At 61.4% G+C, this 57671-nt stretch carries 52 protein-coding genes and 6 tRNA genes (2 of these 58 only partly in view); 25 read left to right on the top strand and 33 right to left on the bottom strand.

The features are described 5' to 3' along the window. The 4 genes from H096_RS08605 to H096_RS08590 form a co-directional block, all read right to left on the bottom strand. On the bottom strand, positions 1 to 430 hold the 5' portion of the coding sequence (locus H096_RS08605) for an ABC transporter permease (RefSeq protein WP_012723134.1). 350 nt of this gene lie to the left of the window's left edge; 430 of the gene's 780 nt are visible here — the first part of the coding sequence; the start codon lies at positions 428 to 430; its stop codon lies beyond the left edge, outside the window. Further along, complete coding sequence (locus H096_RS08600) at positions 427 to 1359, bottom strand: ABC transporter ATP-binding protein (protein ID WP_017737219.1); 933 nt, start codon at positions 1357 to 1359, stop codon at positions 427 to 429. Before H096_RS08600 ends, H096_RS08605 begins: the two co-directional genes overlap by 4 nt. 134 nt (positions 1360 to 1493) lie before the next feature. Further along, positions 1494 to 2111, bottom strand: a complete 618-nt coding sequence (locus H096_RS08595; RefSeq protein ID WP_033897707.1) for a glutathione S-transferase — start codon at positions 2109 to 2111, stop codon at positions 1494 to 1496. A gap of 57 nt (positions 2112 to 2168) precedes the next feature. Further along, positions 2169 to 2828: a transglutaminase family protein gene (locus H096_RS08590; RefSeq protein ID WP_033897676.1), complete on the bottom strand. Its 660-nt coding sequence runs from the start codon at positions 2826 to 2828 to the stop codon at positions 2169 to 2171. Between the two features lie 158 nt (positions 2829 to 2986). Between H096_RS08590 and H096_RS08585 the strand changes: the two genes are divergently transcribed. Further along, the gene (locus H096_RS08585; protein WP_033897675.1) at positions 2987 to 5434 is read left to right on the top strand and encodes an acyl-CoA dehydrogenase; all 2448 of its coding nucleotides are present in this window, start codon (positions 2987 to 2989) and stop codon (positions 5432 to 5434) included. Between the two features lie 75 nt (positions 5435 to 5509). Beyond that, positions 5510 to 5917 (top strand): PA2817 family protein, encoded by a 408-nt coding sequence (locus H096_RS08580; protein ID WP_016979513.1) that lies wholly within the window; start codon positions 5510 to 5512, stop codon positions 5915 to 5917. Here H096_RS08580 and H096_RS08575 read toward each other — a convergent pair whose 3' ends face one another. Continuing rightward, positions 5918 to 6862, bottom strand: a complete 945-nt coding sequence (locus H096_RS08575) for a LysR family transcriptional regulator (protein ID WP_033897674.1) — start codon at positions 6860 to 6862, stop codon at positions 5918 to 5920. A gap of 89 nt (positions 6863 to 6951) precedes the next feature. Here H096_RS08575 and H096_RS08570 point away from each other — a divergent pair, with 89 nt between their 5' ends. After that, a complete protein-coding gene (locus tag H096_RS08570) occupies positions 6952 to 7578 on the top strand; it encodes a serine-tRNA(Ala) deacylase AlaX (RefSeq protein WP_033897706.1) in 627 nt (208 codons plus the stop codon). Here H096_RS08570 and H096_RS08565 read toward each other — a convergent pair. Next, a complete protein-coding gene (locus H096_RS08565; RefSeq protein WP_033897673.1) occupies positions 7575 to 9149 on the bottom strand; it encodes an alkaline phosphatase D family protein in 1575 nt (524 codons plus the stop codon). The two genes, H096_RS08570 and H096_RS08565, sit on opposite strands and share 4 nt — an antisense overlap. After that, on the bottom strand, positions 9146 to 9700 hold the full coding sequence (locus tag H096_RS08560) for a GNAT family protein (RefSeq protein ID WP_033897672.1): 555 nt from the start codon (positions 9698 to 9700) through the stop codon (positions 9146 to 9148). Before H096_RS08560 ends, H096_RS08565 begins: the two co-directional genes overlap by 4 nt. Positions 9701 to 9890: 190 nt before the next feature. Between H096_RS08560 and H096_RS08555 the strand changes: the two genes are divergently transcribed. The 8 genes from H096_RS08555 to H096_RS08520 all read left to right on the top strand — a co-directional run bounded on the left by H096_RS08555 (position 9891) and on the right by H096_RS08520 (position 20390). Then, positions 9891 to 10298 (top strand): biopolymer transporter ExbD, encoded by a 408-nt coding sequence (locus H096_RS08555; protein WP_033897671.1) that lies wholly within the window; start codon positions 9891 to 9893, stop codon positions 10296 to 10298. Positions 10299 to 10300: 2 nt separating this feature from the next. Then, entirely contained in the window at positions 10301 to 11035 is a 735-nt protein-coding gene (locus tag H096_RS08550; RefSeq protein ID WP_033897669.1) for an energy transducer TonB, read from the top strand. 24 nt (positions 11036 to 11059) lie between these two features. Then, positions 11060 to 13342 (top strand): TonB-dependent receptor, encoded by a 2283-nt coding sequence (locus tag H096_RS08545; protein WP_033897668.1) that lies wholly within the window; start codon positions 11060 to 11062, stop codon positions 13340 to 13342. Between the two features lie 17 nt (positions 13343 to 13359). Further along, on the top strand, positions 13360 to 14007 hold the full coding sequence (locus H096_RS08540; RefSeq protein ID WP_033897705.1) for a MotA/TolQ/ExbB proton channel family protein: 648 nt from the start codon (positions 13360 to 13362) through the stop codon (positions 14005 to 14007). Positions 14008 to 14059: 52 nt separating this feature from the next. Beyond that, positions 14060 to 15277, top strand: a complete 1218-nt coding sequence (locus H096_RS08535; RefSeq protein ID WP_033897667.1) for a phospholipase D-like domain-containing protein — start codon at positions 14060 to 14062, stop codon at positions 15275 to 15277. 95 nt (positions 15278 to 15372) lie between these two features. Continuing rightward, positions 15373 to 17112: a dipeptidase gene (locus tag H096_RS08530; RefSeq protein ID WP_033897666.1), complete on the top strand. Its 1740-nt coding sequence runs from the start codon at positions 15373 to 15375 to the stop codon at positions 17110 to 17112. A 118-nt stretch (positions 17113 to 17230) separates the two neighbouring features. After that, positions 17231 to 19399: a hypothetical protein gene (locus H096_RS08525; protein ID WP_033897665.1), complete on the top strand. Its 2169-nt coding sequence runs from the start codon at positions 17231 to 17233 to the stop codon at positions 19397 to 19399. Continuing rightward, on the top strand, positions 19362 to 20390 hold the full coding sequence (locus tag H096_RS08520) for an NAD(P)/FAD-dependent oxidoreductase (RefSeq protein WP_346963007.1): 1029 nt from the start codon (positions 19362 to 19364) through the stop codon (positions 20388 to 20390). The genes H096_RS08525 and H096_RS08520 overlap by 38 nt, the downstream gene beginning before the upstream one ends. 42 nt (positions 20391 to 20432) lie before the next feature. Here the strand turns inward: H096_RS08520 and H096_RS08515 are convergent, their stop codons facing one another. Then, complete coding sequence (locus H096_RS08515) at positions 20433 to 22094, bottom strand: M24 family metallopeptidase (RefSeq protein WP_033897664.1); 1662 nt, start codon at positions 22092 to 22094, stop codon at positions 20433 to 20435. 77 nt (positions 22095 to 22171) lie between these two features. Here H096_RS08515 and H096_RS08510 point away from each other — a divergent pair, with 77 nt between their 5' ends. Then, positions 22172 to 23677, top strand: a complete 1506-nt coding sequence (locus tag H096_RS08510; protein WP_033897663.1) for a PLP-dependent aminotransferase family protein — start codon at positions 22172 to 22174, stop codon at positions 23675 to 23677. Positions 23678 to 23688: 11 nt separating this feature from the next. On the opposite strand, the gene H096_RS08505 is transcribed toward H096_RS08510, so the two are convergent. Continuing rightward, a complete protein-coding gene (locus H096_RS08505; protein ID WP_016979527.1) occupies positions 23689 to 23940 on the bottom strand; it encodes a hypothetical protein in 252 nt (83 codons plus the stop codon). Between the two features lie 59 nt (positions 23941 to 23999). Then, positions 24000 to 25103 carry a polyamine ABC transporter substrate-binding protein gene (locus H096_RS08500; protein WP_033897662.1) on the bottom strand — a complete coding sequence of 368 codons (1104 nt, stop codon included), beginning with the start codon at positions 25101 to 25103 and terminating at the stop codon, positions 24000 to 24002. Between the two features lie 138 nt (positions 25104 to 25241). Between H096_RS08500 and H096_RS08495 the strand changes: the two genes are divergently transcribed. Beyond that, positions 25242 to 26033 (top strand): helix-turn-helix transcriptional regulator, encoded by a 792-nt coding sequence (locus H096_RS08495; RefSeq protein WP_033897661.1) that lies wholly within the window; start codon positions 25242 to 25244, stop codon positions 26031 to 26033. 73 nt (positions 26034 to 26106) lie between these two features. On the opposite strand, the gene H096_RS08490 is transcribed toward H096_RS08495, so the two are convergent. From H096_RS08490 to H096_RS08465, 6 genes are all read right to left on the bottom strand, one after another. After that, positions 26107 to 26182 (bottom strand) — tRNA-Gly (locus tag H096_RS08490). Positions 26183 to 26185: 3 nt separating this feature from the next. Then, positions 26186 to 26261: transfer RNA gene (locus tag H096_RS08485), tRNA-Glu, on the bottom strand. Between the two features lie 103 nt (positions 26262 to 26364). Beyond that, positions 26365 to 26440 (bottom strand) — tRNA-Gly (locus H096_RS08480). Between the two features lie 3 nt (positions 26441 to 26443). Then, positions 26444 to 26519: transfer RNA gene (locus tag H096_RS08475), tRNA-Glu, on the bottom strand. A 104-nt stretch (positions 26520 to 26623) separates the two neighbouring features. Continuing rightward, a tRNA-Gly gene (locus H096_RS08470) sits at positions 26624 to 26699 on the bottom strand. Between the two features lie 3 nt (positions 26700 to 26702). Next, positions 26703 to 26778, bottom strand: a tRNA-Glu gene (locus H096_RS08465). A 360-nt stretch (positions 26779 to 27138) separates the two neighbouring features. On the opposite strand from H096_RS08465, the gene H096_RS08460 reads away from it, so the two are divergent. Together H096_RS08460 and H096_RS08455 are read left to right on the top strand one after the other, a co-directional pair. Beyond that, positions 27139 to 27909, top strand: a complete 771-nt coding sequence (locus H096_RS08460) for a hypothetical protein (RefSeq protein ID WP_033897660.1) — start codon at positions 27139 to 27141, stop codon at positions 27907 to 27909. A gap of 118 nt (positions 27910 to 28027) precedes the next feature. Then, on the top strand, positions 28028 to 28840 hold the full coding sequence (locus H096_RS08455; protein WP_033897659.1) for an alpha/beta fold hydrolase: 813 nt from the start codon (positions 28028 to 28030) through the stop codon (positions 28838 to 28840). Between the two features lie 37 nt (positions 28841 to 28877). On the opposite strand, the gene H096_RS08450 is transcribed toward H096_RS08455, so the two are convergent. From H096_RS08450 to H096_RS08440, 3 genes are all read right to left on the bottom strand, one after another. Then, positions 28878 to 30845 (bottom strand): methyl-accepting chemotaxis protein, encoded by a 1968-nt coding sequence (locus tag H096_RS08450; RefSeq protein ID WP_033897658.1) that lies wholly within the window; start codon positions 30843 to 30845, stop codon positions 28878 to 28880. 114 nt (positions 30846 to 30959) lie between these two features. Then, the gene (locus H096_RS08445) at positions 30960 to 32372 is read right to left on the bottom strand and encodes a PLP-dependent aminotransferase family protein (RefSeq protein WP_033897657.1); all 1413 of its coding nucleotides are present in this window, start codon (positions 32370 to 32372) and stop codon (positions 30960 to 30962) included. A gap of 204 nt (positions 32373 to 32576) precedes the next feature. Beyond that, positions 32577 to 33338, bottom strand: a complete 762-nt coding sequence (locus H096_RS08440; RefSeq protein ID WP_033897656.1) for an SDR family oxidoreductase — start codon at positions 33336 to 33338, stop codon at positions 32577 to 32579. A gap of 229 nt (positions 33339 to 33567) precedes the next feature. Between H096_RS08440 and H096_RS08435 the strand changes: the two genes are divergently transcribed. Beyond that, entirely contained in the window at positions 33568 to 34575 is a 1008-nt protein-coding gene (locus H096_RS08435) for an NADP-dependent oxidoreductase (protein ID WP_033897655.1), read from the top strand. Positions 34576 to 34644: 69 nt separating this feature from the next. On the opposite strand, the gene pyrF is transcribed toward H096_RS08435, so the two are convergent. Continuing rightward, complete coding sequence (pyrF, locus tag H096_RS08430) at positions 34645 to 35343, bottom strand: orotidine-5'-phosphate decarboxylase (protein ID WP_010211681.1); 699 nt, start codon at positions 35341 to 35343, stop codon at positions 34645 to 34647. Between the two features lie 259 nt (positions 35344 to 35602). On the opposite strand from pyrF, the gene H096_RS08425 reads away from it, so the two are divergent. After that, positions 35603 to 36367 carry a response regulator gene (locus H096_RS08425; protein ID WP_033897703.1) on the top strand — a complete coding sequence of 255 codons (765 nt, stop codon included), beginning with the start codon at positions 35603 to 35605 and terminating at the stop codon, positions 36365 to 36367. Beyond that, positions 36367 to 37401 (top strand): ATP-binding protein, encoded by a 1035-nt coding sequence (locus tag H096_RS08420; protein ID WP_033897654.1) that lies wholly within the window; start codon positions 36367 to 36369, stop codon positions 37399 to 37401. Before H096_RS08425 ends, H096_RS08420 begins: the two co-directional genes overlap by 1 nt. Here H096_RS08420 and H096_RS08415 read toward each other — a convergent pair. The 9 genes from H096_RS08415 to H096_RS08375 form a co-directional block, all read right to left on the bottom strand. Then, positions 37398 to 38459 (bottom strand): AI-2E family transporter, encoded by a 1062-nt coding sequence (locus H096_RS08415; protein ID WP_033897653.1) that lies wholly within the window; start codon positions 38457 to 38459, stop codon positions 37398 to 37400. The genes H096_RS08420 and H096_RS08415 overlap by 4 nt on opposite strands. 72 nt (positions 38460 to 38531) lie before the next feature. Beyond that, positions 38532 to 39350: a DUF4892 domain-containing protein gene (locus H096_RS08410; protein ID WP_033897652.1), complete on the bottom strand. Its 819-nt coding sequence runs from the start codon at positions 39348 to 39350 to the stop codon at positions 38532 to 38534. Positions 39351 to 39452: 102 nt separating this feature from the next. Then, positions 39453 to 40307: an alpha/beta hydrolase gene (locus H096_RS08405; protein WP_033897651.1), complete on the bottom strand. Its 855-nt coding sequence runs from the start codon at positions 40305 to 40307 to the stop codon at positions 39453 to 39455. Next, positions 40304 to 41107 carry an alpha/beta hydrolase gene (locus tag H096_RS08400; RefSeq protein WP_033897650.1) on the bottom strand — a complete coding sequence of 268 codons (804 nt, stop codon included), beginning with the start codon at positions 41105 to 41107 and terminating at the stop codon, positions 40304 to 40306. The genes H096_RS08405 and H096_RS08400 overlap by 4 nt, the downstream gene beginning before the upstream one ends. A gap of 97 nt (positions 41108 to 41204) precedes the next feature. Further along, entirely contained in the window at positions 41205 to 41648 is a 444-nt protein-coding gene (locus tag H096_RS08395) for a hotdog fold thioesterase (protein ID WP_033897649.1), read from the bottom strand. Positions 41649 to 41679: 31 nt separating this feature from the next. Beyond that, positions 41680 to 43329 (bottom strand): AMP-binding protein, encoded by a 1650-nt coding sequence (locus tag H096_RS08390; RefSeq protein WP_033897648.1) that lies wholly within the window; start codon positions 43327 to 43329, stop codon positions 41680 to 41682. Positions 43330 to 43414: 85 nt separating this feature from the next. After that, entirely contained in the window at positions 43415 to 43864 is a 450-nt protein-coding gene (gene sixA / locus H096_RS08385) for a phosphohistidine phosphatase SixA (RefSeq protein WP_033897647.1), read from the bottom strand. Further along, on the bottom strand, positions 43861 to 44208 hold the full coding sequence (locus tag H096_RS08380; protein ID WP_033897646.1) for a DUF4389 domain-containing protein: 348 nt from the start codon (positions 44206 to 44208) through the stop codon (positions 43861 to 43863). The genes sixA and H096_RS08380 overlap by 4 nt, the downstream gene beginning before the upstream one ends. 10 nt (positions 44209 to 44218) lie before the next feature. Continuing rightward, on the bottom strand, positions 44219 to 45244 hold the full coding sequence (locus H096_RS08375; RefSeq protein WP_033897645.1) for an NAD(P)H-dependent glycerol-3-phosphate dehydrogenase: 1026 nt from the start codon (positions 45242 to 45244) through the stop codon (positions 44219 to 44221). 195 nt (positions 45245 to 45439) lie between these two features. Here H096_RS08375 and H096_RS08370 point away from each other — a divergent pair, with 195 nt between their 5' ends. From H096_RS08370 to fabB, 5 genes are all read left to right on the top strand, one after another. Next, a complete protein-coding gene (locus H096_RS08370) occupies positions 45440 to 47560 on the top strand; it encodes a TonB-dependent receptor (RefSeq protein WP_335340603.1) in 2121 nt (706 codons plus the stop codon). A 1-nt stretch (position 47561) separates the two neighbouring features. Continuing rightward, positions 47562 to 48491, top strand: coding sequence for an ABC transporter substrate-binding protein (locus tag H096_RS08365; protein ID WP_033897643.1), 930 nt, complete (start codon positions 47562 to 47564; stop codon positions 48489 to 48491). Further along, on the top strand, positions 48488 to 50389 hold the full coding sequence (locus H096_RS08360) for an ATP-binding protein (protein WP_033897642.1): 1902 nt from the start codon (positions 48488 to 48490) through the stop codon (positions 50387 to 50389). Before H096_RS08365 ends, H096_RS08360 begins: the two co-directional genes overlap by 4 nt. 249 nt (positions 50390 to 50638) lie before the next feature. Then, complete coding sequence (fabA, locus tag H096_RS08355) at positions 50639 to 51154, top strand: 3-hydroxyacyl-[acyl-carrier-protein] dehydratase FabA (protein ID WP_010211704.1); 516 nt, start codon at positions 50639 to 50641, stop codon at positions 51152 to 51154. Positions 51155 to 51165: 11 nt separating this feature from the next. Continuing rightward, the gene (fabB, locus tag H096_RS08350; protein ID WP_016979549.1) at positions 51166 to 52386 is read left to right on the top strand and encodes a beta-ketoacyl-ACP synthase I; all 1221 of its coding nucleotides are present in this window, start codon (positions 51166 to 51168) and stop codon (positions 52384 to 52386) included. A gap of 164 nt (positions 52387 to 52550) precedes the next feature. Here the strand turns inward: fabB and H096_RS08345 are convergent, their stop codons facing one another. Then, on the bottom strand, positions 52551 to 54176 hold the full coding sequence (locus tag H096_RS08345) for a methyl-accepting chemotaxis protein (RefSeq protein ID WP_033897641.1): 1626 nt from the start codon (positions 54174 to 54176) through the stop codon (positions 52551 to 52553). A 95-nt stretch (positions 54177 to 54271) separates the two neighbouring features. Beyond that, positions 54272 to 55294, bottom strand: coding sequence for an amidohydrolase family protein (locus H096_RS08340; RefSeq protein ID WP_033897640.1), 1023 nt, complete (start codon positions 55292 to 55294; stop codon positions 54272 to 54274). A gap of 141 nt (positions 55295 to 55435) precedes the next feature. Between H096_RS08340 and H096_RS08335 the strand changes: the two genes are divergently transcribed. Both H096_RS08335 and H096_RS08330 read left to right on the top strand, forming a co-directional pair. Then, positions 55436 to 55852, top strand: a complete 417-nt coding sequence (locus tag H096_RS08335) for an OsmC family protein (protein ID WP_033897639.1) — start codon at positions 55436 to 55438, stop codon at positions 55850 to 55852. A gap of 64 nt (positions 55853 to 55916) precedes the next feature. Beyond that, positions 55917 to 56783, top strand: coding sequence for a pirin family protein (locus tag H096_RS08330; RefSeq protein WP_033897638.1), 867 nt, complete (start codon positions 55917 to 55919; stop codon positions 56781 to 56783). Between the two features lie 98 nt (positions 56784 to 56881). Here the strand turns inward: H096_RS08330 and H096_RS08325 are convergent, their stop codons facing one another. After that, on the bottom strand, positions 56882 to 57604 hold the full coding sequence (locus H096_RS08325) for a dienelactone hydrolase family protein (RefSeq protein WP_033897637.1): 723 nt from the start codon (positions 57602 to 57604) through the stop codon (positions 56882 to 56884). Positions 57605 to 57670: 66 nt separating this feature from the next. Continuing rightward, position 57671, bottom strand: a 1-nt sliver of a protein-coding gene (gene htpG, locus H096_RS08320) for a molecular chaperone HtpG (RefSeq protein ID WP_033897702.1). It continues 1904 nt past the right edge of the window; just 1 of its 1905 coding nucleotides falls inside the window; the start codon falls outside the window, past its right edge; its stop codon straddles the right edge of the window (only 1 of its three bases is visible, at position 57671).

Here is a 57671-nt window from a genome sequence, read left to right as displayed (position 1 = left end):
CCCCGAGGTGATGCACCTGCAGGTGGGTGAAGAACAGCGACAGCAGGGTCACGATCACGCCCACCATCAAGCCACGCAGCACACCACCCAGGGTGTAGCCGATCAGGATGGTATGGGGTGACACCGGCGACACCATCAGTTCTTCGATGGAGCGCTGGAACTTGCTGCCGAAAAAACTCGAGACCACGTTGCCGTAGGAGTTGGTGATCACCGACATCATGATCAGGCCCGGCACGATGTACTCCATGTAGGTGAAGCCACCCATGTCGCCAATCTGGCGGCCAATCAGGTTACCGAAGATCACGAAGTACAGGACCATGGTGATCGCCGGCGGCAGCAGGGTCTGCGGCCAGATCCGGGTAAAGCGTTTCACTTCGCGATAGACGATGGTTTGCAGCGCGACGAGGTTGGGTTGCAGTTCGGAACTCATACCGCCACCTTCGCCAGATTTTTCTCCACCAGGGACACGAACAACTCCTCAAGGCGATTGGTTTTGTTGCGCAGGCTCAGCACTTCGATGTTCTGGGTCGCCAACTGCGTGAACAACGCGGTGATGCCCATGGCCTTGTCCACCTGCACTTCCAGGGTATGGCTGTCCACCAGGCGACTCGGGTAACCGAGCAGTTGCGGCGGCGCCGACAGGTTGTTTTTCAGGTCGAGCAAAAAGGTTTCCACATGCAACTGACCCAGCAGGTTACGCATGCTGGTGTTCTCGACGATGGTGCCGTGGTCGATGATGCCGATGTTGCGGCACAGCTGCTCAGCCTCTTCCAGGTAGTGGGTGGTGAGGATGATGGTGATGCCCTTCTCGTTCAGCTCGGTGAGGAAAGTCCACATCGAGCGACGCAGTTCGATGTCCACGCCGGCAGTGGGCTCATCAAGGATCAGCAAGCGCGGCTCATGCACCAATGCGCGGGCGATCATCAGGCGGCGCTTCATGCCGCCAGACAGCGAACGCGAAGGCACGTCGCGCTTGTCCCACAGGCCCAGTTGGGTCAGGTACTGCTCGGCGCGTTCCTTGGCGATCTTCGCCGGGATGCCGTAATAACCGGCCTGGGTCACGACGATGTCGAAGGTCTTTTCGAACTGGTTGAAGTTGAATTCCTGGGGCACCACGCCGATGGAACGCTTGAGCGCCGCCGGGGATTTGTCCAGGTCATGGCCAAAGATATTCACCGTGCCGCTGGTCTTGTTGACAAGGGTCGAGAGGATACCGATGGTGGTGGATTTGCCGGCGCCGTTGGGGCCGAGCAAGGCGAAGAAGTCACCTTCGGCAACGTCCAGATCGATACCACTCAGGGCCTGGAAACCGTTGCCGTAGGTTTTGGTTAGCTGCCGGATGGACAGAGCGGAACTCATATCGGATTACGCACCAAAGAAGGGAATAGAAAGAGTAGATGAGGGCGCAGCCCAGGTAGTTCAACGGCGGCGCATGACAAGCATGGTGCTTGCCCGCGCCGCACAAGTACAGTCACCCGTATTAATAGTGGGTATTAAGTCAACGCAGTCATGACCGCTTTGCGGTAGACCGGACGTTGTTGCAGGCGCGCATACCAGGCCTCTAGATGGGGCATCGCAGGCCGTTCGATGGGCATTTCGAACCAGGCGTAGATAAAGCTGCCCAGGGGAATATCGCCCATGCCGATCTCGTCGCCCGACAGATACGGCTGTGTAGCCAGCGCTTCATCAACGGTCTTGAGCACATCAATACAGGCCTGGCGACCGGCGTGGATGTTGTCCCAGTTCTGTTTGTCCGCCGGGGTGCGCAGCACGCCCCAGAACACAATCTTGAACGGTTCGGCGAAAGTCGACGTGGTCCAATCCATCCACTTTTCAGCGTTGGCCCGGGCTTTCACCTCGGTCGGATACCAGCTGGACGCCTGCTTGGCGCAGAGGTAGCGCACGATGGTATTCGACTCCCACAACACGAAGTCGCCGTCTTCGATCATCGGCACCCGGCCATTGGGGTTCAATGCCCGATACTGCGGCGTGTCGACCACACCAAAAGCCCCGCCCGCATCAATTGCTTCATAGTCCAGGCCGAGTTCCTCGGCGCACCACAGTGCCTTCCTGACGTTTGATGAATTTTTACGACCCCAGATTTTCAGCATGACCGCGCCTTTCTTGTGGATGAACATGGCTGGATGAAGGCAGCAGCATACGCCGGTTCACGCGCGGCTCAAATCGCTCTGCATGTCGCCGAGTAACGGCGGCAGGTCGTCGGCAAACAGATGCGGGTAAGACTGCTGAATATGGGCGAAGAAAAAGGCCTCGGGCACGTCAGGAAATTGCCCGTGGTCGACCACGTATTCCATCGAACGCTGGCCTTGGCGGTTGAACGCGTGGAAAACGCTGTCGTGAAGGCCGTCGAACTCCAGCGGCGGCACATCGAATACATCGCACAGTTGCTGGTTGAACGCAGGCGTGGCCTTGACCCAGCGATCATTCAGGTAAAGCTCGGTATAGCCGTGCATGGCGAACACATCACTCTTGAGCAGCGCGATCAGACGCGGCGTCGACAGATGATTGCGCACATCCGCCAGGCCGATGCGCGCCGGGATCCCGCAATGGCGGGCGCAGGCGGCAAGTAACGTGGCCTTGGGCACGCAATAGCTTTCGCCGGCGGCCAGGGCGAAGCTGGCACTCAATGTGTCTGGATCGCGGCTAAAGGTGTAGGGGTTATAGCGAATCGCCTCACGCACGGCGTAGTAGAGGCTGACTGACTGGTCACTAAAATCCCTACGGGTTCCACGGTGTTTTTCGGCGAACTCCACCACCGCAGGGTGGTCACTATCGATGAAGCGGCTGGGACTCAGGTAGGTATCCATGAGCTTTATCTCCGAAGGAAGCTTGGAGTCTAACCACAGGCCTGCCGGGGAGATAACGACGAATCGGCCAAATCTCGTTACACCCTGATCACCCCGCTTGTTCGGATGCCGACTAAGCTCCCTGGTGGTTTCGCCCCTGGTTTCACGGAGGATTGAATATGCTGTTGTTGTGGATACTGGTGCTGGTGGTCGGCATTGCCTACCTCGCACACCGCCGCGTCGCGCCCCTGCCCGCCCTCGGCGTGGTTGCCGTCTACCTGCTGGCGATGGGCGCCTGGAGCCACGCACCGGGTTGGCTGCTGCTGATCTTCTGGGTGTTGATCGCCGTGGTGGCCGCGCCCCTGCTGCTGCCCGACCTGCGCCGCCAATACTTCACCAAGCCACTGTTCAGCTGGTTCCAGAAAGTCCTGCCGCCGATGTCCGAGACCGAGCGCGACGCCATCGACGCCGGCACCGTGTGGTGGGACGGCGAACTCTTCAGCGGTCGCCCGGACTGGGACAAGTTGCTGGCCTACCCCAAGGCCCAGCTGACCGAAGAAGAACAGGCGTTTATCGACGGCCCGACCGAAGAACTCTGCGCCATGGTCAGCGACTGGGAAATCGGCCAGGCCATGGACCTGCCGCCCGCGGCCTGGGAGCACATCAAGACCCATGGCTTCTTCGCCCTGATCATCCCCAAGGAATATGGCGGCAAGGGCTTCTCTGCCTACGCGCATTCCCAGGTTGCGATGAAACTCGCCACCCGCAGCGGTGACCTGGCCTCCACCGTGATGGTGCCCAACTCCCTTGGCCCCGCCGAACTGCTGCTGCACTACGGCACCGAAGAACAACGCAACCACTACCTGCCGCGCCTGGCCCGTGGCGATGACATCCCCTGCTTCGCATTGACGGGCCCACTGGCCGGCTCCGATGCAGGCGCCATGCCCGACACCGGCGTTATCTGCAAAGGTGAATGGGAAGGCAAGGAAACCCTCGGCCTGCGCCTCAACTGGGAAAAACGCTACATCACCCTCGGCCCGGTCGCGACCCTGCTCGGTCTGGCCTTCAAGGCCCATGACCCGGACCACCTGCTGGGTGAAGAAGAAGACCTGGGCATCAGCCTGGCGCTGATCCCCACCGATACCCCCGGCGTAGAAATCGGCCGTCGCCACCTGCCTCTGGGCGCCGCTTTCATGAACGGCCCCAACTCCGGCAAGGATGTATTCATCCCGCTTGAGTTCCTGATCGGCGGCCAGGAAATGCTCGGTAAAGGCTGGATGATGTTGATGAACTGCCTCTCCGTGGGCCGTTCGATCTCCCTGCCTGCGGTCGGCACTGGCGCGGCCAAGTTCACCAGCCTGGTGACCGGCCAATACGCCCAGGTGCGCGAACAATTCAATGTGCCCCTGTCGGCCTTCGAGGGCATCCAGGAAGCCTTGGCGCGTATCGGCGGCAACGCCTGGCTGATGGACAGCGCACGCATGCTCACCGCCAACGCCGTGGACCTGGGAGAAAAACCCTCGGTGCTGTCGGCCATTCTCAAGTACCACCTCACCGAGCGTGGCCGCGAGTGCATCAGCCACGCCATGGACGTGCACGGCGGCAAGGGCATCATCATGGGCCCGAACAACTACCTGGGTCGCAACTGGCAAGGTGCGCCGATCTTCATCACCGTAGAAGGCGCGAACATCCTGTCGCGCAACCTGATGATCTTCGGCCAGGGCGCGATCCGCTGCCATCCGTTCGTACTCAAGGAAATGGCCCTGGCCGGTCGCGAAGACCATGACCAGGCGCTGAAGGAGTTCGACGGGCTGCTGATGCAACACATCGGTTTCGCCGTGAGCAACGCCGCCAGTACGTTGGTGCTGAACCTCGGTGTCGGTCATTTCGAGAAGGCCCCAGGCAACCGCTTGAGCCAGGGGTACTTCCGCGCACTCAACCGCCAGGCGGCCGCGTTCGCGCTGCTGGCTGACCTGAGCATGATGCTGCTGGGTGGCGAGTTGAAGCGTCGCGAACGCCTGTCGGCACGCCTGGGTGATGTATTGAGCCATATGTACCTGGCGTCAGCCGCCCTCAAGCGTTATCACGACCTGGATTCGCCGGATCATCTGGAACCCCTGTTCGCCTGGGCCATGGAAGAAAGCCTTGGCGAATCGGAGCGTGCGCTGGATGAACTGCTGAGCAACTTCCCGAACAAGGTACTGGGCTGCCTGCTGCGGTTGATCGTGTTCCCGTTCGGCCGTCGCCATACCGGGCCGTCGGATGCGCTGGATGCCGAAGTGGCCGCAGTGATCGGCCGTGCCAAGGGTGACCCGACCCTGGAAGAGTTGCTGGCCGGCTGCTATCGCCCGCAATCGGCGGAAGATCCGGTGGGCGCCTTGCAGCATGCCTACGACCTGCTCGGCGCCAGCCATCCGCTGCAGAAAAAACTGCACACCGCGCTCAAAAGCGGCCAGGTCAAACCGAGCGCCGGGGAGCATGCCATCGACGCGGCGCTGCACGCAGGCGTCTTGCAACCGGCCGAGGCGCAAACCCTGCGTGACGCCGAAGCAGCGCGGCGCAAGGTGATCGACGTGGATGATTTCAGCAAGGAAGAGCTGACCCAGGCCGAGGGTAAAGTCCGCTGAGTCGAGCGGTCATATAAATACGGGCGCGAGAGCTATATACTCTCGCGCCCGTTTTTGCTTTAGAGGACTTATCTCGTGTCCAACGTCGTTGCCGATCATCTCGTCTTGCTCGACCACCTGCGCAGCATCCTGGTTGCCGTCGGCGAAGCCGAACAGGTGCCCGAGGAAAGCCATTCATTGTTCCTGGAGCGCTTCGACGAATTGCGCGCCCTGCTGCCGATCGACCCGATCGAAAGCCAGTACCTGGGCCAGGACCTGATGAGCCAGGTCATTCTGCGTTACCCGCAAATCGCCCATCTGGTCCCGCGCGACCTGCTGTGGTTCTTTGGCGGTGACTGCCTGCACTTCATGCCTGACGAAGAACTGGACCTGTACCAGGCCCTGGAAGAGCGTCGCTTCGAAGCCGAACAGAACGACGAACCGTTCGACTGGAACCAGGAAAAGCAGCTGCTGGCCATGCCGGTTGACCAGAGCAAGCACTGATCAGCGACCAGGAATGGGCCGACGCAATGTCGGCTCCTTCGCCATGCACGCCACCAGATAATCAATAAACACCCGCAACTTCGGCGGCAAGTACCGCGTGGGCGAATGCAGCAACCACGCCTCGCCATGGTAGGACGCAATAAAATCCCACGCCGGCAACACCTGCACCAACCGCCCCTCCTCCAACGCATGCCGCGCCGTGAAGTACGGCAAACTGCCAATCCCCACGTGCTGCAACACCGCATCCAGCCGAACCCCGGTGTGGTTCGCCGCATAACGCCCGCGCACCGCCACCGTCACTGCCTTGCCGGCCTGGCGGAATTTCCAGCGCGAGTCTCCGGGTGTCTCCCCGAGGTAGATGCAACTGTGCGCCAGCAGATCATGGGGGTGCTCCGGCGTCCCGTGTTCAGCCAAGTACTGCGGCGTCGCGCACAACAGATGCTCGATGGGCAATAACTGCCGCCCCACCAACCCCGGCGGTGGGCTGTCAGTGATGCGGATACTCAGGTCGACATTGTCATCAATCATGTCCACCTGCCGATCCTCCAGGATCAACTGCACATCCACCTTGGGATACCGCCGTAGAAACTCCGGCATATGCGGATGCACCACAAACCGCCCCACCGCCTTGGGCACACTGACCCGCACCAACCCTTCGGCTTCATGGGTGAACTGGCCGCTGATCTCCATCACCGAGCGCGCCGCGCTGACCATCTCCTGGCAACGCTTGAACACCTCTTCCCCGCCTTCACTCAAGCGCAACTTGCGCGTGGTGCGTTGCAACAAGCGCGTAGCCAAAGCTTTTTCCAGACGCGAGATACTGCGGCTCACCGAAGAAGGCGAAGCGCCCATCTGCCGGGCGGCTTCGGAGAAACTGCCGGTTTCCACCACTTTGACGAAAATCGCCATCTCGCCCAGCAGCGGCAAAGGAAGATTGATGCTCATGGTGCACAGGTCCATTGATAATTGAGCGGATTATCACCTATCCACGCACTATTTATACTGCGCGCAGAACCCTGATGCGGATGTAGATGATGACCGAGCGCCTGTTTTTTACCCACGACCACCTGACTGCCGAGCTGGAAGTATTGAGTTGCACCCCCCACGAGGAGCAGTTTGCAGTCATCCTGCAGTCGACGATTTTTCACCCCCAGGGCGGTGGGCAACCTTTCGATACAGGCTGGCTGGGTGAAAGCACTGTGCTGCGCGTCACCCAGGAAGCCGATCGCGTGGTGCACTACGTCGACCGGCCACTGGAGCCAGGTCTGATTACCGCGCGGGTCGATGCGCAGCGTCGTACTCTACACACCCGACTGCATTCCGCCGGGCACTTGATTGGCAACGCAGGCGAAACCCTGGGCTGGATGCCGATCAAGGCCCATCACTGGCCAGGCGAAGGCAAGATCACCTTCATCCGTGGCGAAGCGGCGCAAGCCATGGACGCCGAGGCGATCCAACAACAGGTCAACCAATGGATCGCCGCAGACTACCCGCGCCACATGAACCTGGAAGACGGCACCCGCGAAGTCGGCTTTGGCGAATTGCCCGCGTATGCCTGCGGCGGCACCCACGTGCAGGCACTGAGCGAGCTGGGCCAGGTGACTATCCTGGCCTTGTCAGAGAAAAAAGGCGCGCTGTCCGTGCGCTACGAACTCAATTAAACCTCAATCGCCCCCGCCCGCCCTGGTTCCACCACAAACGACTTGAGGGTCGACACCGTGGCCATCGGGTCGCGAGGGTCGGTAATCACCCGCAGGTTCGTGAGCATCCTGCCCTCCTCCACCTCCACCGACACATACCCTCGCTGGCGACTGTCGAAAAATTTTACATGGGGGTTGAGTGGCAGCAGCTTGCTGAACGCAGCAAAAGGCGGCCCGTCAGACGTCACCGACGTACCGACGAATTCCGTAGCCACCACCCGCGAATCCGGGTTGTTGGCATCGGCGTGCAAATCCGTGACCCAGAACGAATGGATATCGCCGCCCCAGAACACCGGGTTGTTGACGCGATTGCGCTCAATGGACGCCAGCATCCGTGAGCGGTTGGCCATGTAGCCATCCCACCCGTCGGTCCAGCGTCCCGGCTTGTGATCGGTCAGGTCACGCTGGGTCAGCGGCGCTACCAGCAGGTCCTGGGCGATGACGTTCCACTGCGCTTTCGACTGGGCAAACCCCTGGTCCAGCCAAGCCTCTTGCTGCCAACCGAGCATGGTGCGGCCAGGGTCGCGCAAGTCGTGACAGAGGTTATCGGCGATATGTCCCTGGTGGCTGCCACTCGCCGGAATGCACGGTTGTTCGGAACGGTATTGCCGACCGTCCAGCACGTGGAAACGGGCCAGTCGACCGTAGTCCAGGCGCCGATAAATACGCATGTCCGGCCCTTTCGGCAAACTGCTGGCACGCAGCGGCATATGTTCGTAGTAAGCCTGGTAGGCGGCCGCACGCTGCTGCAGGAATTGCCCGACCGGAATCTTCGGGTCCTGGGACCAGCGGTTGGCGTAGTCGTTCTGCACTTCGTGATCGTCCCAGGTCGCCACGCTCGGTGCAGCAGCGTGCAGGGCCTGTAGATCCGGGTCGGTTTTGTACAGGGCATAGCGGTTGCGATAGTCGCTCAGGCTCACCGCATTGCCGCTGCCGTGGGGGCGGATGATCTTGCCCGAATCCGCCGCGTAGGAACTGTCGTAGATGTAGTCGCCGAGAAAGAACACCAGGTCGGGCTGTTCCTCTGCCAGGTGGCGATAGGCACTGAAATAGCCGCGCTCCCAGTGGGAGCACGAGACAAACCCCAGGCGTGCCGACACCATGGCATGCACCGCAGGCGCCGTGCGCGACTGCCCCACCGGGCTTTGCGCGCCCAGCCCTTCGAACTGATACCAATACGGCCGGCCCGCCTCCAACCCCGCGACTTCCACATGCACCGAATGGCCCCAGCGCTCGCTGGCCATGACTTCGCCCTGGCGCACCACGCGGGTCATCGCGGCATCGCTGGCGACCCGCCAACGCACGGGCACGGAACGGCTCAAGCCGCCCCGGCCATCCACGGCATTGAACAACGGCGCCAGGCGCGTCCAGATCACAAACCCATCGGGCAACGGGTCCCCGGAAGCCACGCCGAGGGTGAACGGATAATCCACGCCGGCACTGCGCGTAAACGGACTGAGGATCGAAAACGTGGTGGCAACCGCCAGCCCGGCAAGCACCCGGCGTCGGCCATGATCAACCTCGCCACTCACAGCCGAAACTCCCAATCCTCTCGCAGCGTGGCGAACACCAGCATGTCTTCATGCACGCCGTTCTTGAAGAACGCCCCGCGCAGGCAGCCTTCGTACTGCAGACCGATTTTCTCCATGACCCGTGCCGACTCTTTGTTGCGACTGAAACACTGGCTGCCCACGCGATGCAGGCCGAGTTCGGCAAAGCCGTAGTCCATCAGTGCACGCGCCGCTTCTGCCGCGTAGCCCTGGTTGCGCGCGTCCGCCGCCACCCAACCGCCCAGGTGTCCGTAGAGGTGATCCGGTTTGATGCGCAGGCTGACGATGCCGATCAGCTCGCCGCTGTCACGCCGATGCATGCCCAGACTCAACAGGTGAGCCGAGTGAAATTTCTCCTGCATGCCATCGATGAAATCCTGCGCGATTTCGAGGGTGTAGGGCGAAGGAATACTCGCTGTGTTGTCGGCGATTTTCGGGCCGTTGGCGAGGGCGCACAACGTCTCGGCCTGGTGGTTTTGCAGTGCGCGCATTAACAGTCGCGGCGTGGATATCTGTGGCAGTTCACGGCTCATTCCCAGGGGCCCTCGATGTAAAGTTTTTGAGAATGCCCCTGGCGCATGTCAATTCTGTTACGTCACAAAAATGTCTTTAGAATCGCCTGAAAGACTTGTCCTAGAGCCCTCAAAACGTCAATTAAAGTTAACCAATCGGTCATTTTTGGTTGTTAGCGTGTCGCCCCTAATTCAATAACGGGGTAGCGGAATGAGAACCTGGGACGAACCGAAAAAACGCAAGGCGCACATCGAACTGATCCCGATGATCGACGTGATGATGTTCCTCCTGGTGTTTTTCGTACTCGTGAGCCTGAACGTGATTCCGGCCCTCGGCATGAAGACGCAACTGCCCAGCGCCAGCAGTTCACAGCAGCTCAAACCACAGAACAAATTCATCCTGACACTGGGCCTGGAAGGCCAACTGCAACTGGATGGCAAGAACCTCACGGTCGACGCGTTGGTGCCGGCGCTGAAAGCGGCGCAAAAGCCTGACACCAAGTCGACCATCATCGTCAACAGCGACAAAGGCGTAGAAGTTTCGCGCCTGGTGGAGGTGATGGACACCCTGCGTCTGGGTGGCTTTACCTCCGTGTCCATTGCCACGCGTAAGTCCTGATCATGTACGTATTGTTTCGTGCGCGTCAGCTGCTGGGCAGTGTCCCGGCCCTGATCGCCCTGGTGCTGATTGCACTGGGTATCCAGTCCCAGACCTTGAAGGTCGAGCCAGTGTACGACGAGTCGGCGGTCGAGTTGGCGTTGGTCGAGCCGGAGCCAGAAGTGATCCCCGAGCCGGTGGTGGAACAAGAGCCGCCACCGCCGGTGATCGAGGATGAAGAGGCCGAACCCGCCCCGCCACCGCCGCCGCCAAAACCGCTGCCAAAACCCAAGCCTGAGCCCAAGCCAAAACCTGTGCCCAAGCCCGTGGTCGCCAAGCCAACGCCCACCCCGACACCCCCACCGGTCGCCGCCAAACCGGCACCGGCACCGGCGCCCGTGGCCCAGGCCGCGCCGACACCCGCGCCGCCCGCGCCCCCCAAGGTCGACGGCCAAGCGCTGGAAGGCGGTTACCTCAAGGGTTTGCGCAACGAGCTGGATACCTACAAGCAGTACCCCACCGGACGCCAGGCCTCCCTCGAACGCCCCACCGGCGAAGTGGTGGTCTGGTTGCTGGTCGATCGCCAGGGTCGGGTTCTCGACTCCGGTTTGCAGACCCAGGCCTCGAGCATGTTGCTCAACCGGGCCGCCACCAACAGCTTGCGTCGTATCAAGCAAGTCAAGCCGTTCCCCGAGCAAGCCTTCGGGGGCCGCAATGAGCAGCGCTTCACCGCCACCTTCAACTACAGCGTGCAATAAGCACCCGACACCAGGACGACAGAGATGAGGTTCACACGGATTCATCTGGCACTCGTTGCCGCAAGCATGGGCCATGGAATGGTCATGGCCGACACCAGCAACAGCGACGTCGGGACGATTGGGGTTCAGGGCAAGGCCACGGCAGGTGGCGGCTACATGGTGCAGGAAGAAAGCATCAAGGGCCGCTCCACCGTGACCAAGGAAGCGCTGGATAAACAGACCGCCACCGGCAACGCCGTGGACAAGCTCAAGTACACACCAGGCTTGAACATTTCCAGCGAAGACAACACCGGCCTGTCCGGCTTTCGCTTCACCATGCGCGGGCTCAACTCCGACCAGGTGGGCATGTCGGTGGACGGCATGCCGATCAACGACTCCGGCAACTACGCGCTGTACTCCAACCTACTGGGCGACCCGGAAAACATCGAGCAGATCTTCGTCACCCAGGGCTCGTCGGAGGCCGACGGCCCGCACATCGGCTCCAGCGGCGGCAACATCGGCATCGTGACCATTCGCCCGACCAAGGAAACCGGGGCGTTCGTCAAACAGGTGATGGGCAGCAACGCCACGCGCAAAACCTTTGCTCGCCTCAACACCGGCGAGATCAATGGCCTGAGCAACTGGTTGTCGGCCTCCCACACCGAAGGCCAGATGTGGCGCGGTTCGGGCGCCGTGCGCGCGGACAAGGTCGAATGGAACAGCTTCTTCGACGCCGGCGATGGCAACACCGCCAACCTGATCCTCAAGTACCACGAGCAGGACAACAACAGCTACAGCCAGCTGACCAAGGCCCAGTACCAGCAGAACGGCCGCAAGTACGACCCCTATCCGGCCACGCCGACCGTGGGCAGCAATGGCAAGTACAACAGCTACTACGCCCTGGCGCAGAACCCGTTCCAAACGTTCACCGCCGTGCTCAACACCCAGTTCAAACTGGCGGACAACCTCGCGCTGTCGGTGATCCCGTATTACTACTGGGGTAACGGCAGCGGCGTGGGCTCGTCCAGCTATGCGCTGAACCGCGGCTCCAACCAAGGTGGCGTATTCGACCTGGGCAACCTGCCGACCGGCGCCCAATACAACGCCGACGGCACCCCGAACAACGGCGTGTACTACCGCCCTTCGCGCACCCAGACCTGGCGTCCGGGCATCACCACCAAACTGAACTGGGACCTGGGCGATCACAGCCTGCAAGTCGGCTACTGGTACGAGCGCGCCCGTCAAAGCCAGACCCAGCCGTTTATTCCGCTCAAGGCCAGTGGCAAGCCCGTCGACACCTGGCCGGACTCCAACGACGCGGTGGTCGATGCCAACGGCAACACCGTCCAGGGTCGCGACCGCTTCACCATCACCCCGGCGCAGAAAGTCTGGGCTCAGGACACCTGGTACATCAACTCGGACTGGACCCTGATCGCCGGCCTGGCCTACATGAACGTCAAGCGTGACGGCACCAACCACGGCAGCCTCACCGAGCAGCCGGAAAAACGTAACCAGACCTACAACAAGCTGCTGCCCAACGCCGGCCTGAAATACCAGCTGGATGAACGCGACCAGTTGTTCTACAGCCTGTCGCGCAACATGCGCATCCCGCAGAACTACGTGCTGTACGACAAGGGCGTGGGTTCCATCGACTCCAAGCCGGAAACCAGCTGGAACCACGAACTGGGCTGGCGCTACACCGATGAAGACATGACCGTGGCCGCCACCTTGTTCTACATGCAGTTCAAGGATCGCCAAGTGTCGTCGCGGGATATCAACGGCGACTTCGCCGACATCAACGCCGGCTCCGTCAACAACAGCGGCCTGGAGCTGGAGTGGAGCGGCCTGCTGCCCAATCACTTCAACTACTACACCTCCTACACCTACACCAAGGCCGAGCAGCAGGACGACCTGACCGTGTACAACGCCGGCAAAGCTATCCTGTTGCCGACCAGCGGCAAGCAGTTCGCCAACGTGCCGAAAAACATGCTGGCCGCCAACATCGGCTACGACGACGGCCGCTTCTACGGCACCTTCGGCGGCAAGTACACCAGCAAGCTCTACGGCGACCTGACCAATGACGAAGCCATCTCCGGCCGCACCGTGTTCAACGCCGGCGCGGGTATCTACCTGCCGGTGGACAAGAAGGTGGTCAAGGACGCGACCCTGCGCCTGAACGTCGACAACCTGTTCGACAAGAAATACCTGGACGGCGTGTACACCACCAAGACCAACGCGGCCAGCTACAGCGGTTTCCGCGACGGCGACCCGGCCTACATCGTAGGCCTGGAACGTACCGTGACGGTCTCCCTGGAAGCCAACTTCTAATTGCGAGGTAAATGAACATGGACATGAACCTGCTCCACGACATCACCTTTTATGTGATGTATGCCGCGATGGCTATCGCGATCTTTATCACCATCGAGCGCGGGATTTACTTCGCCTACGTACGCCGCCAAGCCCGCGCGCTGACCGAGGTGCTCGGCGCCAATATACACAGCGAACGCGACCTGCCGGAAAGCCTGACCCGCCGTGACAGCCTGCCGCTGAGCATGGTGTTGCCAGTGCTGGCACAGAAAGCCTCACAAGGTTCGCGCAAGGACCTGGATGACGTGATCGAAACCCAGTACCTGACCACCCGCGCCCCCCTGGCCCGCAGCCTGTGGATTATCGAAACCATCACCACCGCCGCGCCGCTGTTGGGTTTGCTGGGCACCATCCTCGGCATCATCGACACCTTCAAGGCGCTGGCCACGGCGGGTGTGTCCGACCCAGGGCAGATTTCCGGTGGCATCGGCACGGCCTTGTTCGCCACCGGCCTGGGGATCGCCATCGCGCTGTTCTGCGTGGTGTTCCACAACTTCTTCCAGGACAGCCTGGAGCGCATCAACGACCAGTTGAAAATCCTGCTGATCCGCGCGGCCACCGGCGCCCGCGTACAGAGTGAAGTGCCACACCTGGTGCCAACGCCGCTGCACAGCCGCACGGCGTAAACGTAACAGCGGGCGCGCAATGCGCCCGCTTTCTTTTGTGATGGGAATTCCTATGTCCATTTCCTTGAAATTGCGCATCGCAGGCCTGGCAGGCTTGCTCATGAGTCCGCTGGCCCAGGCGGACTTTTCGATTCCGGGGTTTGAATTGGTGCACACCGTGCCGGTGGACACCGCCCTCGGCACCGACGACTTGCGCCAGCCCGGCCCGGTGTGGAGCGAGCTGTTTGATGGCGCAAAAAACAGCATCGACATTGGCCAGTTCTACGCCGCCGATCACCCAGGCTCGGTGATGGACCGCGTGATCGAACGCCTGGAAGCCGCCGGTAAACGCGGTGTGAAGATTCGTTTTCTGCTGGAAGAAAAAGGCATCCGGTTGTCGGAAGCGTCCACTCTGGAACGCCTGCGGAAAATCCCCAACCTGACCTTTCGCGTGCTGCCCTACGCGCGGGTGAGCGGTGGGATCATCCACGCCAAATACCTGGTGGTGGATGGCAAGCAGGCATTTGTCGGCAGCCAGAATTTTGATTGGCGCTCGCTGGAACATATCCACGAAACCGGGCTGCGTATCACCGACCCGACCGTGGTGAGCCAAGTGCAGGCGATCTTCGAGCAAGACTGGAAAGCCCAGCAGGCCGTTGCCAACGACCAACCCGTGCCGCTGCCTGCCTCCAGCAAAGAGCCGCCCCGCACTGGCAACTACCTGGTCGCCAGCCCGCAACGCTACAACCCGCCAGGCGTGGGCGATTCACAGCTGGAACTGCCGCGTTTACTCAGCGAAGCGAAACACGAAGTGCGCGTGCAACTGCTCGACTATGCGCCACTGTCCTACGGACCGGACAAAACCCGTCCGTACTACGCAGTGATCGACAATGCCGTGCGTGCGGCAGCGGCGCGTGGGGTGTCGATCAAGCTGATGGTGTCCAACTGGAACACCGACACGCTGGAGTTGCCCTACCTCAAAAGCCTCGCCGTGCTGCCCAACGTGCACATCAAGATCGTCACCCTGCCCGAGGCCAAGCAAGGCTTTATCCCGTATGCACGGGTAATCCACAGCAAGACCATGGAAATCGACGGCCAGGTTGCTTGGATCGGCACCAGCAACTGGCTGGGCGGGTACCTGGATAACTCGCGCAACCTGGAAGTGGTGATGCGCAGTGAAGCGATGGCCAAGCGGGTCGGGGAGTTGCATGAGCAATTGTGGGATGGGCCTTATGCTAGAGCCTTGAACGTGACCGAGGAGTACCCTGAGCCCCACCCTGGCCAGCATTGACCAGAGGCACCTGAGTAGTGGTAGTGTGTGGAAATGTTTCTGACAGTTCGATCAGAAACTTCCCACTTATTACCTGCAAAGGAATGCCTTTCTCCATGCACTTTCCACTCAAGCAATTGGCGGCTGCCACCCTGTTCGCGGCGAGCCTTTCGGCCATCACCAGCCCCGCTTTCGCCAACATCACCCCGGACCAAAGCACGGCAATTCTGAAGCATTTCAACGAAACGTCCGTCACCGACTTCCGTGGTTTCCTCGGCGCCCTGGCCAAGGGCGACCTGGGCAAGACCAGTGATGTGGGCCCGGCGATCAGTGCGTTTCTTGATAACAAAACCTTGAGCGCGGACCAGCAGAACGAGATCAATAGCCTGCTCGGTATCTACACGCGAGTGAAGTACGGCAAGGCCGCCACCGAAACCCTGCGTGAGCTGGTAGAAATCCCGACGTTCAATGTGGACGGTTTGCCGCAGTACAAGAACCCGGAGTTCATCAAGATTGCCGGCAAGATTGAGGCACTGGCCAAGGCCTTTAACCTGACCTTCCGCAATATCGACAACCGTGTGTACGAAATTTCCCTGGAAGGCAGCGGTGACGAAGTGGTCGGTATCCACGCCCACGCCGACGTGGTGCCCGTGACGCCGGAAAACTGGGTGTTGAAAGACGGCACCAAGCTCGACCCGTTCAAAGTCACGCTGATCGGCGACCGCATGTACGGGCGTGGCACCGAGGATGACAAAAACGGCATCGTCGTGGCGATGTATGCCATGAAGGTGATCAAGGAAGAGAAGCTGCCGCTGGCACGCAATTTCAAACTGCTGGTGGACACCACCGAAGAAACCTCCGGCGACGCGATTCCCTACTACTTCGAAAAGAACCCGACACCGCAGTACAACCTGGCGCTGGATGGCGGTTACCCGGTGGTGATTGCCGAGAAAGGCTACGGCACGGTGATGGCCACCTTCCCGCGTCGCAAGGGTGAAGGCAAAGGCGCGGAAATCATCTCGATGACCGGCGGCATGGCGACCAACCAGATTCCCTCGGCGTCAGTGGCGACTTTTGTCAGCGACAAACCTGCCGAGTTGGCGGCCAGCCTGCAAAAGGCCGGTACTGAATACGCCAAGAACAACGGTGGCGATTTTGAAGTGGCCGCCAAGGTCGACGGCAAAAACGTCAAGCTGACCGTCACCGGCGTATCCGCGCACTCGTCCGAGCCGGAATCCGGGGTCAACCCGGTGGCGCGCATGCTGGAGTTGATCCACAGCGTCGATGGCAAGATCGCCCTCAAGCACAACCACATCACCGATGCTGCACGTTATGCGTCTGACAACTGGGGCCTGGATTACCTGGGCGGCAAGTTGGGCGTGGGCTTCTCTGATGAGTTCATGGGGCCGCTGACCACTTCTCTGACCTTTGTCGGCCTGGATGACAAGGCCTTCAAGCTGGCCGTGAACCTGCGCGTGCCAAAGGGCAAGTCACCGGAAAAACTCAAAGCCGAGATCGCCGACAAGCTGAGCGCCTGGGACAAGAAAACCAAGGCCAAGGTAGGATTTACCTACTCTGTGGCCGAGCCGATGTACCGCAACCCTGAAGGTGAGTGGGTCAAGGCCCTGCTGGCCGTGGCCAGCGAAAACCTGGGCATGGAACATAAATTCGGCACCTCCGCGGGCGCGACCTCCGTGCATGAACTGCCCAACGGCGTGCAATTCGGCCTGGCGCGTCCGGAAGTGAAGTACACCGGGCACACCGACAACGAGTTCAAGGCCGTCGACCAGTTCCTGCTGGACCTGCAGATCGTCACCGAAATGATGGGCCGCATCGGCCAACTGCCCAAGCTCTGACCCTCGCCGGACCCGCCAACCTGGCGGGTCCTTTCTGACGCGTACCTATCCGTTCGGTCAGTTACCACGCTGAATATCCTTGCGTACCCTACCCTCTGACTCTGTCGGAGGAATGCGTATGTCGTTACTCAACGCTGTCGAACGTGCATGTGCCCGTCTGGCGCCCTTCGGGTGGCGCGACCTGTTGCTGCAACACGGCCTGGACATCACGTCAGCCACGTTACGTGAAGAACTCGCCAAACCTTTGCAGATCAATCGCACGCTGTCGGGTTTCGAGGATTTCTCCGTCAGCGCAATGCACGGCATAGCGCCTGGGCGACCGGCTGACAGCCTGCTGTTTCATGCACTCGCGTCGCCCAATGTAAGCACCGGAGCCAGGGGCGAAACACTGACCGTTTTCCCGACTGCTGCGGAAATCGAACAGGTGCTCAATTACGTTTACGGCGCCGTTCCACCGACCCTGGAGGCGTTCGGTGATCAGATACTGGCAATCGCCGTGTTCGCCTACGAATACAGGCCACAACCTGAAACCGTGCACCGTCGCCACGCTGACTTGTGCTTTTCACGCGCAGGCGTCGCCAGGGTTGGAACAGCGGCTGCGCTTTACGATCCGCAACGACGGGGGTTCTTGCCCTTCGTTGAGGGCCAGCCCAATCAAATGCGCGTTATCCCGGCGCGCTATGGCGCTTTTATTACCGCAAAACACGTTGGCCAGCCCGAGCGATTCGGTCCGATGAACGCCCAGCCCATCGACCAGGACTTGGAGTTCTGGGTGCCGTTGCACAAGCTGTTTGATGGCGATGAATGCCTCGCGGAACTGGACTTGAGGGTGCTGCTGGAAAACCACCAGATCAATGAAAAGATCGGACAGATCCACAGGCGCTTTCGCGGCACCGGCTGGCAAGAGCCTGACATTCTGAATGCGCCTTTCGTGATTACCCAAGGTCTGAGCCATTGGGCGGATACCGAAGCGTTCGCGCCGGGGTTGCTGATGCCTGATGCCAAGCAGACCCTCGTCGAACCGGCTTATTACAAAGGGCAACCGCTGTCGTTCATGATGCCGCCGGACTCGGGTGGCCTGATCCACGGGCGTCACCGTGTACGCGATGACGGTTCGATCGAAGACCTCAATGATCTGGAAAATGTCGACGCGATGGTCAAGGCTGGCGGCTATCGTGCCCTGCACTATCAGGACGCCATGGCGGATGGCTGGGTGCGCGCGTATTGCCCGCAGTTGATGCTGGACAGCATCGCCGCTTATTCCATCATCGGTGCGCCGGATTTTTTCCCGCTGTGCGGACAACTGGAACTCAAGGAGTGGTCCAGTGACCCCGAAGTATTCCCCTGTCCGACGCCGCCCTGCCCGGAGGTGTGGCATACACGGGTCAATCCGCTTTCCGACGTGCGCTTCTATATCAATCAGTCCCTTGAGGGTCATTACTTCGATCAGGAGGACCGGGGCGTCACAGCAATCGTCTCCCATCCACATTCCTTCACAACACCCCGCACAAGCCCACAGGTGGCGCGTGCCCAGCGACAATCCTGGCTGCCGGATTTCGCCAGCGGCGTATTCGGTCCAGGCTGGGAAATTGGTCGAGGCCTGGTGGATGTGCCCTTCGCCAATGTGTTGTGCGGATATCAATTGGCCAGCCCGTTTACCGAGGATGCACGTATCTGTGCTGCGCTGGGTTCCTACTGGCCTGGCGTAGCGCCGGACTCGACCCGCACATTCGAACCGCGCAGTGTGTCTGCCACGACCATCCCGCTGACGGACAACGAAATCGGATCGCCGGGCAGTCCGGGCTGGGATGGCCGTCGCGGGCCTACGTCGGTTGAGGTCGACGGTCGCACCGTGATCCAGTACGACGCCTATGAGTACAGCGATTACACGCAAGCCGCGCTGGCCGGTCAGTTGTCGCTGGCAATCACCGGACACACCAGCACCGAGCAGTACCATCAACGTGTGTTGGGGATGCGGCGCGCGTACCAGGCCGTCGGCGCCGGATCAGACAAAGAGCAGCGAAAACAATGGCCTTTGCTGTCGTTTTTTCTGGTGCAGCTGCCGGATGAAGGCTTCGAGGCGGCGCAACAAGAAGCCGACTTTCGGCTGGAGGGCGATGTGCAGTTCTACAGATTGTTCAAGCACGGTACGATCAGCACGCCCGCGGACAATTTCAAGCTTCGTCATGTGGAAATAGAACAACAGGTGGAACTGTACATGAGCCCGGACGCGGTGCTTATCCGCCTGAATGGAGCGCCATGGCAGCGTCACGATGAATCGCTTTGACGTCGTTGTCGTAGGCGCTGGCCCGGCAGGGTGTGCGACAGCAATCACCTGTGCGCAAAAAGGGCTGCGGGTGGCACTGCTTGAGAAGGCTGCGTTCCCCAGGGACAAGCCAGGGGAAACACTCCATCCTGGTGTCGAACCACTACTACGGCAACTGGGCATTGTCGCCCTGGATTGCCGGCGGCACCCAGGCCATTGGGTGCACTGGGAGGGACCGCCGCGCTTCAATGCTTTCGGCGCGGGACATGGAGGAGCGTGGCAGGGTTTCCAGATGCCACGCGCGCTGCTCGACCAACAACTGCTAGAGCAGGCGCGCATCCTGAGCGTGCACATCACACACCCCACGCGTGTCAGCCACGTCATGCACCAACGCGGTCGCGTTCAGGGCGTCCAGTCAGGCTCAAGGCAATGGGTCGCCCGCTATGTCGTTGACGCCACAGGCCATCACGGCTGGCTGCAACGCCAACTGCAGATACCCTGGCGGCATTTTTCACCGCGCTTGATCGCACGATATGGCTACTGCAAGGAGAGCCGTCTTCCCGACGAAAAACTCGGGCTGTTTGCCCACCCCCACGGCTGGCACTGGATTGCACGGCTGAGCGAGCACTGCTTGCACTGGACCCACTTGGCGTTTACTGAGGCGGGTGCGTGCCGCCAGGCGCCCGAAGGGCTTGAGCAGTACCCGGTGATCGCCAGGGCGCGTGGCGCGGATGTGTCATGGCGACACTGCCGCACGACAGCAGGCCCCGGTTATTTTCTGGTGGGCGATGCAGCCGCTACACTGGACCCCTGCGCCTCCCATGGTGTGATCAAGGCTTTGATCTCGGGCATGCAGGCCGCCTCGGCAATTATCGACTGCCTGTCCTGGCCCTCCGGCGAAAAAACCGTGCAAGCGGCCTACCAGGTCTGGGTACAGCAAGGCTTCGAACGCAATGTGCAGGCCTTGCGCGGTTTCTATCGACGCCACCCTTATCCACCGGATTGGCTGTAAGTTGCGGGATTTGCAGTCTGCCGCAATCATCCGCTCATGCCTTCAGGCATCAAGCATCAGGATATCCTCGAAGAATCCACCGATTGGTTCGATCGGATGGCACAGCTGGATTTCCAGGACCCAAGCCATTTCACTCGGTGGGATTTCCAGGTCCGCCAGCACCTTATTCTCGAACAACGCGTGGGGGAAATCCGCAAGGCGGTGCCCTGCGAGGTTACGCGCCAGCCTCCAGCCTTTTGCCACGGCGCTCTGCTCGGCGAAGTCATAGAGTTCGCGGCCAGTGAGGCCCTGTAGCCAGGCGTCGCGGGTTTCGTCGAACACCTCATGCAGTGCGGTCCTGCACGCCAGGTGCAGCGGCGCGTCACCGAACACAAAAGTGTCACCATAGTCGCCCTCGTAACCGTCCCACACGGGGCCCAGATCGACCACGACAATGTCGCAGGCGCGCAGCCTGCGCTGGCGGTCAATGCCTTCGCGGGGCGGGCGGACCGTGTCGTCGCCAAAACGGATGTAGGTCGGGTGCCAGGTGTGGGAAGCGCCCATGGCTTGCAGTTGGTCGGCGGCCATGTCGAGGGCTTCGCCGGTGGTCATGCCCACTTGTAGTCGGCTGGCAATTGCCGCCAGGGCACGGATGGACTGATCGCGCGCGGCCAACATGCCGTCCAGAGAATAACGTGGGCCGACTTTCTCCCAGACCGGGTGCAACGCCTTGGGCGCCGTGCCGGCACTCGACCGGCCACTGGGCACAAAGGCTTCCGCGACGAATCGATGACCGGGCAAGCCGGCGTCCAGACACGCCGTGCGCACCTGACTGATCATGGCGCCATTACCGCAGGCATACACCTGGGCGGCTTCCCAGTCATGCCCATGGCTCAAGGCAACTTCCTGCACTCGCCCCTGGGAAACCAACACAGGGTGCCAGTGAAAGCGTGGGTGATCGATGACCGACTGGTCCAGGAACATGCGGTCATAGAAATCTGCCGGTTGCCCGCCGCCCCAGTACAAGGTCACGTCAACATCACGCGTCAGGGCGGTCAGCAGGATGGGCTTGATACCCGCGTAGCCGGTGCCCGTGGCGAACAGGACGACGGGCGCATTGTCATTGTCCTGCCAGGTACAGGCACCAAACGGTCCTTCCAGTTGCAACAGATCGCCAGCCTCCAGATCGGCCAGCAACGTTTCGGAAAACAGCCCGCCACTCACCTGGCGAATCTGAAAAACCAGCCGCCCATCGTCGTCGGCCGGCAGGTTGGCGATCGAGAAACACCGCGAGTCACCGTCGACCAGGCGGAACTTGAGGTACTGGCCCGCCCGCACTGCCAGCGGCCTGTCCGGCATCAGCACCAGCTCAATGATGTCGGGGCTCAGTGCGCGTTTGCTCACGACCTGCGCCTCGACCACCAGCGCGGGTGTGTCCAACGACCAGCCGGGGATTTCCAGGCGCATGTCGCCGCAGGCGTGGCTCTGGCACAACAGCATTTCATTGGCGGCCAACGGATAGCACGGCGCGGGTGCGTCCGGCGCCAGCTGTTTGGCCCGGTACGCCCCTTCCGCGACCACCACCTTGCAGGAGCCACAGGCACCGCGTCGGCAGGAAAACGGCACGGACAAGCCATGGGCGAGCATCGCGTCGAGCAACAACTCGTCACCAGCCTCAAAGGTTTTCCCCGAGGGGGAGAGTTCGATGACATGACGTGTATTCATAACAACCTCGGGGTGAGTGAGCCGTGATTGTTGCGCTAGACTAGGCCCATTAAAACCTCCAGTTTTGGATACTTCAGATGGTCCAGATGCGAAAATGGCGACCGCTGCTCAAGCTCAACGACAGTGCAAGCCAGGCGTCCTATCGCAAGATTGCCGAAGGCCTGGTGACCGTGATCGTTGAAGGGCGATTGCTGCCAGGCACACTGTTGCCGGGCACGCGGGAGATGGCGCAGTTGCTCGACGTCAACCGCAAGACGGTGATCCTGGCCTACGAAGAGGCCATGACCAAAGGCTGGCTGGTCAGCGAGCCGCGACGCGGGACCTTCGTCAATGCGCAGTTGACGGCCAAGCAACTGCCGAGCCGCGCGCAGTCGCCCTTCGCGCCGCCCATCCTGGCGCAGACAGCCGCGCCCTATTTCGCCCAGAATGCGCAGGTGACGGCGCTGAACCATCGGCATGACGCGCTGTTTTTCGACAACGGCACCAGCGACCACCGCCTGCTGCCCCAAGCCGTGCTGCACCGCTACTACCGCAATGCCCTGCGCAGCAGCTTTGCGTCCAACACCCTGCGCTACGGCAGCGAGGGCACCGGCTATCATCTGCGCTGCGCGCTGGCCGAGATGCTGCGTAACAACCGTGGGTTGACGGTCGGCGCCGAAAACATCTGCCTGACCCAAGGCACCCAGATGTCGCTGTACCTGACCGCCAGCCTGTTGCTCAAACCCGGCGACGTGGTGCTGGTGGAGCGCCTGAGCTACCCGCCAGCGTGGGAAATTTTCCGCAGGTTGGGGGCGCAACTGGTCACGATGGACATCGACGAAGAAGGCTGTCGCACGGACCAGATTGATCGCCTGTGCCGCGAACACAAGGTGCGGATGATCTATCTCACGCCACACCACCAGTTCCCCACCACCGTGAGCCTGCACGCGGCGCGGCGGCAGCAGTTGCTGGCATTGGCGGCGCTGCATGATTTCTGCATCATCGAAGAAGATTACGACCACGAATTTCACTTCAGCGGGCGCCCCTACCTGCCCCTGGCCAGTGATCGTGCGCAGCGGCATGTGATTTATGTTGGCTCATTATCCAAGGCTCTCGGCTCGACGTTCCGCTGCAGTTATGTGGTGGCTCCTGCGCAGGTGGTCGAAGCCCTGCATAGCAACGCCGCACTGATGCTGGGCGATGCCGACGCGGTCGCGCAGAAGATGCTTGCCAACCTGATCAACGACGGCGAACTCAGGAAGCACCTGCGCCGCGTGTCGAAGGAATACCGCGCCCGCCGTGAAACCTTGCAAGGCTGCCTGCATACGGCGTTCGGTGAGCGGATCCAGGTGCGCGAGCCCGAAGGCGGCCTGGCGCTGTGGGTGCGTTTCGACGATGCAATCGACGTCGACCAGACGGTGAACGCAGCCCTTGATCACGGGCTGGTCGTACGCAGTGGCCGGCAGTTCTCGCCGATGGACCAGGCAGAAAATGCGCTGCGCCTGGGCTTCGCCTCGCTGAATCAGGAAGAGATCCGCGAGGCTACGTTGCGCTTGGCCAAAGCGGCGAACCGGCGCGCACATAAAAATGCCGATCATCACTGATCGGCATTCGGTTAGAGCGGCAGCAGGAAGCGTGATCGCTCCTCGGTCCGGGCAAGCTCCGGGAACTCCAGCAGCAGCGCCCGGTTGCCCCGGCCAATATGCTCCATCACCGCCCGCGTAATGTACTCACGCACCATGCCCGTCGAGACGTAATACATGGCCCAGGCTTGTTCGGGCGTACAGTGGCCGATCTGTTCCTCGATGTCCTTGTACGCCTTGTCATCGTCCGACTTCACGTCGCGCTGATATTCGGCTTGGCCCATGATTGTTCTCCTTCACTGGCACGTCTGCAGCAGCCCGACCCGCCTATTCATTCACCCGATCAGGTGCCGCTCTTCACCTTGGTCCACACCCGCGTGCGGATTCGCTCCAATTTCAAGGGCAGCGGCTCCAGGGGAACCAAGGTGGCGATCGTCTCTTTGGACGGGTAAATCCAGGGGTTGTCGCGCAACTTCTGCTCGACCAACACGGTGGCGTCCTTGTTGGCGTTGGGGTACAGCGTGTGGTTGGAACTCTTGGCGATCACTTGCGGGTCGAGCATGTAGTTGATGAACGCCAGACCCTGCTTGGCATGCGGCGCATCCTTGAGCAGCACAAAGTTTTCCGACCACACCAACCCGCCCTCACGCGGCAGGCTGTAGGCAATCTTGCGGCCGGTGTTGTTTTTCTCATTGATAGCCTGCGCCGTCAGCGCCCCGCTCGCCCAGCCGACCACCACACAAATATTGCCGTCGGCAAAGTCGGCGTCGGTCCTGGAAGAGTCGAAGTAGAGGACGTAAGGGCGGATCTTCAGCAGCAGCGCCTGGGCTTTCTGGTAATCCTCAGGGTTCTGGCTGTTGCTTGGCAGGCCGAGGTAATGCAAGGCAATCGAGATGATTTCGCTCGGCGAGTCGAGCATTGCCACGCCACACGACTTGAGCTTGCTGATGTTCTCTTCCTTGAAGATCAGGTCCCAACTGTCCACCGGGGCATCGTCACCCAGGGCAGCCTTGACCTTATCCACGTCGTAACCAATGCCGGTGGTGCCCCACAAATAAGGCACGGCATAGCGGTTACCCGGATCGTTGGCGGACAGCAGCGCCAGCATTTCCGGATCGATGTGCGAGAAATTACTCAGTTGGGAGCGGTCCAGCGGTGCCAGCACACCGGCCTGGATCAGGCTGGGCAAGACATTCGAGGTGGCGACGACAACGTCATACCCGGTGCGCCCGGCCATGACCTTGCTCTGCATGATCTCGGCACTGTCGAAGGCATCCAGGTGCATCCGGGTACCGGTTTTCTGCTCAAATTCCTTGGGGGTTTCCGGCGCGATCAGCCCGAACCAGTTATACAGGTTGACCCGTGGCTCGGTCGCCGAGACCGGCGCACTGGTACACACAGAGACCAGCGCAGCCATAAAAATGGCGCGCAAATAGGGTTGACTCATCTCGCTATCCTTGTCAAAACGACAGGCCATCATGGCCTGCATCCACTGGTGGGTGAATATACGCGGCACGTCCGATTAGTAAATACCCAGAAGTACTTAGCCCAGCCCCATGAATGCCTAACCCTAAAGGGGTAGTAAATGTCGCTCGACCTTCACAACCTGGCCTGGCATCGGTCCGCCGGAACGCTGATCATGCAGTTGAACCGCCCGGCGTTCTGGAGCTCGCTGGTTCGCGTGTTAAAGGAATATGTCCAGATCGACAATTGGGTTGTACTGATCTTCAGCGACCAACAGGTGCGGGTCATCAGCCTGACCGAAGTCGCCGATGCGGACGAAGTGGACGCCCTGACCCAGCGCTATGTAAAAGGGCTGTACCTGCTGGACCCCTTTTATATCGCCAACCGGGAAAACCCGCAGAGTGGTTTTTTCCATCTGTCCGACATCGCGCCGGAGCATTTCCTGACCACCGAGTATTACCACCAGTACTTCGCCCAGTACGTCAGCGTGGACGAGGTGCAGTACAACGTGCAGCTCGACGTCGACCGAACGCTGTGCATTTCATTTGGCAGCAACGTGCGTTACAGCCCGCAGCAGATCACCACGCTGGACATGATCAAACCGTGGGTGATGGCATTGATGCATCAACGCATGTGCTTTGAGAATGATGCGGAAAAAAGCCAGGCCGAGCCGCCGCCATGGTCTGAGGCAATCATGCAACTTGGCGCACAAATCACTGCGCGCGAAAAAGATGTGCTGCGGTTGCTGTTGAGCGGTTTTTCCAACAAAGAGATCGCCGGCAAGCTGAGCCTGTCCACAGAGACCATCAAAGTTCATCGTCGCAACCTTTACAACAAGCTGAGCATCAAGTCTCAGTCCGAGTTGTTTGCACGGTTTTTCATGCCAGGGCAGGAAACGTCGCCTGCGCATTGAACGCCAGCGTCCTCTCACAAATCACGCACGAACAAAAACGCCGATCATTGCTGATCGGCGTTTTTGTTGAATATGGAGCGGGAAACGAGACTCGAACTCGCGACCCCGACCTTGGCAAGGTCGTGCTCTACCAACTGAGCTATTCCCGCAAATGGCGTCCCCTAGGGGACTCGAACCCCTGTTACCGCCGTGAAAGGGCGGTGTCCTAGGCCACTAGACGAAGGGGACACGCTACTGAGACACAGAGTGTGTATCTCAGTGCCCAGAGGTTAGATCCGAAGATCATGCCCTGGTTTCACTCAGTGCCGCCCGAAGGCCACACTGCTTAAATTGGAGCGGGAAACGAGACTCGAACTCGCGACCCCGACCTTGGCAAGGTCGTGCTCTACCAACTGAGCTATTCCCGCAAATGGCGTCCCCTAGGGGACTCGAACCCCTGTTACCGCCGTGAAAGGGCGGTGTCCTAGGCCACTAGACGAAGGGGACACACAACTGAAACACATGGTGTGTATTTCAGTGTCCAGAGGTTAGATCCGAAGATCATGCCCTGGTTTCACTCAGTGCCGCCCGAGGGCCACACTGCTTAAACTTGGAGCGGGAAACGAGACTCGAACTCGCGACCCCGACCTTGGCAAGGTCGTGCTCTACCAACTGAGCTATTCCCGCAAATGGCGTCCCCTAGGGGACTCGAACCCCTGTTACCGCCGTGAAAGGGCGGTGTCCTAGGCCACTAGACGAAGGGGACACACGTACAACATTCACTACCTAACCGCGTTTCGCTGTGTGCTTTACGCGTTAAGTGGCGCGCATTCTATGGATGGATTGAAAGGTCGTCAACCCCCAAGGATAAATTTATTAAAATCAATGACTTCGACCTGCTTTCAGGGCCTGCGGGCGAATTGTGCGCGTCCGGGCTTTGACGCCTATATTCTGGCGCCCGACAAGGCGCTATAGTTCGCTCCGGCAAATGATGGCAATGTGCATCCATGCAGGGAGCGCCTATCTATATAGAAGCAAACTACCTGGGCAACTGGTCGATCAGTCCTATCCGCCGGATGGCCCAGTCACTACACTCCACTGTAAACCCTATAAAGAGGTCACACCGGTGACACCACTCATGATCACCCTGCTGGTAATAGCCGGGATCGTAATACTGATCGCCATTGGCTACATGAACCACGTGGTGGAAAACAACAAGCTGGAAAAGAAGCGCACCGAGATCGAGCTTAATGATCGCCTGCGTCGCTGCGGTGAAATCACCGAGACCTTCCCCGGCCAGTTGATGACCCCGGCGCTCAAACTGTTGATGACTCGCCTGGAACTCAACGTCAACCAGCGCCTGTTGAACCTCAACAAAGGCAGCGCACCGCTGAAGGCCCGCATCGCCGAGCTGAATACGCTGGTGGCCCAGGGCGAATCGATCCCGGTGAACAACCCGCCCGCGCCGATCCAGACCGAAGCCAAGGCCAAGGACGTACGCTTCCTGCTCGAAGCCCTGCACGGCCAGGTCACCCGCGCCGCCCAGGACGGTTTCCTGCCGGCCAACGAGGCCAAGCACTGGATCCGTGAAATCCGCCATATCCTGGTGTTGCTGCACATCGAGTTCTTCAACAACCTCGGCCAGCACGCCCTGCAACAAGGCCAGCCGGGCCAGGCACGCCTGGCGTTCGAGCGCGGCGTACAGTACCTGCGCAAACAGCCGGAACCGGTGATCTACAGCGCACAACTGCAACAGCTGGAAGCCCAACTGGCCCGTGCCAACTCCACGGTGCTGACCAACAGCAAGCCGGCCGAAGACGAGGTCAACGAACTGACCGAAGGCCTCAAAGTGGTGGACACCGACGCCGAGTGGAAGAAGAAAGTCATCTACGATTGATTGGCCCTCCCCCCCTGTGGCGAACCCGGTTCGCCACATGCCATCACTTTGCATCTATCCCCCCGCCCCCGACTAGCGTAAAAAAGTGCCCCTTACTCCGTGAAGTCAGAGGCCCGCTATGCCTGTCGCCGTCATTGATGGACAACCGCTGCACTACATTGACCAAGGCACCGGCCCGGTCGTCCTGCTGGGTTCAAGCTACCTGTGGGACGCCGATATGTGGGCGCCGCAGATCGAAGCGCTGTCGCAACAATACCGTGTCATCGTGCCGGAACTGTGGGGTCATGGTGAATCCGGTGCGTTGCCCGCGCAAACCCATTCCCTGGACGACCTCGCGCGCCAGGCCCTGGCCCTGCTCGACCAGTTGGACATCCCCCAGATCAACCTGGTGGGGCTCTCGGTCGGCGGTATGTGGGGCGCACGCCTGGCGCTGCTGGCCCCCGAGCGAATCAACAGCCTGGTGCTGATGGACACCTACTTGGGCGCCGAGCCCGAGGCCACGCGCCAGTACTACTTTTCGTTGTTCAAGATGATCGAAGACGCCGGCGCCATCCCCGAGCCGCTGCTGGATGTGGTCGCGCCGATCTTCTTTCGCCCGGGTATCGACCGCGAATCAGCGCTATACCAGGATTTCCGCCGACAATTGCAGAGTTACTCCAAGGAGCGCCTGTTGCAGAGCATCGTGCCTCTGGGCCGGCTGATCTTCAGTCGCGAAGACGTGCTGGAGCAACTGCCGCGCCTGGACGCCGACACCACCTTGGTGATGTGCGGCGAGCAGGACAAACCGCGCCCTCCCGCCGAGTCCGAGGAAATGGCGGGCCTGATCGGCTGCAGCCTGATCCTGATTCCGGAAGCCGGCCATATCAGCGCCAGGGAAAACCCGGACTTCGTCAACGAAGCCCTGCTGACCTTCCTCGCCAACAACGCCTGACCCGCCCTCCCCTGTGGTCGTCTCACTCACGCGGCGATCACAGGCGGAAGTGCCCCACCATGCCCTTGAGTTCCGCGCCCAACTGCGCCAGTTGAATACTCGACGCGGCGTTGCCCTGCATGCTCAGCGCCGACTGATCGGCACTGGCGCGAATGCTGGTGACGCTGCGGTTGATCTCTTCAGCCACCGAGCTTTGCTCCTCGGCCGCCGCGGCAATCTGCTGGTTCATCTGTTGGATCAGCGACACCGCCACCGCAATGCTGCCCAACGCACTTTCGGTTTCCAGCGCATCGCTCACTGCCAGCTTCACCAACTCGCCGCTTTGCTGGATCTGCTGCACCGAGGACTGGGCCGCGCTGCGTAAGGTACTGACCAGTCGCTCGATCTCCTCGGTGGATTGCTGGGTACGCTTGGCCAGGGCCCGTACTTCATCGGCCACCACCGCAAAACCACGGCCCTGCTCGCCGGCACGGGCGGCCTCGATGGCGGCGTTGAGGGCCAGCAGGTTGGTCTGTTCGGCCACGCTCTTGATCACACTCAACACGCTGCCGATGTGCTGAATTTCCGCGCTCAAGCTCTCGATGCTGGCGCTGGCAGAGGTGCTGGAAGCAGCCAGCAATTCAATGCGCTGCAAACTCTGGCGCACCACCTGCTGGCCGCTGTCGACTTTGTCATCGGCGGTCTGTGCGGCTTGCGCCGCCTCTTCGGCGTTGCGCGCCACATCGTGCACGGTGGCGGTCATCTGGTTCATCGCCGTGGCAACCTGTTCGGTTTCTTCTTTCTGGCTGCTGACCTCGACGTTGGTCTGCTCGGTGACGCTGGACAATGAATGCGCCGAACTGGCCAGTTGCTCGATACCGGCTTGCAGGCCGCTGACCATCTGGCTAAGCCCATTACCCATCTGTTGCATCGCCTGCATCAACTGGCCTATTTCATCACGACGGCTGACCTCCATGCGCCCACTCAAATCGCCGGCGGCAATCTGCTGGGCCACCGCAATCACACTGCGCAGCGGCGCGACGATCAAACGGGTGATCACCCACGCCGCAATCAACCCCACCAACAACGCCAAAGCCGAAGAGCCGATGATCAGCATCGCGCTTTTCTTCAACTGCGCCTGCATCGACTGGTCTTCGGCGTCGTAGGCCTGGTTGACCCGACTGACGACCTCACCCGCCCGATCATGCAGCTGCTTGTAGACCACCTTTTCCTGGGCTAGCAGGCCGGTGTACTCGCCGAGCTTTTCACTGAATGCGGCGATATGCCCGGCCACTTCGTTGAGCACGGTCTGGTAGCCGGAATCCTTGACCGCAGTTTTCAGTTGCTCGACCTGGGCGAGGGCCTGGTCGGCTTGCTCGATCTTGCCCTGCTCACCGTTGTCCTCATCGACTTTTCGGCTCTGGTTCAGGCGTACATGGGCTTCATTCATGGCCTGCAGCATCAGGCGCGACACCTGGCTGACCTGCCCCGCCTGCTCGATAAACTCAGCGCCTTCCTTGCCCTGGCTTTCCTTCAAGCCATAGGCACCGTCATCCGCCAGCCCGGCCTGCAACACGTCAAGGTTGTTGGCCACGCTGGACACCGACCAACTGGCCATTTCCAACGCCAGGTCTTTGGTCTGGGTCAGTTCGACAAACTCATCGAACGCCTTGCGGTAGGCGGCCAAGGCCTGTTCGACATCGGTCATGACCGGCACGTTGGCCGCCGACTGGGCCTTGAGACTGGCCGCAAGCGCCGCCAAGGCATCAACGCTTTCATGCAGGGCATCGACGGCTTTGGGGTCGGCGTGCAGCGCGTAGTCCTGCTCGATCAGGCGCACCTTGAGCAAGCCGCTGTTAAGCGACGACATGGCCTTGAGGCCTTCGAAACGCTGGCCAACGGTTTGCAGGGACCACACCCCGATCGCCGCGACCAAGGCCGTCAACAGCAATACCAGGGTGAAACCCAAGCCCAGCTTTTTTGCCATACCAAGGTTGGCGAATTGTCGTTGCACGGCCGAAATCATTGCACTTGAATCCTCTTGCAATGGCGGTTGCCATCGAGCCCGGTTTACATAGGCGAGATTCGCAACCACAAGGCACTGAACACAAGTCGTTGGCGCCACAATAATGGCAAAAAGCTACACGTTCGTCGTTTTCAGAATGGTCGAGGTCGATCTGGCGGGCCCCATGGCGCGGAACAACGCCAAGGCCCGTTGATCATCGGCATAGGCCACATTGATGCGCAGCCACTCACTGGGCTCGCTGGTTGGGCTGAACAGCGCTCCCGGCGACAACAAAACCCCGAGCCGCCGGGCACATACCTGTAACCGCGATGAATCCGGTGCCCCTGGTCGCGCCCACACGAACATGCCGCCGGCAGGCGCGGTGAACACCTCCCACTCCTCGTCCTCCAGCACCTGCAGCGTAGCCGTCATTTGCGTATTCAACCGCTTGCGCAAGCGCTGTACCCATTTGCGATAAGTGCCATTCGCCAGCAGCGTGGCCACCACCGCTTCGGCAAAGCGTGAGGTGCCGAAACCGGTCAGGGTCTTGAGGCTGGCCAACTGCGTGATGATCGTGGCGCTGGCACTCAGGTAACCCACGCGCAAGGCACTGCTCAAGGTCTTGGAAAAGCTTGCGACGTAGATCACCCGGTCATCATGGGGCAACGCCGATAGACGCGTGCAACTGGCATGTTGCAAGTCACCGAAGACATCCTCTTCGACGATCAGGAAATTGTCGCGTCGCGCCAGCGCCAGCAAGCGCTCGGCCACCGTGCGGCTCAGGCTGGAGCCGGTGGGGTTGTGATACAGGCTATTAATGAACAGGCACTTGGGCCGGTGCCGTTGCAGCAGTGCTTCCAGCGCCGGAATGTCCGGGCCCGTGGGGGTTCGCGGCACGTGCAGCAGTTGCACACCGTGGAACGCCAGTTGCCTATAGAGGTTGCCGTACCCTGGCGTCTCGACCACCACGCAGTCGCCGGCCTTGAGCAAGGTGCGTATCAGCAAGTCCTGGGCATGGCTCGCACCCGCCGTGGTAAGGATACGGTCCTGGTGGGCCGCAATGTGGATTCGGCTCAGCCGCTTGAGCAGTTGCTCGCGCAGCGCCGGCAACCCCAGTGGCGTGCTGTAGTTGAACAGGCCGGCGGTGTCGGTACGGGTGACTTCACGAATCGCATAACTGATGTCATCGCTTTCACGCCAGGCATCGGGCAACCGGCCGCAGCCCAGCTTCAGCTCTCCCAGTGGACTATCGACAAAGTCCCCCCATTCCCGCTCGGCGCCTTCGTACCACTGGCCCTCATGCAAGGCCGGTGGCTGAGCCACGCTGAAACCCGAGCCCGGCTTGGAAACCAGCACACCCTGGGCGACCATCCGCTCGAACGCCTCGATCACGCTGGATTGGCTGAGCAGGTTATCGAGGGCCACCTGTCGAATGGACGGTAAGCGTGTGCCAGGGCTCACCCCACTTGTGCGAATCCATTGCGCCACTGCGCTGATGATTTGCTGCACCACCGGTACAAGGGCTTGTCGATCGATCCCTAAATCCATGCGCCACTCACTTCAACTGTCTGTTATTCAACCCAGAACAGTTAAGCACAGAAGCACATTTCGGCCGCTCGCCAAGTTTTATTAAATTATTGATTTTATTGAGTTATTTACCTGCTGATACACATTCTCACAAGGCACGGTGCCAGCTATGGAAACGCCCCACAGCCCCCCCAAACCTTTTCGAATGAAGGGCGGCGTGAGGTCCTAGATAGCGGTCGCACCACCGTCCACCGCCAAGGCTTGACCCGTGGTAAAGGCCGCGCCGTCGCTGCACAGATAAAGCACCGCACTGGCGATTTCCTCAACCTTGCCGATGCGCCCGACCGGGTGCATGGCGGCGGCAAATTCAGCCTTGCGTGGGTCGGCTTCATAGGCGCGCCGGAACATATCAGTATCGATCACCGCTGGGCAGACTGCGTTGACGCGGATTTTCTTCTTCGCATACTCGATGGCCGCCGATTTGGTCAGGCCGATCACCGCATGTTTGGAGGCCGCATAAATGCTCATCTTCGGCGCCGCTCCCAGGCCCGCCACCGAGGCGGTGTTAACAATGGCGCCGCCGCCCTGGGCCAGCAACAGCGGCAACTGGTGCTTCATGCACAACCACACGCCCTTGACGTTGACGCCCATGATCGCGTCGAACTCATCCAGGCTGCCGTCGGCCAGCTTGCCCTTTTCGATCTCGATCCCGGCGTTATTGAAGGCGTAGTCCAGGCGACCGTAGGCAGCAATGGTCTGGGCCATCAATTGCTGCACATCCGCCTCCAGCGTAACGTTGCAGCGCACGAACAGCGCTTCGCCGCCAGCCTGGTGGATCAGGGCGACAGTGCCCTCGCCGCCCGCCACGTCCAGGTCGGCAACCACGACCTTCAAGCCTTCGGCGGCGAACGCCAGCGCGGTGGCGCGGCCAATACCGGCAGCGGCGCCAGTCACCAGGGCGACCTGGCCGGAAAACGTCATGCTCATAGAAGATGTCCTGTGGGAGAAAATAGCCGTGGGTCGAGTCTAGCCAACGCCGCGTCGCACGCGTCAGCACTATCAAACCGCCGGTTGGCGCTGCATGGATCGCAGTGATAACAGGCACAGGGCGACTATCAGCAACGCCTATCGACCGCCATTCGCGCCCTCGGTAAACCTTGCCCCAGGCGCGTTCAAGGTCTATCACTTCAGGTTCATTTCCAGAAGAGTCGCTGCCATGACCGCCCAGACCAACCGCCAATTCCTGCTCGCCAAGCGCCCGGTCGGCGCAGCCACCCGGGACACCTTCACTTATCAGGAAGTGCCGGTGGGCACGCCCCAGGATGGCCAGGTGCTGGTGCGCAACGAATACCTGTCCCTCGACCCAGCCATGCGCGGCTGGATGAATGAAGGCAAGTCCTACATTCCGCCGGTCGGCATCGGCGAAGTCATGCGCGCGCTGGGTGTGGGCAAAGTAATTGCGTCGAACAACCCGAAGTTCGCCGTCGGCGACTACGTCAATGGCGCCCTGGGCGTGCAGGATTATTTCCTGGGCGAACCGCGTGGTTTCTACAAGATCGATCCGAAACTCGCGCCGTTGCCGCGCTACCTCTCCGCCCTGGGCATGACCGGCATGACCGCCTACTTTGCGCTGCTGGAAACGGGTGCGCCCAAGGCCGGCGAAACCGTGGTGATCTCCGGCGCAGCCGGTGCCGTGGGCAGCATTGCCGGGCAGATCGCCAAGCTCAAAGGTTGCCGCGTGGTGGGCATTGCCGGCGGCGCCGACAAGTGCAAGTTCCTGGTGGACGAATTGGGCTTCGACGCCGCCATCGACTACAAAAGTGAAGACGTGCCCGCTGCCCTCAAGCGCGAGTGCCCCAAAGGCGTCGACGTGTATTTCGATAACGTCGGCGGCGATATTCTCGACGCCGTCCTCAGCCGCCTGGCACTGAAAGCCCGCGTGGTCATCTGCGGCGCCATCAGCCAATACAACAACAAGGAAGCCGTGAAAGGCCCGGCCAACTACTTGTCACTGCTGGTCAATCGCGCGCGCATGGAGGGCTTTGTAGTCATGGATCACGCCGCAGGCTTTGCCGCTGCTGGCCAGGAAATGGCCGGCTGGATGGCCCAGGGCAAGCTAAAGAGCAAGGAAGATATTGTGGAGGGGCTGGAGACGTTCCCGGAGACGCTGATGAAGCTGTTCAACGGCGAGAACTTTGGGAAGCTGGTGCTGAAGGTCAACTGACGCACTGTGGATCAAATTGTGGGAGCGGGCTTGCCCGCTCCCACATTTGTTACCAGGTTCGACCTGAAATCAGGCGATCTCGGCAACCACTGCCGCCAGCGCCTTGGCCGGATCCGCCGCCTGGCTGATCGGCCGCCCGATCACCAGGTAATCAGAACCCGCATCCAGTGCCTGACGCGGCGTCAGAATACGCCGCTGGTCATCCTGTGCGCTGCCCGCCGGACGAATCCCAGGCGTCACCAACTGCAACGAAGGGTGCGCAGTCTTCAGCGCCTGGGCTTCCAGCGCCGAACACACCAGGCCATCGAGACCGGCTTTCTGCGCCAGGGCAGCCAGGCGCAGCACCTGCTCTTGAGGCTCGATATCCAGACCGATACCGGCCAGGTCTTCACGTTCCATGCTGGTAAGCACGGTCACGCCGATCAACAAAGGCTTGGGACCGCTGCGCTGTTCAAGCACCTCACGGCAAGCACTCATCATGCGCAGGCCGCCGGAGCAGTGCACGTTGACCATCCACACGCCCATTTCGGCGGCGGCCTTGACCGCCATGGCGGTGGTGTTGGGGATATCGTGGAATTTCAGGTCGAGGAACACCTCGAAGCCTTTATCACGCAAGGTGCCGACGATTTCCGCCGCGCAACTGGTGAACAATTCCTTGCCGACCTTGACCCGGCAAAGCTTCGGGTCCAACTGGTCAGCCAGCTTCAGTGCGGCGTCACGAGTGGGGTAATCCAGGGCGACGATGATAGGAGTCTGGCAGACGGACATTGGAATGGGCTCTCAGGCAAGTCGAAATCGGCGCGGATTGTAGCGCAAGCGGCGCCGTTGCGGGATCCGATGATCGGTAAATACTGACCAAGCGCCATCGGGCGGGCATTTTCTCCAATTATTTCAAAGCTGATACATTCACGACATGCCCCCAACACGCCCCACGGCTAGCCTCGCTCGCACGACCCAACGACCAGCACTTCCAGCCATGGGGCTGGACGCCTATGCTGACCGCAACGACCAGGCAGATGATCGCATTATGCAGACCCCTTCCGTCTCTTTGAACGACGAGCAAAAAGGCGCGGTGATCGCCGATGACAAGCGCTGGAACACCCGCGCGCTGATCGTTGACGACGATGTGCCGATCCGCGAACTGCTGATCGACTACCTCGCCCGCTTCGGCATCCTGGCCACTGGCGTCACCGACGGCACCGCCATGCGCCAGGCCATGCAGGCTGAAACCTTCGATGTGGTGGTGCTCGACCTGATGTTGCCCGGTGAAGACGGCCTGTCGCTGTGCCGCTGGCTGCGCGCAGAGTCGGACATTCCGATCCTGATGCTCACCGCCCGCTGCGAGCCGACGGACCGCATCATCGGCCTGGAGCTGGGCGCTGACGACTATATGTCCAAGCCGTTCGAGCCGCGTGAGCTGGTAGCGCGGATCCAGACCATCCTGCGCCGTGTACGCGATGACCGCACCGAACAGCGCGCCAACATCCGCTTCGACACCTGGCGCCTCAACAGTGTGTTACGCCAGTTGGTGGCCGACGATGGCCTGGTGGTGCCGCTGTCCAACGCGGAATTCCGCCTGCTGTGGGTGTTCATCGAGCGTCCGCGCCGGGTGTTGAGCCGCGAACAATTGCTGGATGCCGCCCGTGGCCGCTCCATTGAAGCCTTTGATCGCAGCATCGACTTGCTGGTGTCGCGCCTGCGGCAAAAACTCGGGGACGATCCCAAGGCCCCGCAACTGATCAAGACCGTGCGCGGCGAAGGCTACCTGTTCGATGCGCGGGATATCGGTTGATGCGCAACACCTTCAACACGCTGTTCGGTCGACTGTTTGGCGTGTTGCTGGTGGCGATCGTGCTGGCCCACGTGCTGGCGATCTCCTGGTTTCGTTATTACGGCCCGCCCCCGCCGCCGCCCCAGGAAACCTTTGTCGAACAGCCCGACGGCACGATGAAGCTCCTGCCCAAGCACAAACGTCCGTGGTTTGGCGGCCCGGTGGTGCCGCTGACGTTCCAGTTCATCTCGTTGATCATTGCCGCCTGGTACGGCGCCAAGCTGCTGAGCCGGCCGATCCAGCGCCTGAGCGAAGCCGCCGAGCGCCTGAGCCTGGACCTCGACAGCCCACCCCTCGACGAGTCGGGACCGCGTGAGGCACGGCAGGCCGCGTCGACCTTCAACCTGATGCAACGGCGCATTCGCGAACAGGTCAGCCAACGCGCGCGCATGCTCGGCGCGGTCTCCCATGACCTGCGCACGCCGCTCTCGCGCCTCAAGCTGCGCCTGGAACAGATCGAAGACACCAAGCTGCAAGGCCAGATGCGCCAGGACCTGGACGATATGATCGGCATGCTCGACGCCACCCTGAGCTACCTGCATGAACAACGCACCAGCGAAACCCGGCACTGGCTCGACGTGCAGGCGTTGGTCGAGTCCATGAGCGAAAACGCCCAGGACCAAGGCTCCGACGTACAATTCGCCGGTACCTGCGCGCCGCTGCAGGTGCAGCCAATGGCCTTGCGTTCGTGCCTCAACAACCTGATCGACAATGCCCTGCGCTATGCCGGTACGGCACGCATTGAGTTGGCAGACAGCCGCGAGGCCCTGGTGATCCGCGTGATCGATCACGGCCCTGGCATTGCAGCCGACAAGCGCGAGGCGGTGTTCGAGCCGTTCTATCGGCTGGAAGGCTCACGCAATCGCAACTCCGGCGGGGTCGGCCTGGGCATGACGATTTCCAAGGAAGCCGCCGAACGCCTCGGCGGTCGGCTGCACCTGGAGGAAACCCCCGGCGGTGGCTTGACCGCCGTGATGTGGTTGCCCAGGGCTTAAAGCGGTTTGTCTTCCCGACGGCCTTGGGCCTGGGTCGCACTCCAATCCATCAGCAGGCTGTAGGCCACCGCCAGCAGGGTCGGGCCGATAAACAGGCCGATGAACCCAAACGCAATCAAACCGCCGAACACGCCGAGCAACACGATCACCAGCGGCAGGTTGCCGCCACGGCTGATCAGGTAGGGCTTGAGCACGTTGTCCACGCCGCTGATGATGAAGGTGCCCCACACGCCGAGGAACACCGCGTAGGTGTAATCACCCTTCCACGCCAGCCAGGCCGTGGCCGGGATCCACACCAGCGGTGGGCCCATGGGAATCAGGCTGAGCAGGAAGGTGACGATACCCAGCACCAATGCCCCCGGCACGCCGGCGATCCAGAAGCCGATCAACGCCAACAGCGCTTGGGCAGCGGCGGTGCCGATCACGCCGTTGACCACCCGTTGCACGGTGCCGGCCACCAGTTCGATGTAATAGCCGGCGCGATCGCCGATCAAGCGTTCCAGCAGGCGGTGTACGAAGACCGCCAGGCGCGGCCCATCCCGGTAGAAGAAGAACACGAACACCAGGCTCAACGTCAGCTCAAGGATGCCGCCGCCGATCTGCGCGCTGCGTGCCAGCAACCAATTACCCACCTGCCCCAGATAGGGCTTGATGCTGACCATCAAGGCTGCGCCCTGTTGGTCGATGCTGTCCCACATCGCCACCAGGCGTTCGCCCACGAACGGGATCGAACCGAGCCACGTCGGCGCCTCGGGCAAACCGTCGACCTGAATATCCTTGATCAAGCCCACGGCATCCCGCACATGGTCCGCCAGGTTGAAGCCCAGCCACACCAGCGGCACTGCCACCAGCAACATCCAGCCTAGCGTCAGAATGCCCGCTGCCAGGGATTCCCGGCCGCCCAGCCAACGGGTCAGCAGGCGCATCACCGGCCAACTGGCAAACGCCAGCACCGCGCCCCAGAACAGCGCCGACCAGAACGGCGCCATCACCCAGAAGCTGGCACCGAACAGCACCAGCAGCAGGATTTGCACCAGTAGGCGATCGTTATTGAGCATGTAGGATCTCGAAAGGAAGACTGTAGGAAGACAGCTTAGGCGAACGGCGCGGGTCCGTTCGCCCTGTTACGCCTAGCGTATCAGATGCAGGTGCAGGCCTTTGGCGTCACCTGTGCCGGTTTCCATGCGTGCAGCGCGCACGCCCTTGTCGACCAACGCCTGGCGCCAGGCTTCGGCGGTTGGGCCGGTCAGGCTGACGCGCAACGTGGCATCCAGGTTCAGCCCACGGGAAATCAGGGTCAGCCAGGTGTCGTCAGGTTCTGCGCCCAATGCGGGAAAATCCAGCTCGCCGGTGCTTTTCAATTCCCGCAGCAGGGTCGCTGAGGTGGGTAGCAGGTCGGCCAGCGGCGCGTTGGCGTCCAACTGTTCTACGTGCAGGTAAGCGCGGCGGTTGCCACGGGTGATGCCGTACAGCGCCACCAGGGAGTTTTCCTGGGGAGCCGCGAGGCGCAGCAGCAGGTATTCCTGCTGCCCGTCAGCACCGACCAGCTTGGCGTTGCCGAACACTTCATTGGCCCACAGGCTGCTTTCACCGCAATCGCGGGCCTGGCACCAGAACAACAACTGCGCGCCCTTCTCCTGCAAGGCTTCACGCGTCGCCTTGAACGCGGCGCTGGAGCTGTGCTCGGCGGGCAGCTCATAGGTGATGGCGGTGGTTTGGCCACGGGCGGTGGCCTGGCCTTCATAACGCAACTGGCCGCTGATCTTGCGGATCGCGCCCATGGGGTAGATGCGTTCTTTTTCTTCGGCGGGACGGTAGTCGACGATTTGCGAGTCGACCTGGCGGGCCACGGTGGGCAGGTCCTGGCTGCCCGGTACGTCGGCGGCGAATACCAGTGGGCTCAAAAGGCTCAAGCCCAGGATACGGATACATCCGTTACGCACGCTCATAAGATCAACGAGCCCTGGCCATCGGAGGTCGCAGCGGTGTTGAGTTTGTTCATGGTTGACTCCCTTTCAATCCGCCCAGCCTCGGCAGTTGACCGCCCCAAGTCAAGGCGCGGAGAAGAACCGATTGAAACAGTCTGCAACAAGGACCGCGCCGGACTCATCATTCAGGTGTAAATGATGGCCGCCTGGCAGCGTGGTGACCGTAAAGGGCAGCTGGGAAAGCAATTCGGAATGTTTCGCCAACATGCCGTCAGCAGCGACCACCAACTGGGTAGGACAACCCACGCGTCGCACGAAAGCCATCGCCTGTTCCTCAGTCAGACGAACCGGCGAAGCCAGAGTCAGACGGCTGTCGGTACGCCAGGTGTAACCGCCCGGCACTGGCATCAAACCGCGCTGGGCCAGCCGTTCGGCGGCTTCGCGGCTGACCGCCACCACGCCTTTCATACGAGCCTCGACCGCTCGATCCAGGGTGTTGTAGACCGGCTTGCGCTTGTCTTGCAGGTTCAACTGCGCCTGCAAGGCCATGCCCAGTCGCTCGGCGGCGTTCTCGCCGCTGGCGGTGGGCGGGATCACACCGTCGATCAATCCCAGGTGTGTCACGCGCTCCGGCAACGCACCGGCCAGCACCAGGGACACGATGGCGCCGAGAGAATGGCCAAGTAATGCAAAACGTTTCCAACCCAGTTGTTCAGCCACTTGCAGCACGTCAAAGACGTAATCCCACAAGGCATATCCGGCCCCGGTAGGACGGTGCGCCGAATGCCCATGCCCGGCCATATCCAATGCAACGATGCGCAGGCCCTGAAGTTTCGGCGCCAGCCGCGCAAAGCTGTTGGCGTTGTCCAGCCAGCCATGCAGGGCAATCACCGGCAAGCCGTCCTCGGGCCCGAACAGATGGGCCGCCAGTTCGATATGCGGCAGGCTCAGGCGCACTTCTTCGACCGGCGTGCTCATGCGCAACTGCGCTCACGGGCTTCCCAGCGGGAGAACAGGTTCTTGATCAAGGTCGCGGTGTCCTGCGGGCGCTCAAGGGGGAACATGTGGCCGCCGGGCATGGTGAGCATTTCGCCCATGGGCAGGCGCCCGACGCCGCTGGCGTGGTGACGCATCACCACCCGGCTCTGCCGGCCGCGCACCACCGCCAGTGGCACCTTCAACTGGCGCACTTGGCCGGGGCTGGTGTGGGGCACGCCACGGTAGATGCTGATTTCGGTGGCCGGATCGAAACGCAGGCGCAGGCGATCACCCACTTGCAGCAGGCCGTGTTGCAGGTAAGCGTCGAAGCATTCGGGGTCAAAGCCACGGAACAGGGTCTTGCCGGCGAAATAGCTGCGCGCGGCGTCCAGGTCGCTGAACTCTTCTCGACGGCCCAGGGTGCGCCCGGCCGGGGTCAGGCGGTCGATAAACCCGAAACGCTTGGCCGCGCGGATCACCCAACGGTCGGCGCGGGTCAGCACCGGCGAATCCAGCATGACGACGCCGCGATACAACTGCGGGCAACGCATGGCCGCGTGCAGGTGCAACACGCCGCCGAGGGAATGGCCCACGCCCCACACCGGTTCCGGTTGCTGTTCCAGGTGGTGGATCAGTTCGTCCACCAGGTTCTGCCAGTTGTCGTCCACCGGAAACCTGGGGTCGTGACCGTGCTGCGGCAGGTGAGCCACCGCATATTCCGGGGCCAGGGCGGCGAACAACTTGCCGTAGGTGGCCGAGGGGAAGCCATTGGCGTGGGCAAAAAACACGTGCTGCGACATACCGGATCCATCTACAAAAACAGAGATTGATTGTCACCATGCCCGGCCGGCACAGCAATGACTGTAACTGCCAGGAATGATGACACTCACGCCACGCCTATCGCGCCGGTGGGTTCTCGCCCAGCGGCACCACGGCCATGGTCAGGCGCGACACGCAACTGGCCTTGCCCTCATCGCTGGTCAGGCGGATGTCCCAGACCTGGGTCGTGCGGCCAATATGGATCGCCTTGGCCACCGCCGTCACGCGCCCGCTGCGCACACCGCGCAGATGGTTGGCGTTGACCTCCAGGCCCACGCAATAAAACTTGCTCGGGTCGATACACAGATAGGCCGCCATGGAGCCTACGCTCTCGGCCAACACCACCGAGGCGCCGCCATGCAGCAAACCGTAGGGCTGATGGGTGCGATGATCGACCACCATGCTCGCGGTCAGGGAATCGTCGTCGAAGCGTTCAAAACGGATGTCCAGCAGTTCACCGATGGTGTTTTTCTGGATCGCGTTGAGTTGGTCGATATTCGGTTGGGTGCGCCACAGGCTCATGGGGATTGTCCTTATTGGTTTTATTACGGCCCTAATCCTGCCACAGAACGGTTTCGGAACGCTCGCTCCATGTCTGGAAATATTCGCCGTAAACCGATTCGATCACGTTGCGCTTGATCTTCAAGGTCGGCGTCAGAAAGCCGTTTTCCACCGCCCAACTGTCTTTGACCACCACCAATTGGCGCAGGTGTTCATGCTTATCCAGCGCTTGGTTGACCTGTTCCAACCAGCGCTCCAGGCTGGCACGCAGGGCTGGCAAGCCGTCCCCACCCGCCGATAACACGCACAAGCCTATCGGCGCGATCAGTCCCTCGCCCACCACGCACACCTGCTCGATACGCGCATGCTCGGCCAGGCGGTTTTCAATCGGCGCCGGCGCCACGTATTTGCCTTTGCTGGTCTTGAAGATTTCCTTGAGTCGCCCGGTCAGGCGCAGCCGCCCCTCGGCGTCCTGCTCGCCTTTGTCGCCCGTGCGCAGGAAGCCGTCGGCGGTGATGGTTTCGGCAGTTTTCTGCGGGTCCTTGAAGTAGCCGAGCATGGTCGCGCCGCTGCGCACCTGCACTTCCCCCGCTGGGTCGATGTGCACTTCCACACCGGGGCACGGCAAGCCGATCCAGCCGAGGGTCTGCTGGTCGGGGCGGCAGACATGGGAGTAGCCGCAACTTTCGGTCATGCCATACACCTCAAGCACATCCAGGCCCAGGCGTTGATACCAGCGCAGCAACGCCTCAGGCACAGGCGCCGCTCCCGAAAGCGCGATACGCAACGCGTCAAGCCCCAGCCCGGCGAGCACCTTGTGGCCCACGCGTTTGCCGATGAAGGGCAGGCACAGCAAGGTGTCCAGGCGTTTCGCGGGGATTTTGGCGTAGACGCCCAGCTGGAACTTGGTCCAGATGCGCGGCACGCCAAACAGTGCGGTCGGACGCGCCCTACGCAGGTCTGTCAGAAAGGTTTCCAGGCTTTCGGCGAAAAATACCGTTTGCCCGGTGTAGATCGAGGCCATTTCCACAAACATCCGTTCCGCCACATGGCACAGCGGCAGGTAAGACAGCAATCGGTCGCCCTCGCCCAAGCCAAATAACTCCGTACCACGGGTGGCGGCGAACCCCAGCGCGCCGAAGCTGTGCATCACGCCCTTGGGCAGGCCGGTAGTGCCGGAGGTATAAATGATGGTCGCCAGGTCCGAGGCGACCGGCGCCGGGTCATCCTGGATCGGTGCACAGGCTTGCAGGTCGGCCCAACTGAAATCGAACTCGCTCGCTGGGCACAATGGCAGGCTGATGGTCGGCACATCCGCAGGCACGCCGGGCGCCATGGCCGGCCAGTCGTCAAGCTTGCCGATAAACACCAGCGCAGCCTCGGAATGAGTGAGCACATGGGCGACAGAGTCGGCGGTAAGGTTGGGGTACAGCGGCACCGAGACATGCCCGGCCATCCAGATCGCCAGGTCGGCGATGATCCAGTGCGCACAATTTTTCGAAATCAGCGCGATGTGCGAGCCCTGGGGCAGCTCCCGGGCGCGCAACCAATGCGCGGCACAGCGCGCCTGGTGACCGACATCACCCCAGGTGAGGCTTTGCACCTGGCCACCCCCCACCGGCTGCACCAGAAAGGTTTGGCGCGGATGTCGCGCTTCACGTTCGAAGAAGACCTGCAACGGCAAACGAAAAGCGACGGGCATGGGACGCGCTCCTTTGTGGTCCGACGATAGCCAACCAAGCACTTGCTTGGTTGACTATATAGCACACACAAAGCCGCGATAAAGCCTACGGATTCTTCACGCTGACCAGGCTCATCAGCCCCGCCAGCGGGAAATCCCCTTCCAGTTCCGCCAGGCTGGCGGTGTGCATCGGCTCCGGCTGGCGCTGGTGACCGTGCTGCAGAAAGCTGATCAGGCTGCCCACCAACGGCTGGTGGCTGACCAGCAACACATTGTCATCGGTGTCGAGCTGTTCCAGCACCTGCAACGGGTTGCCCTCGGGGGTCAGCCACGGCACGGTGCGGATCTCCGGCTCGAAGCCCAGCGCTTCACGCACCAGGTGTGCGGTCTGCTGCGCCCGCACATAGGGGCTGGCGATGATCGCGCTGAGGGGCTGACCGATCAGGTGCGCAGCACTGCGCAACACCTCGCCACGGCCATGCTCGGTGAGGTTGCGTTCGGCATCGGTGCGCGCGTGCCCTTCGGCCTCCCCGTGGCGCAGGATCCACAGCTTCACAGTTTCGGCTCTTCATCACGCACCGGGTGCGGCGCTGGCGGCACGCTGTGGGCGGCTTCGCCCTCGGGTGCGCGCGGGGTCGGCCAGTCGGCGAACGGCCACGGTTTCTGCTCGGTGTGGAAGCTGCCGAAACGGCCGATCTGCGCCAGGAACTGGCTGAGGCTGTCACCAAAGTTCATCAGGCCCAGGTTCGGGGCGCTGTAGATCAGACGGTAGATCAGCTGCACCACCACCAGCGCGCCGAGCAGGAACTGCGCCACTTGCCACACCAGGGCAAACACCAGCATCCACAGGATGCGCAGGGCAATGGATTCGTACTTGGGGGCTGCTTTCGGATCGTTCATGACGCGTTCCTCAGTTGAAACCACTGGTGGAAATAAAGTCGACATCGGTCTTGGGCTCGGCACGCATCAGCAACTCGATGACCTGGCTCAAGGTGCGCCCTTCAAACAGGATCGCGTGCAACCCGGCGACCAGCGGCATATACACGCCGACTTCCTGGGCCTTGGCCTTGAGCACCTTGAGGGTATTGACCCCTTCGGCCACTTCGCCCAGGCGGGTCACTGCGTCTTCCAGGCTCAGGCCCTGGCCGAGGGCAAACCCGACCTGGTAATTGCGGCTTTTCGGCGAGGAGCAGGTGACGATCAAGTCGCCCACGCCCGCCAGCCCCAGGAAGGTCATCGGGTTGGCGCCCTGGTTCACCGCAAAGCGGGTCATCTCGGCCAGGGCGCGGGTGATCAGCATGCTCTTGGTGTTTTCGCCCATGCCCAGCGCGACGGCCATGCCAGCGATGATCGCGTAGACGTTTTTCAGCGCACCGCCGAGCTCGACGCCAAAACGGTCGCTGCTGGCATAGACGCGGAACGTGCGGCCATGCAATACGGCCTGGACACGTTCGCAGAGTTCCTCATCTTCACTGGCGACCACCGTGGCGGTCAGCGCGTGTTCGGCCACTTCCCGTGCCAGGTTCGGCCCGGACAGCACGCCAATGCGCGCCTGGGGAGCGATTTCTTCGAGGATTTCGCTCATCAGCTTGAAGGTCTGCGCCTCGATGCCCTTGGTCAGGCTGACCAGCAGCTTGCCGGCCAGACGCTCAGCGTGGGGCGCCAGCACCGAGCGCAAGGCGCTGGAGGGTAGCGCGACGAAGCACAGGTCGCACGCTGTGAGGGTTTCCAGCAGGTCGGTGACCGGCTCGACCGCCGGATGAATCTTGATGCCTTTGAGGTAACGCGGATTTTCCCGGTGCACCCGAATGGCCTCGGCCTGTTCGGGATCGCGCATCCACTGGCGCACAGCGTGGCCGTTCTCGGCCAGCAGGTTTGCCACGGCGGTACCAAAACTTCCGCCTCCCAGGACCGCAATAGGGCGCTGTTCAGTCATATGCAATCCGTTAATCCATACCAGTGGCGATGGCGGCATTATACGGGCCGACCCGCTGGCGGCCAGCCCCCGCATCAATTCGTGCGTTTGTCGGAAAATGCCACATTTTCATGAAGCAATTGCAAGTCCGACGACTGGCAAAAGGCCCCACCTCAGTTAACATGGGCGGCTATCCGCAATTATCAAGGCCGTGCCGTGTATTTGGGCCCTCCTCCTCGCTCATCCCTCTGGTTGATGTTGTTGTGCAGCGCACCGACGCTGGCCGACGACCTGTTCCTCGACAGCCAGCCGCTGCCCCAGGTATTGACGGCCACGCGCCTCAAGCAGTCGGCCGCCGCTGTACCGGGCAGCATGACCGTGATCGACAGCGAGTTGATCAAGGCCAGCGGCGCGCGGGACATCAGTGAGTTGCTGCGCCTGGTGCCAGGGATGATGGTCGGTTACACCACCGGCAACCAGGCGGCGGTGAACTACCACGGTACCAGCGCCAGCGACGCGCGGCGCATGCAGGTGTTGATCGACGGCCGCTCGGTCTACCGCGCGGGCCTGGCCACCGTGGACTGGAGCGACATTCCGGTGGCCATGGAAGATATCGAGCGCATTGAAGTGTTCCGTGGCCCCAATACCGTCAGCTACGGCGCCAATGCCTTGATGGCGGTGGTGAACATTCTTACGCGCTCGCCGGCCAACAGCCACGGTACGCGGGTAAAAGTGGTGCGTGGCGAACGCGGTATCAACGACTTTTATGCCAGCCAGGGCGCGGGCTGGGAAACCGGCGACTTGCGCCTGTCCCTGTCCGGGCAGCAAGACGACGGCTTCGACAGCGATGCGTCTGGCGCCGACCGCCGCGACAGTCGCCGCCTCAGCCGCTTCAGCCTGGCGATCAGCCAGACGCTGAACACGCAGCAAAGCATCGACGTACAACTGGACGCAAAGGAAGGCACCAACCAGCGGCCGTATACCTACAGCCCTGTCTTTGCCGGAATTACAGAAGGCGGTAACAACTCCGACGTCACCGCCAAGGATTACGCCGGCTCCCTGCGCTGGAATTTCGACTTCAACCCTGAGCACAGCCTGTATATCCAGGGCTCGGCCCAGCAGTGGGACCGCCAGCAAGTCTGGAAAGCCTGTGACGCCAAGGTCTCGTTCAGCCCCGAGCTGACCCAGTTGTGGCAGATGAACCCCAACTACGCCGAACTGCTGGCCCGGCACATGGACACCTACAGCCAAGGCAGCGCACCACCGGGCAGCGCCGCCGAACAGGCGTTGGCCAACCAGGTGCTGCAACAATGGCGCGACGGTGCCAGCCAAAGCGTCTGCGGCGACATCGACCAGAGCACCCGCGAAAGCCGCTACGACCTGGAGATTCAAGACACCCTCAGCCTGTCCGACAGCCTGCGCCTGGTCAGCGGTATGAATTATCGCTATGACCGTGCTGACTCCGACACCTACTTCAACGGCACCTTGGACGACACCACCTGGCGCCTGTTCGGCCAGTTGGAATGGCGCGCCAGCGAGCATTGGCTGCTGCAAGGCGGCGCCATGTATGAAGACACCCACCTGAGCGGCAACTCGCTGACGCCACGGGTGGCGGTCAACTACCTGATCAACCCGCGCCACGGCCTGCGCGCGGTGTACTCCGAGGCAATCCGCTCGCCGGACATGTTCGAGAACAACGTCAACTGGAGTTATCGCGTCACCAACCTCAGCTCCCCGGCCTACGGACAGACCACCGGGCAATACTTCGTAAAAACCCGGGGGCCGGGTAACCTCGATAAAGAGATGATGAAGTCACGGGAACTGGGGTACAACGGCTTCTTTGCCGACATCGGGCTGAACATGGACGTGAAACTGTTCTACGACGAGATCACCGACATGATCAGCTCGCCGCTGCGCAATAACCAGTACATTGCCAGCAACGCCAACAGCTCACGGTTCACCGGCGCCGAGTCGCAGTTCGACTGGCGCGTGAGCAACGCCGATCGTCTGCGGCTCACCTATGCTTACGTCGATGCCAGCAGCAGCAACCCGCTGGACAAAGCACAGACCGCGCGCAACAGTGGCTCCGCCGGCTGGTTGCGTGAGTGGGGCCAGGGTTGGTCCAGCGCGCTGTTCTACTATGGCGATGACGCACTCAACCAATATCGCTTCGAACGGGTCGACCTGCGGGTGGCCAAGCGCATTGCCCTGGGCAAAGCCAACGTGGAGCTGGCCGGCATGTTGCAAGAACGCCTCGACAACCAGCCCACCACCTGGGCCGACAACAATTATGACCATCGCCACGTGCTCTACTTCAGCGCCGAGTTAGAGTTCTGACATGGGCGACTCGTCACGGATGACTGGCGTGTTGATCACTCGGCTCTGGCGGCGTGCCGTGCTGCTCGCGTGCCTGCTGTTGGCGGCGCCGGCGTGGAGCGCCGACATCCTGCTGACCGCCGCCGAAGACGGCGCCGGTGTGCAAGCCTTTGCCCAGGCCCTGACCCAGCAACGCCCTGAAGACCGTGTCACCTTCACCGCCCTCAAAGACTTGCCGGCACCCGGTCGACTGCCGGCCAACACCCGTCTGATTTTGCTGGACCTGCCAGGCCTCGACTGGCGCCTGCAAGAGCCTCAGGGCCCACCGACCCTGGTGCTGCGCATCAGCCGCCTGCAAGCCCATCAGCGCCTGGGCAGCATGCCGCACCCCCGCATCAGCCTGCTGTGGAGCGACCCGCCGCTGGATCGCCAACTGCGCCTGATCGCGGGCATCCTGCCGCAGGCGCGACGCATCGGCGTGCTCTATGGCGCCGACAGTGAGTTCCTGCTGCCCGAACTGCGCCAGCATGCCGCGCCGCTGGGCCTGGAGATCGTGCCGCAGCTGTGGGACAACATTAATGACAGTCGGCCGCTGCAGACCCTGTTCCGCAACAGTGACGTGCTGCTCGGCCTCGACGACCCGCAGCTGTACAACCCGAAAACCGCGAAGAACCTGTTGCTGAGCAGTTACGCCCAGCAATTGCCGCTGATAGGCCCGAACGCGGGCTTCGTGCGGGCCGGCAGCCTGGCCAGCACCTACAGCGACCAGGCCGACTGGTTGGCCGTGCTCGACCGCCTGCTCGACCACTCGCCGGCCAACTGGCCGCGCTCGCTGTACCCGGAACGCTTCAAAGTCGTGGGCAACCCGCAAGTCGCGCGCTCACTGGGGATCGAACAGGTGGATGAAGCCAGTGTCGGCGCCCGATTGGCCGAAGGAGAAAAACGCCCATGACCTTGCGTCGTCGTTGGGACATCAACACGCGAACCCAGCTCATCACCCTGGGCCCGGCGCTGTTGCTGACGTTGCTGTTGATCAGCTTCTTCACCTTCGTGCGTATCCAGGATTTGCGCCAGGAACTGGACCACACCGGCCAACTGATCGCCAACCAACTGGCGCCCGCCACTGAGTACGGGGTGATATCCGGCAACAATGACGTGCTCGACAGCCTGTTGCGCGCCACGCTGGCCACACCCCATGTGCGTTTCCTGGAGATCCAGGACAGCAGCGAGAACATTCTGGTGTATGTCGAGCAACCGTCGGAGAAGCACGACCGTTCGCTGTCGGTGAAAGTGTTCCAGGCGCCGATCCGCCTGCAACATATCCAGCTGGGCAATGATTTTTTCCAGGACAACCTCAACGAACCCAAGGCCCCGCGCGCGGACTACCTGGGCCGGGTGATCGTCGGCATGTCCAACGATGCGTTCAGCCAGCGCCAGCAGGAGATCCTGTTCAAGGCCGGTATCCTCGCGCTGTTCGCCCTGCTGTTTACCTTCCTGCTCGCACGGCGCCTGGCCGCCAGCCTGTCGCAGCCGATCAGCGCCATGGGCCATGCGGTGAAGGCGATCCAGCAAGGCGACTACCAGACGCCGCTGCCGATTGTGGATGACTCGGAGCTGGGCGACCTGTCGCGGCATATCAACAACCTTGCCGAGGGCCTCAACCAGGCCAGTCGCGAACAGCAACAGGCCATGGCCCAGTTGATCCAGACCCGCGAAGAGGCCGAGCGCGCCAACAACGCCAAGTCAGACTTCCTGGCCATGATGAGCCATGAACTGCGTACCCCCATGAACGGCGTGCTGGGTATGTTGCAGTTGCTGGAAACCACCGAGATGACCGAGGAGCAGACTGAATACGCGGCGCTGGCGTCGGAGTCCACCGAGCATTTGCTCAAGGTCATCAACGATATCCTCGACTTCTCACGGATCGAACGCGCCGCCCTGGAGCTGGAGCATATTCCGTTCAACCTGGCGGACCTGATCAACAGTTGCGCCCAGGCCTTCCAGCACAGCGCCCAGCAACGTGGACTGGCGCTGCAACTGGCGATCCCGCTGGGGATGGACGCCTTGCACGTGCAGGGTGACCCGACGCGGATCCGCCAGATCCTGGTGAACCTGATCGGCAACGCCTTGAAGTTCACCGAGCACGGCAGCGTCAGCGTCGAGCCCCATTGGCAGACCCTCGACCATGAACTGGTGTGGTTCACCTGCACCGTGCGCGACAGTGGCATCGGCATTTCCGCCGAACGCCTGGAGGCGATGTTCGACGCGTTCCAGCAGGCCGACAGTTCCATTTCAAGACGTTACGGCGGCACCGGCCTGGGCCTGCCCATCGCCCGTACCTTGGCCGAACGCATGGGCGGCACCCTGCGCGCCCAGAGCGAGGAAGGCCGCGGTTCGGTGTTCACCCTGGAAATTCCCCTGGCCATCGACCAGCACAGTGTGCCGGCGATTGCCAGCGACGCCGACGGCAAAGCCAGCGCGGGCGATGGTCGCCATGTGCTGCTGGTGGAAGACAACCCGGTCAACCGCACCGTGGTCGAAGCCATGCTGCGCAGCCTGGGGTTTGAAGTGAGCTTGGCCACCGACGGCGCCGAAGCGATCCGCAGCGCCGAGAGCCTGATTTTCACCGCCATCCTGATGGATTGCCGGCTGCCGTTGATCGACGGCTACGAAGCCACCCGGCAGATTCGTCAGTTGCCGGGCTGCGCCGACTTACCGATCATCGCCCTGACCGCCAACGCCTTGCAGGGCGACCGTGAAGCCTGCCTGGCAGCGGGAATGAACGATTACCTGGCCAAGCCGTTCAAACGCACGGATTTGCAGCAAATCCTACAGCGTTGGGTGCAATAGCGCCGCGCCATCAGCCAACTCCGACTGGCGTGAAAGGCGAAAGTGCGGCAGTCTTAGGCACCCGAACGGGCCGATAAACAGGCCCGGTTTAAAATTTCAGTGAACAAGTGTACATTCAGTGCCTTGCCGCTGTGACTTTCACTACAACGCAATAGTCTATGTGTAGGCTGCCGACATGAGGCATGAACGCTTCATTCGGTTCGGGAAGATTTACCCTACCCTGCCGCATGGGATTATTGAGGAGCTCGCATGACCAAACAAAACGCCTTTACTCGGGAAGACCTGCTGCGCTGCAGTCGCGGTGAGCTGTTCGGCCCAGGTAACGCGCAACTGCCCGCCCCGAACATGCTGATGGTGGATCGCATCACCCATATCAGCGAAGAGGGTGGCAAGTACGGCAAAGGTGAATTGGTCGCCGAGCTGGATATCACCCCGGACCTGTGGTTCTTTGCCTGCCATTTCGAAGGCGATCCCGTAATGCCAGGCTGCCTGGGCCTTGACGCCATGTGGCAGCTGGTCGGTTTCTTCCTCGGCTGGCAAGGCTTGCCGGGCCGCGGTCGCGCCCTGGGTTCGGGCGAAGTGAAGTTCTTTGGCCAGGTCCTGCCGACCGCCAAGAAAGTCACCTACAACATTCAAATCAAGCGCGTCCTCAAGGGCAAGCTGAACCTGGCCATCGCCGATGGTTCGGTGAGCGTCGACGGTCGCGAGATCTATACTGCCGAAGGCCTTCGGGTCGGCGTATTCACATCCACTGACAACTTTTAAGGGTTATCCGCATGCGCCGCGTCGTTATCACTGGTCTGGGCATTGTTTCTTGCCTGGGCAATGACAAAGAGACCGTCACCGCTAACCTGCGTGCAAGTCGCCCTGGCATCCGCTTCAACCCGGAATATGCCGAAATGGGTCTGCGTAGCCAGGTTTCCGGCTCCATCGACCTGCCCCTCGAAGAACTGATCGATCGCAAGATCTATCGCTTCGTCGGCCACGCTGCCGCCTACGCCTACCTGGCCATGAAAGACGCAATCGCCGACTCCGGCCTGAGCGAAGACCAGGTCTCGAACGTACGCACCGGCCTGATCGCCGGCTCCGGCGGCGCATCGACCCTGAACCAGATGGAAGCGCTGGACATCCTGCGCGAAAAAGGCGTGAAGCGCGTTGGCCCGTACCGTGTCACGCGGACCATGGGCAGCACCGTTTCCGCCTGCCTGGCCACGCCGTTCCAGATCAAGGGCGTGAACTACTCGATCTCCTCTGCCTGCGCCACCAGTGCTCACTGCATCGGTACTGCGGTTGAGCAGATCCAGCTGGGCAAGCAGGACATCGTGTTCGCCGGCGGCGGTGAAGAAGAGCATTGGAGCCAATCGTTCCTGTTCGACGCCATGGGCGCACTGTCCACCCAGTACAACGAAACCCCGGAAAAGGCCTCCCGCGCCTACGACGCCAAGCGTGACGGTTTCGTCATCGCCGGCGGTGGCGGCATGGTGGTGGTCGAAGAGCTGGAACACGCCCTGGCCCGTGGTGCCAAGATCTACGCGGAAATCGTCGGCTACGGTGCCACTTCCGACGGCTACGACATGGTTGCCCCAAGCGGTGAAGGCGCCATCCGTTGCATGCAGATGGCCATGTCCACGGTAGATACCCCAATCGACTACCTGAACACCCACGGCACCTCGACTCCGGTCGGCGACGCCAAGGAAATGGAAGGCGTGCGTGCGGTATTCGGCGACAAGGCTCCGGCGATCAGCTCTACCAAGAGCCTGTCCGGTCACTCCCTGGGCGCCGCTGGCGTGCATGAAGCGATCTACTGCCTGCTGATGATGGAAGGCAACTTCATGGCCGGCTCGGCCAACATCGACGAGATTGATCCGGTGGTGGCTGACATGCCGATCCTGACCAAGACCGTTGAGAATGCGAAAATCGACACCGTGATGAGCAACAGCTTCGGCTTTGGTGGCACTAACGCTACCCTGGTGCTGAAACGCTGGCAGGGTCAGTAAGACCTGTAGCTTGATTGCATGAAAAAGCCCCGACTGGTTCGGGGCTTTTTTGTGGGCAATTGCCAACCCTGTGGCGAGGGAGCTTGCTCCCGTTGGGCTGCGAAGCGGCCCAAGCGACTGCTGCGCAGTCGAACGGGAGCAAGCTCCCTCGCCACACAAAGCGGTTACACCGAAAACCGCGCCACCATGGTGTTCAAGTCCACCGCCAACCGCGACAACTCCTGGCTCGCCGCACTGGTCTGGTTCGCCCCCGTGGACGTCTGATGCGCCAAGTCGCGAATATTCATCAAATTGCGGTCCACCTCACGCGCCACCGCTGCCTGCTGCTCCGACGCGCTGGCGATCACCAGGTTGCGCTCGTTGATCAAGGTGAACGCCGAGGCGATTTCCTCCAGTGCCGTGCCCGCCGATTTGGCGATGTCCAGCGTAGAACGCGCTCGGCTATTGCTTTGCTGCATCGAGCTGACCGCCTGATCGGTACCCTGCTGGATCCCGCTGATCATCTGCTCGATTTCCTGGGTCGACTGCTGGGTGCGATGAGCCAAAGCCCGCACTTCGTCGGCTACTACCGCAAACCCACGTCCGGCATCCCCGGCGCGCGCCGCTTCAATCGCCGCGTTCAACGCCAGCAGGTTGGTCTGCTCGGCAATCGAGCGAATCACGTCCAGCACCTTACTGATGCCATACACCTTTTGCGCCAGGTCCTCGACCTGGGTCACGTTGTCGGTGACATCGGTGGCCAGCGCCTCGATTGACACCACGGTCTGATGCACCTGCTCACGCCCATGCTGGGCAATGCGGTCGGACTCGCGTGAAGCCTGGGACGTGGCCACCGCGTTGCTTGCCACCTCCTCCACCGCCGCCGTCATCTGGTTCACCGCCGTGGCGGCCTGCTCGATTTCCTGGTTCTGCTGGTGCAGGCCGCGAGTGGCATCTTCAGTCACGCAACTGAGCTCCTCCGAGGCGGACGCCAGCTGGTTCGACGATTCGGCAATACGCCGGATGGTGTCGCGCAGGTTGTCCTGCATGCCCTTGAGCGCCTGCTGCAGGCGCGCGGGCTCATCGTTGCCACTCACATGGATCTCGCCGGTCAGATCGCCACTGGCCACGCCCTGGGCGACTTTCAGCGACTGGGCCAGGGGCAACACGATGCTGCGCGTCAGCCACACGGCCAGGCCGATGGTGATCAGTGCGGTGAGCACGATCATGCCGATCACCCAACTGCGCGACTGGCTGAACACACTTTGTGCCAGGCTGGCAGCCTGATTGGCATTGGCTTTGTTGAGGTTAACCAGATCGTGCAGGGTCGCGGCCATTTCATCAGCGAGTTGGTTCATCTCACCGTTGACCACCCTGATCGCGTCTTCCAGCTGATTGGCCTTGGAAAACCCCACGACCTGCTCCTGGCGTTGCAGGTACTGCTGCTCCTGGGCCTTGAAGCGATCAAACAGCGTACGCTCCTCGGGCAACACGATCAGCGCTTCATAAAGCGTTTGCGCATGGTGAAGGCCGTTTTTGAGGTCGCTGAGTTTTTGCTCGTTCTGCGCCAGCGCCTGGGGATCGCGGTTGACCAGCAGGCGCAAGGTCAGCGCCCGGATGCGCAACAGGTCCTGGCTCATCTCCCCCACGGCCATCACGCTGGGCAGCCAGTTGTTTTCCACCTGATCCGACTGTTGGCGCATATTGGCCATCTGCAACAAGGCGAAACCGCCCAGGGCAAATACCATCAACGCCAACAGGCCAAATCCCAGGCCTGCGCGCGGGGCGATATTCAGACTTCTGATACTCATGCCTTGGCTCCTTCCAAATGCGCTGCATCCATTTGCAGCTGGCTCTTGAAAGGTATCGGCCTATGAGCGCCTTTGCGTAAGACGAAAACGCGATATCAACGCGCCACTCCATCGCGGGTAGCTTTAGGCAGGATGGCCAGGAAGTTGTCCCGCGCCACTTTATGGGCGACGGCCTCCGGCAAGGCATCCAAAAAGGGATCGAAGCTTCGTATTTTCTTACCCAACTTGTTGAAACGCCCTACTACGTCCGAACCCAACATAAACCGCTCAGGGAAGCGTTCCACCAGCGCTACCCACTCGGGGCGAGGCTGGCCGGTATCATCCAGCAGATACGGCGTGAGCATGCTCCAGGACAGGTCGATGTACAGGTTGGGATAGGCCTCCAGCAGGCGACTCAAGGTCGGCAGCAAAAAGTCCATCTGCACCTGATGACGATGGATTTCCTTGCTGGTACCGGCATGGGCCCAGATAAAGCGCGTGTGCGGATGGTTGCGCAGCGGCTCTTCCACTTCGGCCAGGTACAGCGGGTTGCGCTCGCGCTTGGAGGTGATGTTGGAGTGCAGCATCACCGGCAGGTCGTTTTCTGCCGCCAAGTGATAGATGCGGGTCATGGCTTCGTTATTGGCGCGCGGGGTGTCGCCTGCGGTGATGGCCGTGAGGTCGTCATGGCGGGTGAAGACTTCGCCAATGCCCTGCCACAGCCCTGGGTTGAGGTCGAGCATGCGCTGGATATGGGCGGCCGAGTTCTTGTCGTTAGGGTTGAAGCCGGACAGGAACGGATGGAAGTGGCGGCGTTGCTCGGGGGTCAGCTTGTTGAGCGCTGCGGCGACGATCACGTCGGTGGCGCTGTACCAGTAGGCATCGGCGTCATCACCGGCGTAGTAACGCGGCCGCTTGGGTTCGTCTTCGTGCCATTTTTTCGCAACGGGTATGCCGGAAATCATCACATGCTCGATACGGCTGTCGGCCATGGCCTTGAGCAACTTGTCCATGCCCGCGGTTTCCTGGAAGAAATCCACGTAATGCAGGTGCGCATCGCTATAGGCGTAGTCGCGAGCCTGCGCAGCAAAGCTGCTGGCGGCGAACAACAGGGCCAGCGTCAGGCGGGTCCAGGGCACGATAAAACCTCGATAAGGGCTGATACGGGTAGACCTTGCTCACGCTGCCAGGGTTCATCCGGCAAAAAAACGCGGAACACCGAAGTGCCAGCATGCTCTATAACTGCATGACCTTCATCCTGCCACCCTGTGAGGTTTACCATGCCTGTTACCGTGAATACCCTGAATCAGGACAACTTCCGTCATAGCGTCAACATCAATAACCACGAGTTGTTTACCGACCTGCCCAAAAGCCTGGGCGGCGACGATTCGGCGCCCTCCCCCCACGACTACTTCGATGCCGCGCTGGCGTCGTGCAAAGCCCTGACCGTCAAGCTCTACGCCCAGAAGAAAGACATCCCGCTGACCGGCGTGACCGTGGAAGTCACCCACGACGCCACTGAAGAGCAAAAAGGCAAATACAAACTCAACGTCAAGCTGACGCTCAAGGGCGTGCTCACCGACGAGCAACGCGACGAACTGCACCGTGTGGCGGATCGCTGCCCGGTGCACAAGCTGATGACCACCGCCGAAGTCACTATCGAGACAAAGCTGTCGGAAGGCGCCTTCAGCCAGTAGCGGCAACATCCTACCGAGCGGGTTATGCTCAGCTTCATCTAACCCGCTCAGACTGGGACGTGCCATGACCCCCCTCACCGTGATCCGCCCTCGCCTCGAAGACGTCGAAGGCCAACCGATCCTACGCCCGCTGCCGTCGCGGGAATGCCGCAGCGTCGGGCCCTTTGTGTTCTTCGACCATATGCTGCTCACCCGCTATGCACCGGGCGATGGCATGAATATCCGCCAGCATCCGCATATCGGGCTGTCGACCCTCACCTATCTGTTTGAAGGCGCTTTGCAGCACAAGGACAGCCTGGGTTCGGACCAGGTGTTGCAGGCCGGTGATGTGAGCTGGATGACCGCCGGCAGCGCGATTGCCCATGTCGAACGCACCCCCGAGCCGCTCAAGGCCTGCGGTTTCAGCCTGCACGGGCTGCAAGTGTGGCTGGCTTCGCCCAAGGACCATGAGACGGGACCGGGGCATTACAGCCACCACCCGGCAGCAAGCCTGCCGGTGAGTGACAACCTGGGCGTGCAGGTCCGCATGATCGCGGGCGATGGGTTCTGCCTCAAGTCGCCGGTGCCGGTGCTGTCACCCACACTGTACGCCGAGGTGCAGATGCAGACGGCCACGACGCTGCTGGTTCCGGATGAGCATGAGGAACGAGCGGTGTACGTGCTGGAAGGTGAAGCACAGTTGGACGGTGAACTGCTTGAGGTGCATAGCCTGGTGGTCTTGCCCGCCGGTCAGGAGATGACGCTGTTCGCCGAGAGCGATTGCCACTTGGTGGTATTTGGCGGCGCGCCGTTGGATGGGCCACGGCGGATCAATTGGAATTTTGTCGCGAGTGATCCGGCGGTGATCGAACAGGCCAGGCAGCGCTGGGCGGCTGGGGATTGGCCGACGGTGCCGGGTGAGTCTGAAAGAATTGAGTTGCCGGTGAGATAGCATTCGCGAGCAAGCCCGCTCCCACATTTTGATCTGTGAACACCCTCAAATGTGGGAGCGGGCTTGCTCGCGAAGAGGCCAGCACAGGCGCTGAAAAATCAGCCCTGGAACACTTCATCCAACAAATCATGCATCGACTTGAACGCCCGCTTGGCCGTCTTCGCGTCATACATCATCTTGCCCGGCACATTGGCATGGGGATCGGTGAAGGAATGCACCGCGCCGCCGTAGCTCAGCAATTGCCAATCCACACCGGCCGCGTTCATTTCATCTTCGAACGCCGGCAGTTGCGCTTTCGGCACCAATGGGTCGGACGCACCATGCAGCACCAGCACTGAACCCTTGACGTGCTTGGCACCGGCCGGGTTCTGGGTGTCGATGGTGCCGTGGAACGAGACCGCAGCCTTCAAGGGCGCACCGGTCCGCGCCAGCTCCAGCGAGCAGAAACCGCCAAAGCAGAAACCGAAGGTCGCCAGCTTCGAAGTATCAACCTCGGCCTGGCCCTGCAGTTGATCAAGCGCTGCTTGCATGAGCTTGAGCAGCTTAGGGTTGTCATTCTTCAACGGCATCATCGCCGCGCCAGCTTCATCGCCATTCGACGGACGCACGGTCTGCCCGTACAGGTCGGCGATCAGCACCACGTAGCCCTTGCTGGCGACGCTCTTGGCGATCTCTTCGGCACCCGCACTCACCCCCATCCAGTTCGGCGCCATCAGCAGGCCCGGCAGCGGGCCCTTGTGGCTGGCATCGAACGCGAGGCGGCTTTCATAAGACTGGCCATCAATCTGATAGACCACGGAACGCACAGTGACTTGGCTCATCATTTACTCCAGTTGAGGTGCACTAGAACGAAAAAACCCGCCGAAGCGGGTTTTTCTACATCAGGGT

This window comes from Pseudomonas sp. FH1 (assembly GCF_000510895.2).
Lineage (GTDB): Bacteria > Pseudomonadota > Gammaproteobacteria > Pseudomonadales > Pseudomonadaceae > Aquipseudomonas > Aquipseudomonas azotoformans_A.
The sequence above is the reverse complement of the archived record's forward strand: the minus strand, read 5'-3'. Positions and strand labels throughout refer to the sequence as shown.

Coding starts and splice junctions, on each gene's coding strand:
- H096_RS08600 (WP_017737219.1), bottom strand. CDS start 1,359: ATGAGTTCCGCTCTGTCCATCCGGCAGCTAACCAAAACCTACGGCAAC.
- H096_RS08595 (WP_033897707.1), bottom strand. CDS start 2,111: ATGCTGAAAATCTGGGGTCGTAAAAATTCATCAAACGTCAGGAAGGCA.
- H096_RS08590 (WP_033897676.1), bottom strand. CDS start 2,828: ATGGATACCTACCTGAGTCCCAGCCGCTTCATCGATAGTGACCACCCT.
- H096_RS08585 (WP_033897675.1), top strand. CDS start 2,987: ATGCTGTTGTTGTGGATACTGGTGCTGGTGGTCGGCATTGCCTACCTC.
- H096_RS08575 (WP_033897674.1), bottom strand. CDS start 6,862: ATGAGCATCAATCTTCCTTTGCCGCTGCTGGGCGAGATGGCGATTTTC.
- H096_RS08570 (WP_033897706.1), top strand. CDS start 6,952: ATGACCGAGCGCCTGTTTTTTACCCACGACCACCTGACTGCCGAGCTG.
- H096_RS08560 (WP_033897672.1), bottom strand. CDS start 9,700: ATGAGCCGTGAACTGCCACAGATATCCACGCCGCGACTGTTAATGCGC.
- H096_RS08555 (WP_033897671.1), top strand. CDS start 9,891: ATGAGAACCTGGGACGAACCGAAAAAACGCAAGGCGCACATCGAACTG.
- H096_RS08550 (WP_033897669.1), top strand. CDS start 10,301: ATGTACGTATTGTTTCGTGCGCGTCAGCTGCTGGGCAGTGTCCCGGCC.
- H096_RS08545 (WP_033897668.1), top strand. CDS start 11,060: ATGAGGTTCACACGGATTCATCTGGCACTCGTTGCCGCAAGCATGGGC.
- H096_RS08540 (WP_033897705.1), top strand. CDS start 13,360: ATGGACATGAACCTGCTCCACGACATCACCTTTTATGTGATGTATGCC.
- H096_RS08535 (WP_033897667.1), top strand. CDS start 14,060: ATGTCCATTTCCTTGAAATTGCGCATCGCAGGCCTGGCAGGCTTGCTC.
- H096_RS08530 (WP_033897666.1), top strand. CDS start 15,373: ATGCACTTTCCACTCAAGCAATTGGCGGCTGCCACCCTGTTCGCGGCG.
- H096_RS08525 (WP_033897665.1), top strand. CDS start 17,231: ATGTCGTTACTCAACGCTGTCGAACGTGCATGTGCCCGTCTGGCGCCC.
- H096_RS08520 (WP_346963007.1), top strand. CDS start 19,362: ATGGAGCGCCATGGCAGCGTCACGATGAATCGCTTTGACGTCGTTGTC.
- H096_RS08515 (WP_033897664.1), bottom strand. CDS start 22,094: ATGAATACACGTCATGTCATCGAACTCTCCCCCTCGGGGAAAACCTTT.
- H096_RS08510 (WP_033897663.1), top strand. CDS start 22,172: ATGGTCCAGATGCGAAAATGGCGACCGCTGCTCAAGCTCAACGACAGT.
- H096_RS08505 (WP_016979527.1), bottom strand. CDS start 23,940: ATGGGCCAAGCCGAATATCAGCGCGACGTGAAGTCGGACGATGACAAG.
- H096_RS08500 (WP_033897662.1), bottom strand. CDS start 25,103: ATGAGTCAACCCTATTTGCGCGCCATTTTTATGGCTGCGCTGGTCTCT.
- H096_RS08495 (WP_033897661.1), top strand. CDS start 25,242: ATGTCGCTCGACCTTCACAACCTGGCCTGGCATCGGTCCGCCGGAACG.
- H096_RS08455 (WP_033897659.1), top strand. CDS start 28,028: ATGCCTGTCGCCGTCATTGATGGACAACCGCTGCACTACATTGACCAA.
- H096_RS08450 (WP_033897658.1), bottom strand. CDS start 30,845: ATGATTTCGGCCGTGCAACGACAATTCGCCAACCTTGGTATGGCAAAA.
- H096_RS08445 (WP_033897657.1), bottom strand. CDS start 32,372: ATGGATTTAGGGATCGATCGACAAGCCCTTGTACCGGTGGTGCAGCAA.
- H096_RS08440 (WP_033897656.1), bottom strand. CDS start 33,338: ATGAGCATGACGTTTTCCGGCCAGGTCGCCCTGGTGACTGGCGCCGCT.
- H096_RS08435 (WP_033897655.1), top strand. CDS start 33,568: ATGACCGCCCAGACCAACCGCCAATTCCTGCTCGCCAAGCGCCCGGTC.
- pyrF (WP_010211681.1), bottom strand. CDS start 35,343: ATGTCCGTCTGCCAGACTCCTATCATCGTCGCCCTGGATTACCCCACT.
- H096_RS08425 (WP_033897703.1), top strand. CDS start 35,603: ATGCAGACCCCTTCCGTCTCTTTGAACGACGAGCAAAAAGGCGCGGTG.
- H096_RS08420 (WP_033897654.1), top strand. CDS start 36,367: ATGCGCAACACCTTCAACACGCTGTTCGGTCGACTGTTTGGCGTGTTG.
- H096_RS08415 (WP_033897653.1), bottom strand. CDS start 38,459: ATGCTCAATAACGATCGCCTACTGGTGCAAATCCTGCTGCTGGTGCTG.
- H096_RS08410 (WP_033897652.1), bottom strand. CDS start 39,350: ATGAGCGTGCGTAACGGATGTATCCGTATCCTGGGCTTGAGCCTTTTG.
- H096_RS08405 (WP_033897651.1), bottom strand. CDS start 40,307: ATGAGCACGCCGGTCGAAGAAGTGCGCCTGAGCCTGCCGCATATCGAA.
- H096_RS08400 (WP_033897650.1), bottom strand. CDS start 41,107: ATGTCGCAGCACGTGTTTTTTGCCCACGCCAATGGCTTCCCCTCGGCC.
- H096_RS08395 (WP_033897649.1), bottom strand. CDS start 41,648: ATGAGCCTGTGGCGCACCCAACCGAATATCGACCAACTCAACGCGATC.
- H096_RS08390 (WP_033897648.1), bottom strand. CDS start 43,329: ATGCCCGTCGCTTTTCGTTTGCCGTTGCAGGTCTTCTTCGAACGTGAA.
- H096_RS08380 (WP_033897646.1), bottom strand. CDS start 44,208: ATGAACGATCCGAAAGCAGCCCCCAAGTACGAATCCATTGCCCTGCGC.
- H096_RS08375 (WP_033897645.1), bottom strand. CDS start 45,244: ATGACTGAACAGCGCCCTATTGCGGTCCTGGGAGGCGGAAGTTTTGGT.
- H096_RS08365 (WP_033897643.1), top strand. CDS start 47,562: ATGGGCGACTCGTCACGGATGACTGGCGTGTTGATCACTCGGCTCTGG.
- H096_RS08360 (WP_033897642.1), top strand. CDS start 48,488: ATGACCTTGCGTCGTCGTTGGGACATCAACACGCGAACCCAGCTCATC.
- fabA (WP_010211704.1), top strand. CDS start 50,639: ATGACCAAACAAAACGCCTTTACTCGGGAAGACCTGCTGCGCTGCAGT.
- fabB (WP_016979549.1), top strand. CDS start 51,166: ATGCGCCGCGTCGTTATCACTGGTCTGGGCATTGTTTCTTGCCTGGGC.
- H096_RS08345 (WP_033897641.1), bottom strand. CDS start 54,176: ATGAGTATCAGAAGTCTGAATATCGCCCCGCGCGCAGGCCTGGGATTT.
- H096_RS08335 (WP_033897639.1), top strand. CDS start 55,436: ATGCCTGTTACCGTGAATACCCTGAATCAGGACAACTTCCGTCATAGC.
- H096_RS08330 (WP_033897638.1), top strand. CDS start 55,917: ATGACCCCCCTCACCGTGATCCGCCCTCGCCTCGAAGACGTCGAAGGC.
- H096_RS08325 (WP_033897637.1), bottom strand. CDS start 57,604: ATGAGCCAAGTCACTGTGCGTTCCGTGGTCTATCAGATTGATGGCCAG.